At 71.2% G+C, this 55,751-nt stretch carries 55 protein-coding genes, 1 tRNA gene, 1 pseudogene and 1 riboswitch (2 of these 58 cut by a window edge); of the genes and pseudogenes, 30 read left to right on the top strand and 27 right to left on the bottom strand.

Annotated elements, in window-relative coordinates; all coding sequences use genetic code 11:
• Positions 1-374, top strand: the final stretch of a protein-coding gene (locus tag ACFIF2_RS16365; protein WP_395573365.1) for a tetratricopeptide repeat protein. Its footprint begins 1,435 nt before the window's first position; only the last 374 of its 1,809 coding nucleotides appear in the window; the start codon falls outside the window, past its left edge; its stop codon occupies positions 372-374.
• 250 nt (positions 375-624) lie between these two features.
• A tRNA-Met gene (locus ACFIF2_RS16360) sits at positions 625-698 on the top strand.
• 127 nt (positions 699-825) lie between these two features.
• On the opposite strand, the gene ACFIF2_RS16355 is transcribed toward ACFIF2_RS16360, so the two are convergent.
• Positions 826-1,242: a Fur family transcriptional regulator gene (locus tag ACFIF2_RS16355; RefSeq protein WP_395573364.1), complete on the bottom strand. Its 417-nt coding sequence runs from the start codon at positions 1,240-1,242 to the stop codon at positions 826-828.
• 145 nt (positions 1,243-1,387) lie between these two features.
• On the opposite strand from ACFIF2_RS16355, the gene ACFIF2_RS16350 reads away from it, so the two are divergent.
• Positions 1,388-2,839, top strand: coding sequence for a catalase (locus ACFIF2_RS16350; protein ID WP_395573363.1), 1,452 nt, complete (start codon positions 1,388-1,390; stop codon positions 2,837-2,839).
• 102 nt (positions 2,840-2,941) lie between these two features.
• On the opposite strand, the gene ACFIF2_RS16345 is transcribed toward ACFIF2_RS16350, so the two are convergent.
• Both ACFIF2_RS16345 and hisN read right to left on the bottom strand, forming a co-directional pair.
• Positions 2,942-3,343: a cyclic nucleotide-binding/CBS domain-containing protein gene (locus tag ACFIF2_RS16345; protein ID WP_395573362.1), complete on the bottom strand. Its 402-nt coding sequence runs from the start codon at positions 3,341-3,343 to the stop codon at positions 2,942-2,944.
• A 109-nt stretch (positions 3,344-3,452) separates the two neighbouring features.
• Positions 3,453-4,253 (bottom strand): histidinol-phosphatase, encoded by an 801-nt coding sequence (hisN, locus tag ACFIF2_RS16340; RefSeq protein WP_395573361.1) that lies wholly within the window; start codon positions 4,251-4,253, stop codon positions 3,453-3,455.
• Positions 4,254-4,575: 322 nt separating this feature from the next.
• Here hisN and ACFIF2_RS16335 point away from each other — a divergent pair, with 322 nt between their 5' ends.
• Entirely contained in the window at positions 4,576-5,190 is a 615-nt protein-coding gene (locus ACFIF2_RS16335) for a TetR/AcrR family transcriptional regulator (RefSeq protein ID WP_395573360.1), read from the top strand.
• Positions 5,191-5,202: 12 nt separating this feature from the next.
• On the opposite strand, the gene ACFIF2_RS16330 is transcribed toward ACFIF2_RS16335, so the two are convergent.
• From ACFIF2_RS16330 to ACFIF2_RS16315, 4 genes are all read right to left on the bottom strand, one after another.
• Entirely contained in the window at positions 5,203-5,526 is a 324-nt protein-coding gene (locus ACFIF2_RS16330; RefSeq protein WP_121749126.1) for a multidrug efflux SMR transporter, read from the bottom strand.
• A gap of 121 nt (positions 5,527-5,647) precedes the next feature.
• Complete coding sequence (gene rsgA, locus ACFIF2_RS16325) at positions 5,648-6,661, bottom strand: ribosome small subunit-dependent GTPase A (protein ID WP_395573359.1); 1,014 nt, start codon at positions 6,659-6,661, stop codon at positions 5,648-5,650.
• Positions 6,662-6,673: 12 nt separating this feature from the next.
• Positions 6,674-7,990, bottom strand: a complete 1,317-nt coding sequence (gene aroA / locus ACFIF2_RS16320) for a 3-phosphoshikimate 1-carboxyvinyltransferase (RefSeq protein ID WP_395573358.1) — start codon at positions 7,988-7,990, stop codon at positions 6,674-6,676.
• A 126-nt stretch (positions 7,991-8,116) separates the two neighbouring features.
• Positions 8,117-8,839, bottom strand: coding sequence for a M50 family metallopeptidase (locus ACFIF2_RS16315; protein WP_395573357.1), 723 nt, complete (start codon positions 8,837-8,839; stop codon positions 8,117-8,119).
• A gap of 103 nt (positions 8,840-8,942) precedes the next feature.
• Here ACFIF2_RS16315 and ACFIF2_RS16310 point away from each other — a divergent pair, with 103 nt between their 5' ends.
• The 10 genes from ACFIF2_RS16310 (at position 8,943) to ACFIF2_RS16265 (ending at position 19,529) form a co-directional block, all read left to right on the top strand.
• On the top strand, positions 8,943-9,758 hold the full coding sequence (locus ACFIF2_RS16310) for an SOS response-associated peptidase (RefSeq protein ID WP_395573356.1): 816 nt from the start codon (positions 8,943-8,945) through the stop codon (positions 9,756-9,758).
• A gap of 22 nt (positions 9,759-9,780) precedes the next feature.
• A complete protein-coding gene (locus ACFIF2_RS16305; RefSeq protein ID WP_395573355.1) occupies positions 9,781-10,416 on the top strand; it encodes an alpha/beta family hydrolase in 636 nt (211 codons plus the stop codon).
• A gap of 257 nt (positions 10,417-10,673) precedes the next feature.
• Positions 10,674-11,357 carry an RNA polymerase sigma factor SigR gene (gene sigR, locus ACFIF2_RS16300; protein ID WP_003973756.1) on the top strand — a complete coding sequence of 228 codons (684 nt, stop codon included), beginning with the start codon at positions 10,674-10,676 and terminating at the stop codon, positions 11,355-11,357.
• A complete protein-coding gene (gene rsrA / locus ACFIF2_RS16295) occupies positions 11,354-11,665 on the top strand; it encodes a mycothiol system anti-sigma-R factor (RefSeq protein WP_310871305.1) in 312 nt (103 codons plus the stop codon). Before sigR ends, rsrA begins: the two co-directional genes overlap by 4 nt.
• Before the next feature lie 100 nt (positions 11,666-11,765).
• Positions 11,766-13,100 (top strand): HD-GYP domain-containing protein, encoded by a 1,335-nt coding sequence (locus ACFIF2_RS16290; protein WP_395573354.1) that lies wholly within the window; start codon positions 11,766-11,768, stop codon positions 13,098-13,100.
• Positions 13,101-13,689: 589 nt separating this feature from the next.
• A complete protein-coding gene (locus ACFIF2_RS16285; RefSeq protein ID WP_395573353.1) occupies positions 13,690-14,943 on the top strand; it encodes an HD-GYP domain-containing protein in 1,254 nt (417 codons plus the stop codon).
• Positions 14,944-15,057: 114 nt separating this feature from the next.
• Complete coding sequence (locus tag ACFIF2_RS16280) at positions 15,058-16,038, top strand: tetratricopeptide repeat protein (protein WP_395573352.1); 981 nt, start codon at positions 15,058-15,060, stop codon at positions 16,036-16,038.
• Positions 16,039-16,124: 86 nt separating this feature from the next.
• Positions 16,125-16,775, top strand: a complete 651-nt coding sequence (gene def / locus ACFIF2_RS16275) for a peptide deformylase (protein ID WP_395573351.1) — start codon at positions 16,125-16,127, stop codon at positions 16,773-16,775.
• A gap of 289 nt (positions 16,776-17,064) precedes the next feature.
• Complete coding sequence (gene cyc1, locus ACFIF2_RS16270; protein WP_395573350.1) at positions 17,065-18,156, top strand: epi-isozizaene synthase; 1,092 nt, start codon at positions 17,065-17,067, stop codon at positions 18,154-18,156.
• On the top strand, positions 18,153-19,529 hold the full coding sequence (locus ACFIF2_RS16265; protein ID WP_395573349.1) for a cytochrome P450: 1,377 nt from the start codon (positions 18,153-18,155) through the stop codon (positions 19,527-19,529). Before cyc1 ends, ACFIF2_RS16265 begins: the two co-directional genes overlap by 4 nt.
• 3 nt (positions 19,530-19,532) lie before the next feature.
• Here ACFIF2_RS16265 and ACFIF2_RS16260 read toward each other — a convergent pair whose 3' ends face one another.
• From ACFIF2_RS16260 to ACFIF2_RS16235, 6 genes are all read right to left on the bottom strand, one after another.
• Entirely contained in the window at positions 19,533-20,507 is a 975-nt protein-coding gene (locus ACFIF2_RS16260; protein ID WP_395573348.1) for a GlxA family transcriptional regulator, read from the bottom strand.
• A gap of 259 nt (positions 20,508-20,766) precedes the next feature.
• Positions 20,767-21,780, bottom strand: coding sequence for a ribonucleotide-diphosphate reductase subunit beta (locus ACFIF2_RS16255; RefSeq protein ID WP_395573347.1), 1,014 nt, complete (start codon positions 21,778-21,780; stop codon positions 20,767-20,769).
• Positions 21,780-24,167: a ribonucleoside-diphosphate reductase subunit alpha gene (locus ACFIF2_RS16250; protein ID WP_395573346.1), complete on the bottom strand. Its 2,388-nt coding sequence runs from the start codon at positions 24,165-24,167 to the stop codon at positions 21,780-21,782. Before ACFIF2_RS16250 ends, ACFIF2_RS16255 begins: the two co-directional genes overlap by 1 nt.
• Positions 24,168-24,290: 123 nt before the next feature.
• Positions 24,291-24,449, bottom strand: a riboswitch (cobalamin riboswitch).
• Positions 24,450-24,538: 89 nt separating this feature from the next.
• Complete coding sequence (gene mctP / locus ACFIF2_RS16245) at positions 24,539-26,149, bottom strand: monocarboxylate uptake permease MctP (protein WP_395573345.1); 1,611 nt, start codon at positions 26,147-26,149, stop codon at positions 24,539-24,541.
• Positions 26,146-26,403, bottom strand: coding sequence for a DUF3311 domain-containing protein (locus ACFIF2_RS16240; protein ID WP_395573344.1), 258 nt, complete (start codon positions 26,401-26,403; stop codon positions 26,146-26,148). The genes mctP and ACFIF2_RS16240 overlap by 4 nt, the downstream gene beginning before the upstream one ends.
• Before the next feature lie 135 nt (positions 26,404-26,538).
• Positions 26,539-27,303 (bottom strand): GntR family transcriptional regulator, encoded by a 765-nt coding sequence (locus ACFIF2_RS16235; RefSeq protein WP_395573343.1) that lies wholly within the window; start codon positions 27,301-27,303, stop codon positions 26,539-26,541.
• A gap of 451 nt (positions 27,304-27,754) precedes the next feature.
• On the opposite strand from ACFIF2_RS16235, the gene ACFIF2_RS16230 reads away from it, so the two are divergent.
• The 4 genes from ACFIF2_RS16230 (at position 27,755) to ACFIF2_RS16215 (ending at position 32,452) form a co-directional block, all read left to right on the top strand.
• Positions 27,755-29,035, top strand: a complete 1,281-nt coding sequence (locus ACFIF2_RS16230; protein WP_395573342.1) for an extracellular solute-binding protein — start codon at positions 27,755-27,757, stop codon at positions 29,033-29,035.
• Between the two features lie 88 nt (positions 29,036-29,123).
• Positions 29,124-30,110 carry a carbohydrate ABC transporter permease gene (locus ACFIF2_RS16225; protein ID WP_395573341.1) on the top strand — a complete coding sequence of 329 codons (987 nt, stop codon included), beginning with the start codon at positions 29,124-29,126 and terminating at the stop codon, positions 30,108-30,110.
• Positions 30,107-30,937 carry a carbohydrate ABC transporter permease gene (locus ACFIF2_RS16220; RefSeq protein ID WP_395573340.1) on the top strand — a complete coding sequence of 277 codons (831 nt, stop codon included), beginning with the start codon at positions 30,107-30,109 and terminating at the stop codon, positions 30,935-30,937. Before ACFIF2_RS16225 ends, ACFIF2_RS16220 begins: the two co-directional genes overlap by 4 nt.
• 9 nt (positions 30,938-30,946) lie before the next feature.
• The gene (locus tag ACFIF2_RS16215; RefSeq protein ID WP_395573339.1) at positions 30,947-32,452 is read left to right on the top strand and encodes a glycoside hydrolase family 3 protein; all 1,506 of its coding nucleotides are present in this window, start codon (positions 30,947-30,949) and stop codon (positions 32,450-32,452) included.
• A gap of 167 nt (positions 32,453-32,619) precedes the next feature.
• Here ACFIF2_RS16215 and nagB read toward each other — a convergent pair whose 3' ends face one another.
• Together nagB and ACFIF2_RS16205 are read right to left on the bottom strand one after the other, a co-directional pair.
• Entirely contained in the window at positions 32,620-33,405 is a 786-nt protein-coding gene (gene nagB / locus ACFIF2_RS16210; protein WP_395573338.1) for a glucosamine-6-phosphate deaminase, read from the bottom strand.
• A gap of 143 nt (positions 33,406-33,548) precedes the next feature.
• Positions 33,549-34,301: an SDR family oxidoreductase gene (locus tag ACFIF2_RS16205; RefSeq protein ID WP_395573337.1), complete on the bottom strand. Its 753-nt coding sequence runs from the start codon at positions 34,299-34,301 to the stop codon at positions 33,549-33,551.
• 97 nt (positions 34,302-34,398) lie between these two features.
• Here ACFIF2_RS16205 and ACFIF2_RS16200 point away from each other — a divergent pair, with 97 nt between their 5' ends.
• Together ACFIF2_RS16200 and ACFIF2_RS16195 are read left to right on the top strand one after the other, a co-directional pair.
• A complete protein-coding gene (locus tag ACFIF2_RS16200; protein ID WP_395573336.1) occupies positions 34,399-35,037 on the top strand; it encodes a TetR/AcrR family transcriptional regulator in 639 nt (212 codons plus the stop codon).
• A gap of 416 nt (positions 35,038-35,453) precedes the next feature.
• On the top strand, positions 35,454-36,929 hold the full coding sequence (locus tag ACFIF2_RS16195) for a sensor histidine kinase (RefSeq protein WP_395573335.1): 1,476 nt from the start codon (positions 35,454-35,456) through the stop codon (positions 36,927-36,929).
• A 211-nt stretch (positions 36,930-37,140) separates the two neighbouring features.
• Here ACFIF2_RS16195 and ACFIF2_RS16190 read toward each other — a convergent pair whose 3' ends face one another.
• On the bottom strand, positions 37,141-37,398 hold the full coding sequence (locus ACFIF2_RS16190; RefSeq protein ID WP_003973730.1) for a WhiB family transcriptional regulator: 258 nt from the start codon (positions 37,396-37,398) through the stop codon (positions 37,141-37,143).
• A 319-nt stretch (positions 37,399-37,717) separates the two neighbouring features.
• Positions 37,718-38,686, bottom strand: a complete 969-nt coding sequence (locus tag ACFIF2_RS16185) for a diacylglycerol/lipid kinase family protein (protein WP_395573334.1) — start codon at positions 38,684-38,686, stop codon at positions 37,718-37,720.
• Between the two features lie 128 nt (positions 38,687-38,814).
• Here ACFIF2_RS16185 and ACFIF2_RS16180 point away from each other — a divergent pair, with 128 nt between their 5' ends.
• On the top strand, positions 38,815-39,261 hold the full coding sequence (locus tag ACFIF2_RS16180) for a hypothetical protein (RefSeq protein WP_395573333.1): 447 nt from the start codon (positions 38,815-38,817) through the stop codon (positions 39,259-39,261).
• A gap of 68 nt (positions 39,262-39,329) precedes the next feature.
• Here ACFIF2_RS16180 and ACFIF2_RS16175 read toward each other — a convergent pair whose 3' ends face one another.
• The 3 genes from ACFIF2_RS16175 to ACFIF2_RS16165 form a co-directional block, all read right to left on the bottom strand.
• The gene (locus ACFIF2_RS16175) at positions 39,330-40,400 is read right to left on the bottom strand and encodes an RNA polymerase sigma factor SigF (RefSeq protein WP_395573332.1); all 1,071 of its coding nucleotides are present in this window, start codon (positions 40,398-40,400) and stop codon (positions 39,330-39,332) included.
• 17 nt (positions 40,401-40,417) lie between these two features.
• Complete coding sequence (locus ACFIF2_RS16170; RefSeq protein WP_003973726.1) at positions 40,418-40,831, bottom strand: anti-sigma regulatory factor; 414 nt, start codon at positions 40,829-40,831, stop codon at positions 40,418-40,420.
• Positions 40,832-41,080: 249 nt separating this feature from the next.
• Positions 41,081-41,341, bottom strand: a complete 261-nt coding sequence (locus tag ACFIF2_RS16165; protein WP_395573331.1) for a UBP-type zinc finger domain-containing protein — start codon at positions 41,339-41,341, stop codon at positions 41,081-41,083.
• Between the two features lie 61 nt (positions 41,342-41,402).
• Here ACFIF2_RS16165 and ACFIF2_RS16160 point away from each other — a divergent pair, with 61 nt between their 5' ends.
• The gene (locus ACFIF2_RS16160) at positions 41,403-42,995 is read left to right on the top strand and encodes a Na+/H+ antiporter (RefSeq protein ID WP_395573330.1); all 1,593 of its coding nucleotides are present in this window, start codon (positions 41,403-41,405) and stop codon (positions 42,993-42,995) included.
• A 79-nt stretch (positions 42,996-43,074) separates the two neighbouring features.
• Here the strand turns inward: ACFIF2_RS16160 and ACFIF2_RS16155 are convergent, their stop codons facing one another.
• On the bottom strand, positions 43,075-43,983 hold the full coding sequence (locus ACFIF2_RS16155; RefSeq protein ID WP_395573329.1) for a 1-aminocyclopropane-1-carboxylate deaminase/D-cysteine desulfhydrase: 909 nt from the start codon (positions 43,981-43,983) through the stop codon (positions 43,075-43,077).
• 36 nt (positions 43,984-44,019) lie between these two features.
• Positions 44,020-44,598 (bottom strand): N-acetylmuramoyl-L-alanine amidase, encoded by a 579-nt coding sequence (locus ACFIF2_RS16150; protein WP_395573386.1) that lies wholly within the window; start codon positions 44,596-44,598, stop codon positions 44,020-44,022.
• A 327-nt stretch (positions 44,599-44,925) separates the two neighbouring features.
• Between ACFIF2_RS16150 and ACFIF2_RS16145 the strand changes: the two genes are divergently transcribed.
• The 5 genes and pseudogenes from ACFIF2_RS16145 to ACFIF2_RS16125 all read left to right on the top strand — a co-directional run bounded on the left by ACFIF2_RS16145 (position 44,926) and on the right by ACFIF2_RS16125 (position 48,968).
• Complete coding sequence (locus ACFIF2_RS16145; RefSeq protein WP_395573328.1) at positions 44,926-46,332, top strand: family 2B encapsulin nanocompartment shell protein; 1,407 nt, start codon at positions 44,926-44,928, stop codon at positions 46,330-46,332.
• An 88-nt stretch (positions 46,333-46,420) separates the two neighbouring features.
• Complete coding sequence (locus ACFIF2_RS16140; RefSeq protein ID WP_395573327.1) at positions 46,421-47,581, top strand: family 2 encapsulin nanocompartment cargo protein polyprenyl transferase; 1,161 nt, start codon at positions 46,421-46,423, stop codon at positions 47,579-47,581.
• A gap of 264 nt (positions 47,582-47,845) precedes the next feature.
• The gene (locus ACFIF2_RS16135) at positions 47,846-48,457 is read left to right on the top strand and encodes a GNAT family N-acetyltransferase (RefSeq protein ID WP_395573326.1); all 612 of its coding nucleotides are present in this window, start codon (positions 47,846-47,848) and stop codon (positions 48,455-48,457) included.
• A gap of 51 nt (positions 48,458-48,508) precedes the next feature.
• A pseudogene (locus ACFIF2_RS16130) lies at positions 48,509-48,720 on the top strand (dihydrofolate reductase); the annotation flags it as partial.
• A 26-nt stretch (positions 48,721-48,746) separates the two neighbouring features.
• Complete coding sequence (locus ACFIF2_RS16125) at positions 48,747-48,968, top strand: hypothetical protein (protein ID WP_395573325.1); 222 nt, start codon at positions 48,747-48,749, stop codon at positions 48,966-48,968.
• Between the two features lie 152 nt (positions 48,969-49,120).
• On the opposite strand, the gene sodN is transcribed toward ACFIF2_RS16125, so the two are convergent.
• On the bottom strand, positions 49,121-49,516 hold the full coding sequence (gene sodN, locus ACFIF2_RS16120; RefSeq protein WP_064729779.1) for a superoxide dismutase, Ni: 396 nt from the start codon (positions 49,514-49,516) through the stop codon (positions 49,121-49,123).
• A 145-nt stretch (positions 49,517-49,661) separates the two neighbouring features.
• On the opposite strand from sodN, the gene sodX reads away from it, so the two are divergent.
• Positions 49,662-50,099, top strand: a complete 438-nt coding sequence (gene sodX / locus ACFIF2_RS16115) for a nickel-type superoxide dismutase maturation protease (RefSeq protein WP_395573324.1) — start codon at positions 49,662-49,664, stop codon at positions 50,097-50,099.
• Here the strand turns inward: sodX and ACFIF2_RS16110 are convergent.
• Positions 50,003-50,632: a CGNR zinc finger domain-containing protein gene (locus ACFIF2_RS16110; RefSeq protein ID WP_395573323.1), complete on the bottom strand. Its 630-nt coding sequence runs from the start codon at positions 50,630-50,632 to the stop codon at positions 50,003-50,005. The two genes, sodX and ACFIF2_RS16110, sit on opposite strands and share 97 nt — an antisense overlap.
• Before the next feature lie 98 nt (positions 50,633-50,730).
• Here ACFIF2_RS16110 and ACFIF2_RS16105 point away from each other — a divergent pair, with 98 nt between their 5' ends.
• Positions 50,731-51,528: a class I SAM-dependent methyltransferase gene (locus tag ACFIF2_RS16105; RefSeq protein WP_395573322.1), complete on the top strand. Its 798-nt coding sequence runs from the start codon at positions 50,731-50,733 to the stop codon at positions 51,526-51,528.
• 68 nt (positions 51,529-51,596) lie between these two features.
• Here ACFIF2_RS16105 and ACFIF2_RS16100 read toward each other — a convergent pair whose 3' ends face one another.
• From ACFIF2_RS16100 to ACFIF2_RS16090, 3 genes are read right to left on the bottom strand one after another with little or no spacing between them, the layout of a single operon-like run.
• A complete protein-coding gene (locus ACFIF2_RS16100; protein ID WP_395573321.1) occupies positions 51,597-52,358 on the bottom strand; it encodes an amino acid ABC transporter ATP-binding protein in 762 nt (253 codons plus the stop codon).
• Positions 52,355-53,305: an amino acid ABC transporter permease gene (locus ACFIF2_RS16095; RefSeq protein ID WP_395573320.1), complete on the bottom strand. Its 951-nt coding sequence runs from the start codon at positions 53,303-53,305 to the stop codon at positions 52,355-52,357. The genes ACFIF2_RS16100 and ACFIF2_RS16095 overlap by 4 nt, the downstream gene beginning before the upstream one ends.
• 30 nt (positions 53,306-53,335) lie before the next feature.
• Positions 53,336-54,295 (bottom strand): ABC transporter substrate-binding protein, encoded by a 960-nt coding sequence (locus ACFIF2_RS16090; protein ID WP_395573319.1) that lies wholly within the window; start codon positions 54,293-54,295, stop codon positions 53,336-53,338.
• A gap of 621 nt (positions 54,296-54,916) precedes the next feature.
• On the opposite strand from ACFIF2_RS16090, the gene ACFIF2_RS16085 reads away from it, so the two are divergent.
• Positions 54,917-55,751 carry the 5' portion of an NADP-dependent malic enzyme gene (locus ACFIF2_RS16085; RefSeq protein ID WP_395573318.1) on the top strand. It continues 395 nt past the right edge of the window, so the window shows 835 of its 1,230 coding nt (coding positions 1-835); it begins with the start codon at positions 54,917-54,919; its stop codon lies off the right edge, out of view.

Raw genomic sequence — 55,751 nt, 5'->3', positions numbered from 1 at the left:
AGCGGGCGGCCTCGCAGGGGCACCGGCGGGCCCAGGTGCGGGTCGGCATGCTGGCCGCCGCGCGGGGCGACGTGGTGGAGGCGGCGCGGTGGTACCGGGAGGCGGCCGAGGCCGGGTCCCGCAACGGCGCGTTCAACCTCGGGCTGCTGCTGGCCCGCGAGGGGAGCGAGCCGGAGGCCGTCGTGTGGTGGCGCCGGGCGGCCGACGCCGGGCACGGGCGGGCGGCACTGCGGCTGGCGCTGGTCTGCGCGCGGCGCGGGGAGCTGGCCGAGGGGCAGCGGTGGGCGGACCGGGCGGTGTCGCTGGGGCCCCGGGAGGTGGGGGAGCGGGCGGCGCGGTTGCGGGACGCGTTGCGGCAGGAGCTGTCGGCGTGACGCCGTGACGCCGCGCTGAGCTTGGGCGGCTTTGTAGGCGCCCGTTGTGGGTGGGCCGGGGGCGGGTGACGCGGCACGGCGCTACGGGGTGCCGCTGCGCCCATCCGTACCGCCCCAGCGGCACGACTGCCCGCAGCGGGGGGGGCGTGGCGGCGACTGCCCGCAGATGGGGGGACCGACCGGCAGCAGGGTGGGTGACGGGTGCGATTTGCTTCTGGGTGTGGGGCTGACGTAATGTTCCATTCATCGACGCGGGGTGGAGCAGCTCGGTAGCTCGCTGGGCTCATAACCCAGAGGTCGCAGGTTCAAATCCTGTCCCCGCTACTGAAGACCGAGGGCCGGAATCCGAAAGGGTTCCGGCCTTCGGTGCGTTGGCCCACGGCGGGCCGTCGAGGGTACGGGAAAGCCCCGGCACCCATCGGTGCCGGGGCTCACGCGCGTGTGAAGGTGCTTACGCCGCCGCGCAGTTCGGGCAGGTGCCGCGGTAGGTCACCTCGACGTCCGAGACGGTGAAGCCGAAGCGCTCCGAGTCGGGGAGGTCGGCCAGCGGGTTGCCGATCGGGTGGACGTCGCGGATCGCGCCGCACTGGGCGCAGACCAGGTGGTGGTGCGGCCGGTGCGCGTTCGGGTCGTACCGCTTGGCGCGCTTGTCCGTCGCGACCTCGAGGACCTCACCGAGGGAGACCAGCTCCCCCAGGGTGTTGTAGACGGTCGCCCGGGAGATCTCGGGGAGCTTGTCCACGGCGCGGGCGTGCACCTCGTCCGCCGTCAGGTGGACGTGTTCGCCGTCAAGGACCTCGGCCACGACACGTCGCTGCGCGGTCATGCGCCATCCGCGTCCACGCAGCCGTTCCAGTAGGTCACTCATACAGGCCAGCCTAACAGCAAGGGGGACCAGGTCCCGAACGGGTGTGACTTTGGAGTCTTACTTGACTTAGACAATGTCCATTGTAGGATCGGTAACGGCATTAGCCAAGGGACAGGTTTTAGCAGGATTGGCGCAGGAGGCGTACGTGACTCAGGGACCGCTTACGACGGAGGCCGGTGCTCCGGTAGCCGACAATCAGAACAGCGAGACCGCGGGCGTCGGCGGCCCCGTGCTCGTCCAGGACCAGCTCCTTCTGGAGAAGCTGGCCCACTTCAACCGTGAGCGCATCCCGGAGCGCGTCGTGCACGCCCGTGGCGCCGGCGCCTACGGCACCTTCACGGTCACCGCCGATGTCACCAAGTACACGCGCGCCAAGTTCCTCTCCGAGGTCGGCAAGGAGACGGAGACCTTCCTCCGCTTCTCGACCGTGGCCGGCAACCTGGGTGCGGCGGACGCGGTGCGCGACCCGCGTGGTTTCGCGCTGAAGTTCTACACCGAGGAGGGCAACTACGACCTCGTCGGCAACAACACCCCGGTGTTCTTCATCAAGGACGCCATCAAGTTCCCCGACTTCATCCACACCCAGAAGCGCGACCCGTACACGGGCTCGACGGAGATGGACAACGTCTGGGACTTCTGGAGCCTGTCGCCCGAGTCGACGCACCAGGTGACCTGGCTGTTCGGTGACCGCGGCATCCCGGCGTCGTACCGCCACATGGACGGCTTCGGTTCGCATACCTACCAGTGGAACAACGAGGCGGGCGAGGCCTTCTGGGTCAAGTACCACTTCAAGACGGACCAGGGCATCAAGTGCCTCACCCAGGCCGAGGCCGACAAGCTCGCCGGTGAGGACCCCGACTCCCACCAGCGCGACCTGCGTCAGGCCATCGAGCGGGGCGAGTTCCCGTCCTGGACCGTCGGCGTGCAGATCATGCCGGTGGCCGAGGCCGCGACCTACCGCTTCAACCCGTTCGACCTGACCAAGGTGTGGCCGCACGCGGACTACCCGATCGTCTGGTTCGGCAAGCTGGAGCTCAACCGCAACCCGGAGAACGTCTTCGCCGAGGTCGAGCAGTCGATCTTCTCCCCGGCGCACTTCGTGCCCGGCATCGGCCCGTCCCCGGACAAGATGCTCCAGGGCCGCCTGTTCGCCTACGGCGACGCGCACCGCTACCGCGTCGGCATCAACGCCGACCACCTGCCGGTGAACCGTCCGCACGCCACCGAGGCGCGCACCAACTCCCGTGACGGCTTCCTGTACGACGGCCGCCACAAGGGTGCGAAGAACTACGAGCCGAACAGCTTCGGCGGCCCGTTCCAGACGGACCGGGCGCTGTGGCAGCCGGTCGCGGTCTCCGGTGTCACCGGTGAGACCGTGGCCCCGGTGCACGCCGAGGACAACGACTTCGTCCAGGCGGGCAACCTCTACCGGCTGATGACGGACGCGGAGAAGGAGCGGCTGATCGACAACCTGGCCGGCGCCATCTCCAAGGTCTCGCGCGAGGACATCATCGACCGCGCGATCAACAACTTCCGTCAGGCCGACGGTGACTTCGGCAAGCGGCTGGAGGCCGCGGTCCAGGCCCTGCGCGGCTGACACATCCAGCACTGGACCGCTTGTCGTGGCGGCGGGCCGGATCCCCGGGGACGGGGGTCCGGCCCGTTTCGCGTTCCGCGTTCCCTGTTTCCCGGGCGGGGGTCAGGCCGGTACCTGCTGCGCCCCCTGACGGGCCGGTGCCCAGCAGCGGATGATGTCGCGGACCGAGACGATGCCGGCGGGCTCGCCGCGGTCGAGGACGATCAGGTGGCGGAAGCCGCCGTGCGCCATCGCCCCGGCCGCCTCCTCCACGGTCCAGGACGGCGCGGCGAACACGACGTCGGTGGTGGTGTGGGCGTGGGCACGCTCGACGTCCGGGTCCTGGCCCAGGCCCACCGAGACGAGGACGTCGCGTTCGGTCAGGATGCCGATGCCGCCGGCGTCGGGGTCGTGCACCACGGCCGCGCCGACGCGGCGCGCGGACATCAGTGCGGCGGCCTGGCGGAGGGTGTGATCGGGGCCGATGGTGAGGACGACCTTGCTCATGACTTCGCGGACGAGCATGGGTGGAGCCACCTCCTGCCGGTGATCCATGAGTTGGTTCATGGATTCACAATTGCACAAGTGGGGGCTCTCAGAGTGGCAGGCAAAGGGCGGGTCAACAAGAGGGCGTTCAGTACCGCTGGTTGAGGAAGCCGAGCAGTTCGTCGTGGAGTCGGCCGTTGGACGCCGCAGCGTTGCCGCTGTGCGGGCCGGGCCGGCCGTCGAGACCGGTGAAGGTGCCGCCGGCCTCGGTGACGATGATCGCGTTCGCGGCCATGTCCCAGAGGGACAGCTCGGGTTCGGCGCAGATGTCCACCGAGCCCTCGGCCACCATCATGTACGGCCAGAAGTCGCCGTACGCGCGCGTGCGCCAGACCTCGCGGGTCAGGTCGAGGAAGCCGTCGAGGCGGCCCTGCTCCTCCCAGCCCTGAAGCGAGGAGTACGCGAAGGAGGCGTCGGAGAGCGCGGAGACCTGGGAGACCTGGAGCCGGGAGGCCGAGGTCAGGCTGCGTCCGGTGAAGGCGCCGTGGTCCTGCACCGCCCACCAGCGGCGGCCCAGGGCGGGGGCGGAGACGAGGCCGACGACGGGGCGGTAGCCGCCCTCGCCGGCCTCCATCAGGGCGATGAGGGTGGCCCAGACGGGGACGCCGCGTACGTAGTTCTTGGTGCCGTCGATCGGGTCGATCACCCAGCGGCGGGGGCCGGTGCCCTCCACGCCGTACTCCTCGCCGAGGACGGCGTCGCGGGGGCGGGCGCGGGCGAGGTGGCCGCGGATCAGTTCCTCGGCGGCCTTGTCCGCTTCGCTCACCGGGGTCATGTCCGGCTTGGTCTCGACCTTGAGGTCGAGGGCCTTGAAGCGGTCCATCGTCGCGGCGTCGGCGGCGTCCGCGAGGACGTGGGCGAGGCGGAGGTCGTCGAGGTAGTCGGGCATGTGGTCACGGTATCTGTCGGGGGTGGGGCGGGGCCACCAGGGATTTGGCGGGGTGGTGGGGCGGTGGGTGGTGCCGGTGTGGGTGGTGGGTAACGGACGGTGCCCGGTGTCGGTGGGGTGCCCGGGGTGGGGTGGGCCGGGGGTGAGTGTCGCGGCCCGGCGTGGCGGGGTGCCGCTGCGCCCACCCGTGCCGCCCCAGCGGCACGACTGCCCGCAGCTGAGGCGGCAAGGGGTTGGGTTCGGGGCTGTGTCGGGGCTCTTGACAGTGTCCGCATACCCGTCAAATCTGGGCAGCAAGTCGCTCGGCCCGAGGGAGGCGAGGGTGCCTGCAGCCCGGGAGTCCCTGCTCGAAGCCGCCTCCGCGGCGTTGACGCACCGGCCGTGGTCGGCCGTGCGGATGGTGGACGTGGCGGCGGCGGCTGGGGTGTCCCGGCAGACGCTCTACAACGAGTTCGGCAGCAAGGACGGCCTCGCCCGGGCGCTCGTCCGCAGGGAGGCGGACGGATATCTGGCCGGCGTGGAGCGGGCGCTGTCCGGCGACCCGGACGACCCCCGCGAGCGGCTCGCCGCCACCGCCGAGTGGACCGCGTCCGCCGCCCGCCGCAACGCGCTGGTGCGGGCCATGCTCACCGGCTGCTGGGGCGAACGGTTGCCCGCCCCGGCCCTGACGGGGGTGCCGTCCACCTCCGCCGTGCCGGCCCAGCGCCGGGCCGACGGCCCGCTTCCCTCGCCCGGCGACCTCGTCGCCCTCGTCCGCGACCGCGCCGTCACCGCCCTGCACGGCGCAGGCGCCTTCCCGGCGGCGCACGCCACCGAACTGGCCCGCTCCTGCGAGGTGGCCGTACGGCTCGCCCTGTCCTGCGTCACCGCGCCGCCCGTCGAGGGCGGGGTCGCGGACCTCGTCCGCACCGCTCTGCCGGGCCGGTCGGCGGGGTAGCGGCGGACGGGTTCAGTGGGCCGAGCCCGACAACTGGAGCCCGATCACACCGATGATGACGAAACTGATCGAGACGATCTTCAGCGTCGAGACCAGGTCGCCGAGGAAGACCATGCCGTAGATGGCGGTGCCGGCCGCGCCGATGCCGGTCCACACCGCGTACGCGGGGCCGACGTCCAGCTTCTTCAGGGCCAGGGTCAGCAGGCCGAAACTGCCCAGCGCGAACACGCAGAAGGCGATGGTGGGCCAGAGCCGGGTGAAGCCGTGCGACAGCTTCAGACAGACGGCGAAGCCGGTCTCGAGCACTCCGGCCACTATGACCAGCAGCCACGCCATGTCATGTCCTCCCGTAGTCCCGACGAACCGTGACCGCTGCGTCCGGGTTTGCTCAGGCTTGGTTCCGGCTTGGTGCGATTATGCACTTACCGGTCGCACGGCACGGCAAACAACGCGGAGGTCAGTCGCCTTCCTTCCGCTCCCGCGTCGACAGCAGGCGGCGCAGCGAGTACAGCCGGGCCGGGTCGGCGTGCCCGTCGGCGACCCACGCGTCCAGCGCGCAGTCGGGCTCGTCGTGGCCGCACGCGCGGGGGCAGCCCTCCGTGCCGGGCACCAGGTCGGGGAAGGCGTTGATCACCCGGGACGGGTCGATGTGCGCGAGCCCGAACGACCGCACGCCCGGGGTGTCCACGACCCAGCCGCCCGCCTCGGAGGACAGGGGGAGGGCGAGGGCCGAGGTCGTCGTGTGCCGGCCGCGGCCCGTCACGGCGTTGACGTGACCCGTCACGCGCCGGCGGTCCTCGGGCACCAGCGTGTTGACGAGGGTCGTCTTGCCGACGCCGGAGTGGCCGACGAAGGCCGTGATCTTGCCGTCCAGGTGCTCGCGAACGAGGTCGGCCGCGGCGCCGTTCTCCAGCCCCTCGCGGCTGGTGACGACGTACGGGATGTCCAACGCGCCGTACAGCTCCAGGAGTTCGTCGGGCGGGGCGAGGTCCGACTTGGTCATGACCAGCAGCGGGGTGAGGCCGCCGTCGAAGGCCGCGACCAGGCAGCGGTCGATCAGGCGGGGACGCGGCTCGGGGTCGGCGAGGGCGGTGACGATGGCGAGCTGGTCGGCGTTGGCGACGACCACGCGCTCGTACGGGTCGTCGTCGTCCGCCGTGCGGCGCAGGACCGAGGTGCGCTCCCCGATGCGGACGATCCGCGCGAGCGTGTCCTTCTTGCCCGACAGGTCGCCGACCAGCGCCACCCGGTCGCCGACGATCGCGGCCTTGCGGCCCAGTTCGCGGGCCTTCATCGCCATGACGACCCGGTCCTCGACCAGGCAGGTCAGGCGGCCCCGGTCCACGGTCAGGACCAGGCCCTCGGCGGCGTCGTCGTGCTTGGGCCGGGTGTGGGTGCGCGGCCGGTTGCCCTTGCGGTTGGGGCGGGAGCGGATGTCGTCCTCGTCGGTGTGCTTGCCGTAGCGGCGCATGGCGATCCGTCCCTACGCCCCGAGCATCCCGGTCCACAGGTCGGGGAAATCGGGCAGGGTCTTCGCCGTCGTCGCCACGTTCTCGATCTCCACGCCCTCGACCGCGAGGCCGATGATCGCGCCGGCGGTGGCCATGCGGTGGTCCTCGTAGGTGTGGAAGACCCCGCCGTGCAGCCGGCGCGGGCGGATGTGCAGGCCGTCGGCGGTCTCGGTGACGTCGCCGCCGAGTTCGTTGATCTCCTTGGTGAGCGCGGCCAGGCGGTCCGTCTCGTGCAGGCGCAGATGCGCCACCCCGCGCAGGGTCGACGGGGAGTCCGCGAGGGCGGCGACCGCAGCGATGCCCGGGGTCAGCTCGCCGACCTCGCCGAGGTCGACGTCGATGCCGTGCACGGCACCCGAGCCGGTGAAGACCAGCCCGAACTCCGTCAGTTCGCAGGAACCGCCCATTTCGGTGAAGATCTCGCGGAGCCGGTCACCGGGCTGGGTGGTCCGGGACGGCCAGTCGGGGATCACCACCTTGCCGCCGGTCACCAGCGCCGCCGCCAGGAACGGCTGGGCGTTGGACAGGTCCGGCTCGACCGTGAGGTCCCGGCCGAGCAGCGCGCCCGGCGTGACCCGCCAGACGTCGGGCTCGCCGCCGGACTCCGGGGTGTCGACCTGGGCGCCGACCGAGCGCAGCATGTCGACCGTCATCCGGATGTGCGGCATGGACGGCAGCGCGGAGCCGGTGTGGCGGACCTCGACGCCCTGGTTGAAGCGGGGCCCGGACAGCAGCAGGGCGCTGACGAACTGCGAGGACGACGACGCGTCGATCTCGACCGGGCCGCCCTCCAGGGCGCCGCCCCCGTATACGGTCATCGGCAGCGCGCCGCGCGCGTCGTCGTCGATGCGGGCGCCCAGGGCGCGCAGCGCGTCGATCACGCCGTGCAGGGGGCGCTCGTACGAACGCGGGTCGCCGTCGAAGCGGATGGCGCCGTCGGCGAGCGTGGCCACCGGCGGCAGGAAGCGCATGACCGTGCCCGCGTTGCCGACGTCGACCGTGGCCGGGCCGCGCAGGCCCGCCGGGATGACCCGCCAGAACTCGCCGGTGCCCTCCGGGCCGACGCCCTCCTCGATCTCGACGCCCATCGCGCGCAGGGCGCCGGCCATCAGCAGGGTGTCGCGGGAGCGCAGCGGGCGGCGCAGCCAGCCGGGCTCGGAGGCGAGCGCGGCCAGCACCAGGGCGCGGTTGGTGACCGACTTGGATCCCGGCACGTGGACGGTCGCGTCGACGGCCCCGCTCGCGTGCGGGGCGGGCCAGAGGGCGGTGTGCGCGGGTTTCACGGTCATGGCCCCCACTTTAATGGCTGAGGACGATCGGAGATCTTGATCAAAAGCGGCGAAACCTGACCGAAATCGCGACAGTGCACGTGCCCCGCATATATGCGGGAGCCGGAGGGCGCGGACGCCCCCGGATCACAGCTCCAGCAGCCAGCGACCGCCGCCGGCCAGCGAGCACAGCGACACCGCGTGGAACAGGAAGAACCACACGCCCGCCGGCGCGTGGGTCAGGCGGGCCAGCTGGTCCGCGTCCGAGTCGCCGGCGCCGCCCCGCGCCCGCTTGGCCTGCAGCTCGAAGGCCGGCCGCACCCCGCCCAGCAGCAGGAACCACACCGCCGCGTAGGCGAACGCCGCCTGCACCTGCGGGCCCGCCAGCCAGGAGACCAGGACGAAGGTGGAGCCGGTCAGCACCACGGTCAGCACCCCGTAGGCGTTGCGGACCATGACCAGCAGCGCGACGAGGAGCGCGGTCGCCAGCCACAGCAGCAGGGTGATGCGCCCCGTGGCCAGCAGCGCCGCGCCGCCGAGGCCGAGCAGCGGGGGAGCGGTGTAGCCGGCCACCGCGGTGAGGATCATGCCGAGCCCGTGCGGCTTGCCCCGGCTGACGGTCAGGCCGCTGGTGTCCGAGTGCAGGGTGATGCCGGTCAGCGTGCGCCCGGTGAGCAGCGCCACGAGCCCGTGACCGCCCTCGTGGGCGATGGTGATCGCGTTGCGCGCCAGCCGCCACAGCCCGTGCGGCACGACGACGGCGAGCGCGGCGACCAGGGTCGCTATCACCACCCACAGGTCGGGATCGGGCTGGGTGCCGGAGACCTCGTCCCAGAGGGAGGTGAGCGAGGCCGTTGCGAGGTGGTCCATGTGCGGTGAGGGCTCCTCGTGTACGCGGTTGTCGGGTGCGGCGCGAAGCGCCTCGTCGAGGGGTGGTGGCCGGGAGACGGGCGGGCCTGGCAGTGTGGCACGTATGTGCGGACGGTATGCGGCGAGTCGTCGACCCGAGGATCTCGCGGGAATCTTCGAGATCGAGAAGTGGGAGCCCAAGGAGACCCTGGAGCCCGACTACAACGTGGCCCCGACCAAGGAGGTGTACGCCGTCCTGGACCGTCCCCTGAAAGACGTCGAGGACCCGAAGCCGGTTCGCCAGCTGCGGAAGCTGAAGTGGGGCCTGGTCCCCTCCTGGGCCAAGACGCCCGAGGGCGGCGCCCGGATGATCAACGCCCGCGCGGAGACCGTCCACGAGAAGCCGTCCTTCCGCCGCGCCTTCGCCACCCGGCGCTGCATCCTGCCCGCCGACGGCTACTACGAGTGGGTCACCGGCACGCGGGAGCGCGACCTGGAGGTCGAGGGGAAGAAGAAGCGGCCCCGCAAGCAGCCGTACTTCGTGACCCCGGCCGACGGGTCGGTGTTCGCCATGGCCGGGCTGTACGAGTTCTGGCGGGACCGGACGCTGCCCGACGACCACCCGGGAGCCTGGTGGGTGACGTGCTCGGTGATCACCACGGAGGCGGAGCGCACGCCGCTCGCCGTCGCGCCGGCCGACGGACCGCACGCCCTGGCCGACATCCACCCGCGGATGCCGCTCATGCTGACGCCGGACCGCTGGGACGACTGGCTCGACCCGGCCCGCACCGACCCCGACGAGCTGACCTCCCTGCTCACGCCGCCGCCCGCCGGGCTGATGCGGGCCTTCCCCGTCCCCACGGCCGTCAGCAACGTCCGCAACAACGGGCCGGAGCTGCTGAAGGAGCTGGACGGCCCGGAAGAGGGCACACTCTTCTGACGTGAGGGATGCGACAACGGATGTGACTGAGGTCGTCGAGACGGACGCGGGCCCGGCCCGCGTCACCTGGCACCGGGCGGACAAGCCCCGGCTCGTCCTGGCCGCGAGCCACGGCGCCGGCGGCGGCATCGAGGCGCGCGACCTGCGGGCGCTGGCGGCCGCGCTGCCCGCGCACGGGGTGACCGTCGCCCTCGTCGAGCAGCCCTGGCGGGTGGCCGGCCGGAAACTGGCGCCGGCACCGAAGACCCTGGACACCGGCTGGCGGGGCGTCTGGCCCGCGCTCGCCGCGCCGGGGCTGCCGGTGATCTCCGGCGGCCGGAGCGCCGGCGCCCGCGTCGCCTGCCGCACCGCCACCGGGCTGGGCGCCCACGCGGTCCTCGCCCTGAGCTTCCCGCTGCACCCGCCGGGCAAGCCGGAGAAGTCCCGCGCCGACGAGCTGCTCGGCGCCGGTGTGCCGACCCTCGTCGTGCAGGGCGGCAACGACCCGTTCGGCAGGCCGGCGGAGTTCCCCGAGGCGACCGGCCGGCCGTACGACCTGATCGAGATCCCGCACGGCGACCACGGTTTCGCGGTGCCCAAACGGGCGGAGATCACGCAGGAGCGGGCCCTGGAGCTGATCACCGAAGGTGTCGCGAAGTGGGTCGGCTCACTCGGGTGAACGCCCGGGAATGACCGGCGGACGCCCACTGTTGTGGCGGACATACGTTGCTGAGCATCAGCACCGACGCCGTAGGAAAGGAAGTCCGCCGCATGGGTTCAGCCTTCTGCCCGAGTCGCAGCAGCCGGTCCGACCTGGACTGGACGGTGCTGCATGCGGCGAAGACCGCCCCCATTCGGGCGGCGGGCGGACCGGATCGTCGTCTATCCTCCGATTCGAGTGGGACCGCTCTCGGTCTCGCGACATCACTGGAGGAGGTGGGTCCGGTCACTGGGACCGACGCAGGGACCGAACACGGCCAGGCGGAGCAGCCCGAGGGCCGGGGCACGGGCGCGGAGTCGACCGCGGAGCGCAGCGCGCGCTTCGAGCGGGACGCGCTCGAGTTCCTCGACCAGATGTACTCGGCGGCGCTGCGCATGACGCGTAATCCGGCCGATGCCGAGGACCTGGTGCAGGAGACCTACGCCAAGGCGTACGCGTCCTTCCACCAGTTCCGCGAGGGCACCAACCTCAAGGCGTGGCTGTACCGCATCCTCACGAACACCTTCATCAACTCGTACCGCAAGAAGCAGCGCGAACCCCAGCGCAGCGCGGCCGAGGAGATCGAGGACTGGCAGCTCGCGCGCGCCGAGTCGCACATGTCGACGGGTCTGCGCTCCGCGGAGTCGCAGGCGCTCGACCACCTGCCCGACTCGGACGTGAAGCAGGCGCTCCAGGCCATCCCCGAGGAGTTCCGCATCGCCGTGTATCTGGCGGACGTGGAGGGCTTTGCCTACAAGGAGATCGCCGACATCATGGGGACACCCATCGGTACGGTGATGTCCCGGCTGCACCGTGGACGTCGTCAGCTGCGCGGCATGCTGGAGGACTACGCCCGCGACCGCGGTCTGGTCCCGGCCGGCGCCGGAGAGTCGAACGAAGCGAAAGGCTCGGGGTCATGAGCTGCGGAGAGCCGCACGAGACGGATTGCAGCGAAATCCTCGATCATCTCTACGAGTTCCTCGACAAAGAGATGCCGGACTCGGACTGCGTGAAGTTCGAGCACCACTTCGAGGAGTGCTCGCCCTGCCTGGAGAAGTACGGGCTGGAGCAGGCCGTGAAGAAGCTGGTCAAGCGGTGCTGCGGACAGGACGACGTGCCGGGTGACCTGCGGAGCAAGGTCATGGGCCGGATCGACCTGATCCGCTCCGGGCAGTCGGTGCCCGAGCACGACGTCACGGCCGCGCCGCCCGCCGCCCAGGAGTCCTGAGCGTCACCCGTACGTGCTAATCCGCGGGTAGTCCGCCCGCGCCCCCCTGCCGCCGCCCTAGGCTCCGGAGCCCTGACAGGCATGGCCGGGGGAGGGGCTCATGGACGCGGTACCGGCGCAGGCGCGTGGGTACGTCGCCGGTGTCGTCCTCGCCGCCCTGGTCTGTCTGCACCCGCTGCCCGCGGCGCGCACGCCCTGGTGGGCGGTGCTGATACTCGCCGTGCTGTACGCCGGGTCGGAACTGGTCGCCCGGTCCCGCCTCATCGGGACCTGCTACCCCGTGCTGCTCGCCGGGGCGTTCCTGCTGCCGCCGCCCGCCGCCGCGCTCGTGGCGCTGCCCGGGGCCCTGCTGTCCCCGGTGGCGCAGCGGCCCGTCGTCCTGCGGCGCGTGTGGCGGGCCGCGCAGCTCACGCTCGCCGTGTGGGCCGCCGCGCGGGTGCACGGGGAGTGCGGCGGCCCGGACGCGGTCCTCGCGCCCGACTTCCCGTACGCGCTCGTGCCCGCCGGGGCGGCGGTACTGGCGTTCTGCCTGGTCCTGACGCTGCTGGACGGCGGCATCCTCGTGCTCGCCGACCGCGTGCCGCTACGGCGGGCGTGGCGCGGGCTGTTCCCGCGCTCCCTCGCGCCGATCGCGGTGCACGGGCTGGCCGGGCTGATGATGGCCGTCCTGTGGCGCAGCCGCTACGGTCCCGTCGCCGCGCTGCTCGTGCTGCTGCCGATGTGCGTGGCGTGGTGGGCGTTCGCCCAGTACCACCGGGAGCGGGCCGCGCACCAGGCGACCATCCGCGCCCTGGTGCAGGCCGTCGACATCAAGGACGGCTACACCCGTGGCCACAGCGAGCGCGTCGGCCGGGCGTCGATGATGATCGCCCGCGAGCTGGGCATGGACGACGAGCGCGTCGAGACGCTCCGCTTCGCCGGGATCCTGCACGACGTGGGCAAGCTCGGGGTTCCCACCCGGCTGCTGCGCAAGGACGGGCCGCTGACGCCCGAGGAGCGCCGGGTGATCGAACTGCACCCCGAGTACGGCCACGAGATGGTGCGCGGCATCCGCTTCCTCGGTGAGGCCCGGGCCGCCGTCCTGCACCACCACGAACGGCTGGACGGCAGCGGCTACCCCTACGGACTGGCCGGCGACCGGATCCCGGAATCGGCCCGGGTGGTGGCCGTCGCCGACGCCTTCGACGCGATGACGTCCACGCGCTCCTACCGCCGGGCCCGTCCCGTCGACGCGGCGCTGGAGGAGCTGCGGCGGTGCGCCGGGGCGCAGTTCGACCCGCGCATGGTCGGGGCCCTGGTCCGGGCCCTCGGGCGCCACGGCTGGCGCCCGGCGGTGACCTCCGACGGAGCACCGCCCCCGCCCGCCGAGGACCGCGCGGGTGCGGCCGGGCGTGGTGAGGGGGCGCGGGACAGCGTGGGCGAGGGGGCACGGTGACGAGGCACGGAGCCGGCCGCCCGCCGGTTGTGCGCACCTGGGCCCGGGAGCGCGTCACGGCGGGCGGGGGTGGCCCGGGCGGTGCGGGGCCCGGCGGTGTGGGCCGGGGCGGCGCGGGCCCGGAAGGCGTGGGTCCGGGTGGTGTGGGCCTGGGTGGTGTGGGCCAGGGCGGCGTGGGCCTGGGTGGTGTGGGCCAGGGCGGCGTGGGCCTGGGTGGTGTGGGTCCGGGCGGTGTGGGCCAGAGCGGTGTGGGTCCGGGCGGTGTGGGCCAGAGCGGTGTGGGCCTGGGTGGTGTGGGTCCGGGCGGCGTGGGCCTGGGTGGTGTGGGTCCGGGCGGTGTGGGCCAGGGCGGCGTGGGCCTGGGTGGTGTGGGTCCGGGCGGTGTGGGCCAGAGCGGCGTGGGTCCGGATGGTGCGGGCCTGGGTGGTGTGGGCCTGGACGGCGCGGGTCCCGGCGGTGTGGGCCAGAGCGGTGCGGGCCGGAGCGGCGTGGGACCGGACGGTGTGGGCCGTGGTGGGGTGGGGCCGGGGCGGACGGGCCTCGGTGGTCGTGCGGCCGCGGTGCCTCACCGCGGAGGAGGGGGTCCGCCGTGACGGCGTCGCGGACCCCGTCCCCCTTGCTTCCGGGCCTCGTCCACGCCTGCGCCGGGCTCCTCGCGCTCGGCTGCCTCGCCTCGGTGCTGTGGTCGGGGCCGGTGCAGCGGCCCGTCGCGCTGGCCTTCGGGGCGCTCGTCGCCCTAGGGGAACTCACCCGGCGGGCCGGGGCCGAGTCCAGGGAGTCGGCGCCGCTCGGGGCCGCGGGGGCGCTGGCGTACGCCCTGCTCGGCAATGTCGCCGGACAGCCCGCGCGGCACGGCGTCGCCCAGACCGTCACCGTCGTGCTCGCCGCCTCGCTGCTGGGCGGCATCCCCTACGTCGCGCGCGGCAGAGGACCCCTGCTGGACCACCTGGCGCGGCGCGTGCTCACCGTCGCCTTCGCCGCCGTGTGCTTCCAGCCGCTGTCCGGCCAGGGTGTCTTCCGTGACTGGAGCGGACCCGCCCACGCGCTGACGCTGGTCGCGCTGCTCGCCCTGACCGCCCTGTGCGACGCCGTGCTCACCGCGGCACCCGCCCACGCGCGTACCGGCTGGCCCTTCGGCCCGCTGCTGCGCGAGGAACTGCGCGGCATGGTCGGCATCACGTCCGCGGTGTGCGCGACCGGGGCGGTGATGGCGCTCGCGGTGGCCGTAGCGGGACTGTGGGCGCTCCCCGTTTTCTGTGTGCCGCTGCTGCTCACCCAGCTCTCCTACCGCCGGTACGCCGCCGTCCGGGCCACCTACCGGCAGACCATCGCCTCGCTCGCCCGGGCCACCGAGATCGCCGGGTACACCCCGGCCGGGCACGCCCGCCGGGTCGCCGAGCTGAGCGGCGCCGTCGGACGGGACCTCGGGCTGTCCGGGGCCGAGCTGACCGTGCTGGAGTACGCGGCCCTCATGCACGACATCGGCCAGCTCAGCCTCGTCGACCCGGTGCCGGCCGGGGCCACCGCCGCACTGCCCGCCGCGGAGCAGCGGCGGATCGCGCTGCTCGGCGGAGCGGTGGTCCGCCAGACCGGGGTCGACGCGGCGGTCGCGGTGGTGGTGGAGCGGCAGGCGGATCCCTGCCGGGAGCAGCCGGTCACCGCGCGGATCGTGCGCACCGTGAACGCCTACGAGGAGAAGTCGCGGGACGCCGGGCCGGGCGGTGCCCTCACCGCGCTGGAGGAGCTGCGTCTGGCCACCGCGGACGACTACGCTCCGGACGTCGTGGAAGCGCTGGCCCGGGTGCTTTCCCGAGGTGGCCTTACCTCGCCCGCGGCTGGGTAACCCATGGGTAATGAGCGCCCTTCGAGCGGTACGTGGTTTGATGCCCAGGAGAAGGTGTCCGGGGGCGCGGAAGGGCACAGCCAGCCCACTGAACGGAACTGGCAGGCGGGAATCGTGAGGATCTTCGGCAAGGGACGGCACCGGCCCTCCGCCTCCTGGCGGCAGGCCACCGACCGCGCGTTCACGCTGATCGGCGACGGTCGCTACGAGGACGCGGGCGCGCTGCTGACGCGCGCCGCCGATCTGGAGCCGTGGCTGTCGGAGTCGTGGTTCAACCTCGCCCTGCTGCACAAGTTCCGGCACGACTGGGAGCAGGCGAGAGCGGCCGGCCTGCGGGCCGTGGCCCTGCTCGACCGGGACGTCGGTGCCCCCGACTGGTGGAACGTCGGCATCGCCGCGACCGCCCTGCAGGACTGGCCGCTGGCCCGCCGGGCCTGGCAGGCATACGGGCTGCGCACCCCCGGGGACGCGACGGACGCCGGCGAGCCGCTCGGCATGGACCTCGGCAGCGCGGCCGTACGGCTGTCCCCGGAGGGGGAGGCCGAGGTCGTGTGGGGGCGGCGGCTGGACCCCGCCCGCATCGAGGTGCTGTCGATCCCGCTGCCGTCGTCCGGGCGGCGCTGGGGCGAGGTCGTCCTGCACGACGGCGTGCCCCACGGCGAGCGCACCACCACCGCCGGCCACGCCTACCCCGTCTTCGACGAGATCGAGCTGTGGGCGCCGTCGCCCGTGCCGACCTGGGTGGTCCTCCTGGAGGCCGCCACCGAGTCCGACCGGGACGCCCTGGAGCAGCTCGCCGCGGACGCCGGGTTCGCCGCCGAGGACTGGTCCTCGTCGGTCCGGCTGCTGTGCCGGATGTGCTCGGAGTCGCGGATGCCGTCCGACGAGGGCGAGGGCGAGCACCTCGACCCGCACGACCACAGCGAACCGGGACACCCGGGGCCGCTCGGCCACCGCACCGACGGCCAGCTGTGGGTGCCGGAGCGGGAGTGCGGGGTGGCCGCGCCGGCCGCTCTGGTGAAGGGGTTGCTGGACGGGTGGGTCGCGGACAGCCCGGATTCCCGTGACTGGCGGGATCTGGAAGAGGTCTGCTGAGCGGCCCCGTAGTCTTGAGCGGGGCTCTGCAGCAGCAGTCGCCCCCGGCATCACCCTTAGTTGTTCGAGGAAGGCGTACGTCGGTCATGGCCCAGCAGGACACCGATCAGCAGCACGCGGGCGTGCTCCCCGTGGACGACGAGGGATTCGTCGTCGACACCGAGGACTGCGAGGAGCGCGAGACGGCCTGGCGCGAGCGCGGCACCTCGCGTCCCATCACGGTGGTCGGCAACCCGGTGCTGCACAAGGAGTGCGAGGACGTCACCGACTTCGGCGAGGAGTTCCAGCAGCTGGTCGCGGACATGTTCGCCAGCCAGCGCACCGCCGAGGGCGTGGGCCTGGCCGCCAACCAGATCGGCGTCGCCAAGAAGGTCTTCGTCTACGACTGCCCCGACGACGAGGGCGTCCGCCACGTGGGCGTGGTCTGCAACCCGGTCCTCGTCGAGCTGCCCGCCGACCGGCGCAGCCTGGACGACAGCAACGAGGGCTGCCTGTCCGTGCCGACCGCCTACGCGCCGCTCGCCCGTCCGGATTACGCCGAGGTGACCGGGCAGGACGAGAAGGGCAACCCGGTCAAGGTGCGCGGCACGGGCTACTTCGCCCGGTGCCTCCAGCACGAGACGGACCACCTGTACGGGTACCTGTACATCGACCGGCTCTCCAAGCGCGAACGCAAGGACGCGCTGCGGCAGATGGCCGAGAACGAGCCGCGCTACCCCGTGGTGGCCAACGACTGAGGTCTCCCACCCGCCTCACACGTCCTCGACGCACGGCGTCCGTCCGGGTTCCGGCCCGGGTGGGCGCCGTTCGTCCGTCCGTCACGCGTTCGATCCTCCCCGCTCGCCCGGAGATCAGAAACCTGCCACACACCAGGAGAATTCCGGCACGTTGGGGTAGTGAATGGAGCAAATCCGTTCCCAGAACGGTCAGTTGTGGTGCTGAATAGGAAGCGCGGGGATACGCAACGGCGCACGCCCCGCTCGGCGAGAGGGGCGTGCGCCACCGGCGGCTGAGAGGGGTTTGTTCGTGCATGCTTTCTCACACGGCACCACAGCGGCACCGACCGCGATCGCAGTACCGCCATCGCTCCGCCTCCCGGTCATCGAGGCGGCATTTCCCCGGCAACTGCACCCGTATTGGCCCCGGCTCCAGGAGAACACCCGGACGTGGCTGCTGGAGAAACGGCTCATGCCGGCGGACAAGGTCGCGGAATATGCCGACGGCCTGTGCTACACGGACCTCATGGCGGGGTACTACCTCGGCGCTCCCGACGAGGTCATGCAGGCGATAGCGGACTACAGCGCGTGGTTCTTCGTCTGGGACGACCGGCACGACCGGGACATCGTCCACGGCCGTCCGGGCGCCTGGCGGCGACTGCGGGACCAACTCCACACGGCACTCGACTCACCCGGGGACCATCTGCACCACGAGGACACGCTGGTGGCCGGGTTCGCCGACAGCGTGCGGCGGCTGTACGCCTTTCTGCCCCCGCCGGCGACGTGGAACGCCCGGTTCGCCCGCCACTTCCACGCGGTGATCGACGCGTACGACCGGGAATTCCACAACCGCACCCGCTCGGTCGTGCCCGGTGTCGAGGAGTACCTCGAACTGCGCCGGCTCACCTTCGCCCACTGGATCTGGACCGACCTGCTGGAGCCGAGCGCGGGCTGCGAACTCCCGGACAGCGTCCGCAAGCACCCGGCCTATCGCCGGGCGGCGCTGCTCAGTCAGGAATTCGCCGCCTGGTACAACGACCTCTGCTCACTGCCCAAGGAAATAGCGGGCGACGAGGTGCACAATCTCGGAATCAGTCTCATCACCCATCACGGACTGACCCTGGAAGAAGCGATCGGAGAAGTCCGGCGACGGGTCGAGGAATGCATCACCGATTTCCTCGACGCGGAGCAGGACGCATTACGGTTCGCCGACGCACTCGCCGACGGAACCGTACGCGGAAAGGAACTGAGCGGCGCCGTACGGGCCAACGTCGGCAATATGCGGAACTGGTTCAGTTCCGTCTACTGGTTCCACCACGAGTCCGGCCGTTACATGGTCGACAGCTGGGACGACCGGTCCACGCCCCCGTACGTCAACAACGAAGCGGCAGGTGAGAAATGACCGTCGAGTCCGTCCATCCCGAAACCCGTGCGGAACCGGCCACGGGACTGCGCGAGCCGCCCGTCGCGGGTGGCGGTGTCCCGCTGCTCGGCCACGGCTGGAAACTGGCCCGCGACCCGCTGGCCTTCATGTCCCAGCTGCGCGACCACGGCGACATCGTGCGCATCAAGCTCGGCCCGAAGACCGTCTACGCGGTCACCGCCCCGGAACTCACCGGCGCCCTGGCCCTGAGCCCCGACTACCACATAGCCGGCCCGCTGTGGGAGTCGCTGGAGGGCCTGCTCGGCAAGGAGGGCGTGGCGACCGCCAACGGTCCGCTCCACCGCCGTCAGCGGCGCACCATCCAGCCGGCGTTCCGGCTCGACGCCATACCCGCCTACGGGCCGATCATGGAGGAGGAGGCGCACGCCCTCGCCGAGCGCTGGCAGCCGGGGCGGACCGTCGACGCCACCTCCGAGTCCTTCCGCGTCGCCGTGCGCGTCGCGGCCCGCTGCCTGCTGCGCGGCCAGTACATGGACGAGCGCGCCGAGCGGCTGTGCGTCGCGCTCGCCACCGTCTTCCGGGGCATGTACCGGCGGATGGTGGTCCCGCTGGGACCGCTGTACCGGCTGCCCCTCCCGGCCAATCGCGAATTCAACGACGCGCTGGCCGATCTCCACCTCCTGGTCGACGAGATCATCGCCGAGCGCCGCGCGTCCGGTTTAAAGCCGGACGATTTGCTGACGGCATTGCTGGAGGCCAAGGACGACAATGGCGACCCGATCGGAGAACAGGAGATCCACGACCAGGTCGTGGCGATACTCACCCCCGGCAGCGAAACCATCGCTTCCACGATCATGTGGTTGCTGCAGGCACTTGCCGACCACCCGGAACATGCCGACCGCATACGCGACGAAGTGCGAGAGGTCACCGGTGGGCGTCCCGTGGCATTCGAGGACGTCCGCAAGCTTAGGCACACCGGCAATGTCATCGTGGAGGCCATGCGTTTGCGTCCCGCCGTATGGGTATTGACGCGGCGCGCGGTGACCGAGACCGAACTCGGTGGCTATCGCATTCCGGCCGGTTCGGACATCATCTACAGTCCGTACGCAATCCAGCGCGATGCGAAGTCGTACGCCGACAACCTGGAGTTCGACCCGGACCGTTGGCTTCCGGAGAGGGCGGCGGCGGTGCCGAAATTCGCCATGAAGCCGTTCAGCGTGGGCAACCGGAAGTGTCCCAGCGATCACTTCTCCATGGCGCAGCTGACGCTGATCACGGCGGCCCTCGCCACGAAGTACCGCTTCGAACAGGTGGCGGGCTCGAACGACGCGGTCCGCGTGGGCATCACGCTGCGTCCGCACGACCTGCTGGTCAGGCCCGTGGCGCGGTGACCGTCAGGCGACGGTGACCGCCTCCGGGCCCCGGAAGGTGCGCCGGTAGGCGTGCGGGGTGGTGCCCAGGGCCCTGACGAACTGGTGCCTGAGGGCCGCCGCCGTACCGAAGCCGGTGCGCCAGGCGATCGCGTCCATCGTCTCGTCCGTCGCCTCCAGCAGCCGCTGGGCCAGCAGCACGCGCTGGCGCAGGATCCAGCGGTAGGGAGTCGTGCCCGTCTCCTGCTGGAAGCGGCGGGCGAAGGTGCGCGGGGACATGTGCGCCCGGGCCGCGAGCTGGTCGACGGTGACCTCCTCGTCGAGGTGCTGCTCCATCCAGGCCAGCACCTCGCCGACGGTGTCGCAGGAGGAGCGCGGCAGCGGGCGTTCGATGTACTGCGCCTGACCGCCGTCCCGGTGCGGCGGTACGACCATGCGCCGGGCGATCTTGTTGGCGACCTCCGGTCCCTGCTCCTTGCGCACGAGGTGCAGGCAGGCGTCGATGCCCGCGGCGGTGCCGGCGCTGGTGATCACCGGGTCGTCGTCCACGTAGAGCACGTCCGGCGAGACGGCCACCGTCGGGTACTGCCGGGCCAGCTCGTCCGCGTGGTGCCAGTGGACCGTGCACCGCCGCCCGTCCAGCAGCCCGGCGGCGCCGAGCACGAACACCCCGGAGCACACGCTCAGCACCCGCGCGCCCCGGTCCACCGCCTGCCGCAGGGCGTCCAGCAGCTCGGGCGGGTACTCCCGGCGCGCGTAGCCGCTCCCGGCCGGTACGGCGATCAGGTCGGCCTCCTCCAGCCGCTCCAGCCCGTACGGGGTGGCGACGGAGAGCCCGGCGACGTGCGTGCTCAGCTCCGGGCCCTGGGCCGACACCACCGCGAAGTCGTACACCGGCAGGCCCTCGTCGCTCCGGTCGGTGCCGAAGACCTCGCAGAGCACGCCGAGTTCGAAGGGCTGCACGCCGTCCAGCAGGACGGCCGCCACGTTCTTCAGCATGCCGCCAGTGTGCCTCGGAAGTGGCAGGAAATCGAGGCCCTGCGGCAGTCCTGCCACTCCCGGTAAGGAGTATCCGGCGCGACAGTGGTGTCATGACCGGAAACCAGATGGAAGCCCTGATCGGCATGCTCGTGACCTTCGGACTCCTGGTCCTCATGGTCCTCCCCTCGGTGATCGGCATCGTGCGCGACAGGCGCGTCGACCGTCGGATCAGGGAGGCCCAGGCGGCCCGGGAGGGCGAGGGAACAGGGAAGGAGACTCAGAAGTCCTCGGACAGGTCGACGGTGCCCTCCACCGCCACCTGGTACGCCGAAGGACGCCGCTCGAAGAAGTTGGTCAGCTCCTGAACCCCCTGCAGCTCCATGAAGGAGAAGGGGTTCTCGGAGCCGTACACCGGGGCGAAGCCGAGCCGCGTCAGGCGCTGATCGGCCACGCACTGAAGGTACTGCCGCATCGAGTCGGTGTTCATCCCCGGGAGGCCGTCACCGCACAGGTCGCGCGCGAACTGCAGCTCGGCCTCGACGGCCTCCCGCAGCATGTCGGTGACCTCCTGCCCGAGCGCGTCGTCGAACAGCTCCGGCTCCTCCTTGCGCACGGTGTCGACCACGTCGAAGGCGAAGGACATGTGCATCGTCTCGTCGCGGAACACCCAGTTGGTGCCGGTGGCCAGGCCGTGCAGCAGGCCCCGGCTGCGGAACCAGTAGACGTAGGCGAAGGCGCCGTAGAAGAACAGGCCCTCGATGCACGCGGCGAAGCAGATGAGGTTGAGCAGGAAACGGCGCCGGTCGGCCTTGCTCTCCAGGCGGTCCATCGACTCGACCGAGTCCATCCACGTGAAGCAGAACTCGGCCTTCTCGCGGATCGAGGGGATGTTCTCCACGGCCGCGAAGGCGGCGGCGCGGTCCTCCGGGTCGGGAAGGTAGGTGTCCAGCAGCGTCAGGTAGAACTGGACGTGCACGGCCTCCTCGAAGAGCTGCCGGGACAGGTACAGCCGCGCCTCGGGGGAGTTGATGTGCTTGTAGAGGGTGAGCACCAGGTTGTTCGCCACGATCGAGTCGCCGGTGGCGAAGAAGGCCACCAGCCGCCCGATCAGGTGCTGCTCCTCGGGGCTGAGCTTCGCGAGGTCGGCGACGTCCGAGTGGAGGTCGACCTCCTCGACGTGCCAGGTGTTCTTGATGGCGTCCCGGTAGCGCTCGTAGAAGTCCGGGTAGCGCATGGGGCGCAGGGTCAGCTCGAAGCCCGGGTCGAGCAGGTTCTTGGTGTTCTCGTTCATCACTGGCAGGCCTCGCAGGACTCGGGGTTTTCCAGGGAGCAGGCGACGGCCTCTTCGGGGGCCGGCTGCGGGACGGTGGCGGCGCGCGCGGCGCGGGCGATGCGGGTCGCCGGGCGCGAACGCAGGTAGTACGTGGTCTTCAGGCCCTGCTTCCAGGCGTACGCGTACATCGAGGAGAGCTTCCCGATGGTCGGCGTCTCCAGGAACAGGTTCAGCGACTGGGCCTGGTCGAGGTAGGGGGTGCGGGCGGCGGCCATGTCGATCAGGCCGCGCTGCGGGATCTCCCAGGCGGTGCGGTACAGCGCGCGGACGTCCTCGGGGATCCAGGAGAAGCCCTGCACCGAGCCGCCCGCCTCGCGCAGCGCCTCGCGGGTGCGGGCGTCCCACACGCCGAGCCGCTTGAGGTCGTCCACCAGGTACGAGTTGACCTGGAGGAACTCGCCGGACAGGGTCTCGCGCTTGAACAGGTTCGACACCTGCGGCTCGATGCACTCGTACACGCCCGCGATGGAGGCGATGGTCGCCGTCGGGGCGATCGCGAGGAGCAGGGAGTTGCGCAGGCCGGTGGTGGCGACGCGCTCGCGCAGGGCGGCCCAGCGCTCCGGCCAGGTGTGCTCGACGCCGTAGTGGTCGGGGTGCAGCACACCCCGGGCGGTACGGGTCTTGTCCCAGGCCGGCAGCGGGCCGTTGCGCTCGGCGAGGTCGGCGGAGGTCTCGTACGCGGCGAGCATGATCCGCTCGGCGATACGGGTGGAGAGGGCCTTGGCCTCGGGTGAGTCGAAGGGCAGGCGGAGCCGGAAGAAGACGTCCTGGAGGCCCATCGCGCCCAGGCCCACCGGCCGCCAGCGGGCGTTGGAGCGGCCCGCCTGCCCGGTCGGGTAGAAGTTGATGTCGACGACCCGGTCCAGGAAGGTGACGGCGGTGCGGACGGTGGCGTCCAGCCGCTCCCAGTCCATGTCGCCGGCCGCGTGGTCCACGAACGCGCCGAGGTTGACCGAGCCCAGGTTGCAGACCGCCGTCTCGCCGTCGTCCGTGACCTCCAGGATCTCCGTGCAGAGGTTGGAGGAGTGGACGACGTGGCCGGGTTCCGCGGTCTGGTTGGCGGTGCGGTTGGCGGTGTCCTTGAAGGTCATCCAGCCGTTGCCGGTCTGCGCGAGGGTGCGCATCATACGGCCGTACAGCTCACGGGCGGGCAGCGTCCTGCGGGCCAGCCCCGCCGCCTCCGCCGCGCGGTACGCCGCGTCGAACTCCTCGCCCCACAGGTCGACCAGCTCGGGCACGTCGGAGGGGGAGAACAGCGACCACGGCCCGTCGGCGTCCACCCGGCGCATGAACTCGTCCGGGATCCAGTGCGCCAGGTTCAGGTTGTGCGTGCGGCGGGCGTCCTCGCCGGTGTTGTCGCGCAGCTCCAGGAACTCCTCGACGTCCGCGTGCCAGGTCTCCAGGTAGACCGCCGCCGCGCCCTTGCGCCGGCCGCCCTGGTTCACGGCGGCGACCGAGGCGTCGAGCGTCTTCAGGAACGGGACGATGCCGTTGGAGTGCCCGTTGGTGCCGCGGATCAGCGAACCCCGGGCGCGGACGCGGGAGTAGGCGATGCCGATGCCGCCGGCGTGCTTGGAGAGGTTGGCGACCTGGTGGTAGCGGTCGTAGATGGAGTCCAGCTCGTCCTTCGGGGAGTCCAGGAGGTAGCAGGACGACATCTGGGCGTGCCGGGTGCCGGAGTTGAAGAGGGTGGGGGAGGAGGGCAGGTAGTCGAGGCGGCTCATCAGCCCGTACAGGGCGGCGACCTCGTCGGCGGACCTGGTGCTGTCGTCCTCGGCGAGACCGGCGGCCACGCGCAGCATGAAGTACTGGGGGGTCTCGACGACCTTGCGGGTGATCGGGTGGCGCAGCAGGTAGCGGCTGTACACCGTGCGCAGGCCGAAGTAGCCGAAGCGGTCGTCGGCGGCCGGGTCGGTCAGCGCGTCGAGGCGGTCCGCGTGCAGCCGGACGAACGCGGCGGTGCGGTCGGCGATCAGGCCCTCGCGGTGGCCGGCGGCGACCGACCCGGTGAAGGAGGTGACGCCCTGGGAGGCGGCCTCGGCGCGGATGGCGAGGGTCAGCAGCCGGGCGGCCAGCCGGGAGTAGACCGGGTCCTCGGAGATCAGGCCGGCCGCCGCCTCGGTGGCGAGTTCGCGCAGCTCGGCCTCGTCCGCGCGGGCGGACCGGCCGCGCAGCGCGGCGGCGGCGACCCGGCCGGGGTCGGCGTCGGGGAGGTCGGCGGTCAGCCCGGTCAGGGTCCGCAGCAGGGCGGCACCGGGCCCGTCGGACTCCTCGGCCACCGGGGTCGCTGAAGCGGTGGTCGACAACGGGGCCGCTGAAGCCGGGTCGGCTGGCGCGATGGTCACGTGGGGCACTCCCTCGCTCGGCACGGGACCTGGCGGAGGGCAGGGGGCAGCTCACGAGCGCACGCGGCGTCGCGTCCACCGGCCCACTCCACGAGGCCCGGACGTCATGGCACCCGGACCGGGACGGCCGGGCGCACTGTCGGCAGGTCCTCGGACTCAAGCCCGTGCGTAGACACGTGAAGACGCGAACACGCACAAGTACACCGTTGCGGGACAGTTCCGGATTCGCACCGGATTCCCCTGCGGCGACAGCGAGCACGAGCATACATCTTGTGCCGGGCCCGGCGACCACCCCCAGATGTTGTGTCCCGATGTCCGCGGGCACGACAACGGGCCGCCGGATCCTCCGACGGCCCGCCGTGTGTCAGGGGTCAGTGCGAGGTGCCCGCCGTGGCCGGCGGCAGCTCCACCTCGACACCCGGGTCGCCCGCGTCCGCCGTGTAGTCGCCGGGCTTGGTCTCGTCGACGCCGTCGGGGGCCTTGGCCGCCCGCAGGACGAAGGTCAGGACCACGGTGACCAGGACGTTCAGCACGAAGGCGGTGAGACCGATGTAGCCGATCTCGCCGATGCCGGGGATCTCGTCGGAGGAGCCGCCGAAGTGCTTCTGCGTCGGTGAGGCCACCCCGTACGCGGCGACCGTGCCGTACACCATGCCGACCGCCCAGCCGCCGAGCAGCGCCCAGCGGTGGAACCAGCGGGTGAACAGGCCGCCGACCAGGGCCGGGAAGGTCTGCAGGATCCAGATGCCGCCGAGCAGCTGGAAGTTGATCGCGACCGTCTTGTCCATGCCCAGGACGAAGACCAGCGCGCCCACCTTCACCAGCAGCGACACCAGCTTGGAGACCTTGGTCTCCTGGGCCGGGGTGGCGTCCGGCTTGATGAAGTCCTTGTAGATGTTGCGGGTGAAGAGGTTCGCCGCCGCGATCGACATGATCGCCGCCGGGACCAGCGCGCCGATGCCGATGGCCGCGAAGGCGACGCCCGCGAACCAGTCCGGGAACATGGTCTCGAACAGCTGCGGGATCGCCAGCTGCCCGTTCTCCACCTTCACGCCCGCCGCGATCGCCATGAAGCCCAGCAGCGCCAGCAGGCCCAGCATCAGCGAGTACAGCGGCAGGATCGTGGTGTTGCGCCGGATCACCTCACGGCTGCGCGAGGACAGCGTCGCGGTGATCGAGTGCGGGTACATGAAGAGCGCGAGCGCCGAGCCGAGGGCCAGGGTGGCGTACGTCCACTGGCCGCCGTGGTCCGGCACCAGTCCGCCGTTGCCCGACTCGGTGAACTTGTCGCCCGCGGCCGCGAAGATGTCGTCGAAGCCGCCCAGTTTGATCGGGATGTAGATGATGGCCACCGCGATCACGATGTAGATCAGCGTGTCCTTCACGAAGGCGATCAGCGCGGGCGCGCGCAGCCCCGACGAGTAGGTGTACGCCGCCAGCACACCGAAGGCGATCAGCAGGGGCAGGTCCTTGATGAACCAGTTGGTGTCCTCGCCGCCGCCGACGCCCATCACGTCCAGCACGGCCTGGATGCCGACCAGTTGGAGCGCGATGTACGGCATCGTCGCCAGGATGCCGGTGACGGCGACCGCCAGCGACAGGCCCTTCGAGCCGAACCGGCCGCGCACGAAGTCCGAGGTCGTCACGTAGCCGTGCTTGTGGGAGACCGACCACAGCCGCGGCAGGAAGGTGAAGATCAGCGGGTAGACCAGGATCGTGTACGGCACCGCGAAGAAGCCGGCCGCGCCCGCCGCGTAGATCGCCGCCGGTACGGCGACGAAGGTGTACGCCGTGTACAGGTCGCCGCCCAGCAGGAACCAGGTGACCCAGGTGCCGAACGAGCGGCCGCCGAGGCCCCACTCGTCGAGGCTCTGGTCGTTCGCGGCCTTGCGCCAGCGGGCGGCCAGGAAGCCCATGGCGGTGACGAGCAGGAAGAAGAAGATGAAGACGGCGAGCGCGACGCCGTTCACGCCGTCGTTCACTTGGCCCCGCCTTCCCGGCGGGCGCGCTGGTCACGCTGCCACAGCTTGTAGGCGACCATCGTCAGCGCGGTGGAGATCAGCACCCACGCCATCTGGTACCAGTAGAAGAACGGGATGCCGATGAAGGCCGGGTCCGTCTTCGCGTACGAACCGACCCAGATCATGGCGACGAACGGCGCGAAGAGACAGACGCCGATGACGACGCGCACCGGCGTCACCACCGGCCCTCTGCTCACTGGTGGGGCTTGTGACATGAGGCGGCTCCGTCCCCTAGCTGATCACCTCGTACAGTGCGCAGGAATGTAGGTGACGGTGCCGGGAGAGCGGAAGACCTCGTCCGCATATCGGTCCCCAACCGCAACGTCGGGGCTGGTGGGGCGGGGAGCCGGTCAGTCCTGGGGCCGCTTCAGGCGGGCCACGAACTTGTAGCGGTCGCCGCGGTACACCGAGCGCACCCACTCCACCGGCTGGCCCGTCCGGTCCCGCGAGTGCCGGGAGAGCATGAGCATGGGCAGGCCGACGTCGGTGCCGAGCAGACCGGCCTCGCGCGGGGTGGCCAGGGACGTCTCGATGGTCTCCTCGGCCTCGGCGAGGTGGACGTCGTACACCTCGGCGAGCGCGGTGTAGAGGGACGTGTACTTCGCCAGGGAGCGGCGCAGCGCCGGGAAGCGCTTGGCGCTGAGGTGGGTCGTCTCGATGGCCATCGGCTCGCCGTTGGCCATGCGCAGCCGCTCGATGCGCAGCACCCGTCCGCCGGCCGTGATGTCCAGCAGCCCGGCGAGCCGGTCGTCGGCGGTGATGTACCCGATGTCCAGCAGCTGCGAGGTGGGTTCGAGGCCCTGGGCCCGCATGTCCTCCGTGTAGGAGGTGAGTTGCAGGGCCTGCGACACCTTGGGCTTGGCGACGAAGGTGCCCTTGCCCTGGATGCGTTCGAGGCGGCCCTCGACGACCAGTTCCTGGAGGGCCTGGCGGACGGTCGTGCGCGAGGTGTCGAACTCGGCGGCCAGGGTGCGTTCGGGCGGGACCGGCGTGCCCGGCGCCTGGGTCCGGGTCATGTCGAGCAGGTGCTTCTTCAGTCGGTAGTACTTGGGCACGCGCGCGGTACGGACGGTCGCCCCACCCTCGTTCTCCGCACTGCTGACGTCGGTGCTCATGCTCTGCCTTCCCGGCTCCGGGTGCCGAAGCGACCGATCCCTGTCGGCCACGGCCCACATCGTGGCACGGCCGCGTGCCGGCATGGTCCCGCACGCTCCGTGATCCCTTCTGTATACCTCCGGGGCCCTTGTTGGTCTAGTCCACAGCGCCGCCGGACCTCGCTGGTACGTGCGTTCGGAACCGTACCGGCAGGTCGTTCGGCGGGCAGTGGTACACCCGGTCCCGGTCCGTCCGAACTGCCGCTTGCGCAATGAAAGGTCCCTGCATATCTCGGTCGCATCACGGACGCAACGAGCGTGCTGGAACACCCTTGACAGCCCTATTGGTCTGGGCCAAGCTCCCCCTACTGGTCTACACCATTGGTCCAGGTCCCGGCCCCATGGGCGGTCCGCGTCGACGAGCAACCGCGGGGAGGCAGGGGGGTTTTGTGGCATCCCTGAGGAGGGTGGCGTGAAGCGCAAGCTGATAGCCGCGATCGGTATCGCGGGCATGATGGTCTCGATCGCGGCGTGCGGGGGCGACAGCGGCGACGACGACGGCAAGAAGGCCGGGGCGGACGGTTACGCCGGCGAGACGCTCACCGTGTGGGTGATGGACGGTTCCTCGCCCGACGACTGGCAGGCGGACCTCGCCAAGGAGTTCGAGGCGAAGACCAAGGCCAAGGTCAAGTTCGAGATCCAGAAGTGGAACGGTATCCAGCAGAAGCTGACCACCGCCCTCTCCGAGGAGAACCCGCCCGACGTCTTCGAGATCGGCAACACCCAGACGCCGGCCTACGCCAAGACCGGCGGCCTCGCGGACCTGAGCGACCTCAAGAGCGAGATCGGCACCGACTGGTCCGAGTCCCTCAACAAGTCCGCCGTCTTCGAGGACAAGCAGTACGCGGCCCCGTGGTTCGTGGTCAACCGCGTGGTCATCTACAACAAGAAGATCTGGGCGGACGCGGGCATCAAGGGCACGCCCAAGACCCGCGACGAGTTCTACGACGCCCTCAAGACGATCGGCGACAAGACCGACGCCGAGCCGATCTACCTGCCCGGCCAGAACTGGTACCACTTCGTGGGCCTGGCCATCGGCGAGGGCGCCGAGCTGGTCAAGAAGGACGGCGACAAGTACGTCTCCAACCTCGACGACCCGAAGATCGCCGCCGCCACCGAGACGTACAAGAAGTTCCAGGCCCTCTCCAAGGCGCCCAAGGACAAGGACGAGGCCACCCCGCAGCAGGGTGAGATCTTCGCCAAGGGCAAGACCGGCGCCATCATCGGCATGGGCTGGGAGGGCGCCACCGCGATCGCCACCAACCCGGCGATCGAGAAGGACCTCGGCTACTTCACCATCCCGGGTGCCACGGCCGACAAGCCCGAGGGCGTCTTCCTCGGCGGCTCCAACCTGGCCGTCGCCGCGGGCAGCAAGAAGCAGGACCTCGCCAAGGAGTTCCTGAAGATCGCGCTGTCCGACAAGTACGAGGGTGCGCTGGCCAAGGCCAACGGCGTCATCCCGAACAAGGAGTCGCTGAAGAGCAACCTGGAGGGCAACGCCGCCGCCGAGGCGGCCGCGCCGGCCTCCGCGGGCGGTGACACCACGCCGCTGATCGCGGAGTGGGCCGCGGTCGAGAACGACCCCAACCCGATCAAGACCTACCTGACGGCCGTGCTGAAGGGGAAGTCCCCGGCCGAGGCCGCCGAGCAGGTCGAGGGCGAGTTCAACAAGCGCCTGGCGCAGCAGCAGTAGCACCGGGTGAGCCGGGGCGGGGACCGGTAGGTCACGGTCCCCGCCCCGGCGTCGAGGTGAACAGGTCGAGAAGAGAGAGACCGCGAGCATGACCGTGCAGACCGAACGGCCGCCCTCAGGCCCGGCGGACGTCCGCAAGGCGGACGGCGGGGGGACCGGCGGGCCGAGAACGAGAGCCGCGTCGCGCGCCGGCGCGCTCGTCCCGTACCTGTTGCTGCTGCCCGCCTGCGCGGCCACCGTGCTGCTGCTCGGCTGGCCGCTGGTGAAGGACGGCCTGCTGTCCTTCCAGAACCTCAACATGGCGCAGCTCATCCAGCACGTCACCGAGTGGACCGGCTTCGACAACTACAAGGAGGTCCTCACCGGCGAGGACTTCTGGCGGGTCACCCTCCGCTCGATCGTCTTCACCGCGGTCAACGTCGCCCTCACCATGGTGGTGGGCGGCCTGATCGGCCTGCTGCTCGCCCGCCTCGGCCGGGTGATGCGGCTCGTGCTGATGGTCGGACTGGTGCTGGCGTGGGCCATGCCGGTGGTCGCCGCGACCACCGTCTACCAGTGGCTCTTCGCCCAGCGCTTCGGCGTCGTCAACTGGGTCCTGGACAAGCTCGGCTGGCACTCCATGGCCGACTACAGCTGGACCGGCAGCCAGATGTCGACCTTCTTCGTCGTCACCGTGCTGATCGTCTGGATGTCCGTCCCGTTCGTCGCGATCAACCTGTACGCGGCGACCACCACCATCTCCGGCGAGCTGTACGAGGCCGCCGCCCTCGACGGAGCCGGCGCCTGGCGCAGCTTCACCACGGTCACCCTGCCGGTCCTGCGGCCGTTCCTCTACGCGACGACCTTCCTGGAGATCATCTGGATCTTCAAGGCGTTCGTCCAGGTCTACACCTTCAATGGCGGCGGCCCGGACCGTCTCACCGAGATCCTGCCCGTCTACGCCTACATCGAGGGCGTCGGCAACCAGCACTACGGCATGGGCGCGGCGATCGCCGTTCTGACCATCCTGATCCTGCTCGGCCTGACCGCCTACTACCTCAGGATCGTGCTCAAGCAAGAGGAGGACGAGCTGTGAAGCGCTCGCTCTTCGGCCGCCTGTGGCCCAACGTCACGGCCGTCGTCCTGTTCATCGGCCTCGTCTTCCCCGTCTACTGGATGTTCGCCACGGCCTTCAAGCCGACCGGCGACATCATCTCCGAGGACCCGGTCTGGTTCCCGACCGACGTCACCTTCGACCACTTCAAGACCGCGGTCGAGGCCGACCACTTCTGGACCTACGTCGGCAACTCGTTCATCGTCACCGTCTGCGCCGTCGTCTTCTCGCTGGTGATCGCGCTGGCCGGGGCGTTCGCCCTGGCACGGATGCGGTTCAAGGGGCGGCGGGGCTTCATCGTCGGCTTCATGCTCGCCCAGATGGCGCCCTGGGAAGTCATGGTCATCGCCATCTACATGATCGTGCGCGACGCGTCGATGCTGAACAGCCTCGTGCCGCTCACCCTCTTCTACATGATGATGATCCTGCCCTTCACCATCCTCACGCTGCGCGGCTTCGTCGCCGCCGTGCCGAGGGAGCTGGAGGAGTCGGCGCTGGTCGACGGCTGCACGCGGGCCCAGGCGTTCCGCCGGGTCATCCTGCCGCTGCTCGCCCCGGGCCTGATGTCCACCTCGATGTTCGGCTTCATCACCGCCTGGAACGAACTGCCCCTGGTCCTGGTCGTCAACAAGGAGGCCGAGGCCCAGACCCTGCCCCTGTGGCTGACCAGCTTCCAGACCGTCTTCGGCGACAACTGGGGTGCGACCATGGCCGCCTCGTCGCTCTTCGCCATCCCGATCCTGATCCTCTTCGTCTTCCTGCAGCGCAAGGCCGTCAGCGGCCTGACCGCCGGCGCCGTGAAGGGATAACGCCACCCCATGACGACCATCGCCAGGGCCACCGACACCCTCACCCGCGACGCGCTCACGGTCCTCCAGCCGGGCTTCACCGGCACCGAGGCCCCCGACTGGCTGCTGCGCCGCCTCGGCGAGGGCCTGGCCTCCGTCGGCCTGTTCGGCCGCAACATCGCCGGCGCCGAGCAACTGGCCGCGCTCACCGCCCAGCTGCGCGCCGAACGCGAGGACGTCCTCGTCGCCATCGACGAGGAGGGCGGCGACGTCACCCGCCTGGAAGTGCGGACCGGCTCCTCCTTCCCCGGCAACTTCGCCCTCGGCGCGGTGGACGACGTCGCGCTCACCCGCGCGGTGGCCGCGGAACTGGGCCGCCGGCTCGCGGCCTGCGGGGTGAACCTCAACTGGGCCCCCTCCGCCGACGTCAACTCCAACCCGGACAACCCGGTCATCGGCGTGCGTTCCTTCGGTGCCGCCAGCGACCTCGTCGCCCGGCACACCGCCGCCTACGTCACCGGCCTCCAGTCGGCCGGCGTGGCGGCCTGCACCAAGCACTTCCCCGGGCACGGCGACACGGCCGTCGACTCCCACCACTCCCTGCCGCGCATCGACGTGGACCCCGGCGTGCTGGCCGAGCGCGACCTGGCCCCGTTCCGCGCGGCCATCGACGCGGGCAGCCGCGCGGTGATGAGCGCCCACATCCTGGTCCCGGCCCTGGACCCGGAGCGCCCGGCGACGTTGTCCCGGCGCATCCTGACCGACCTGCTCCGCGGCGAGCTGGGCTACGACGGCCTGATCGTCACCGACGGCATGGAGATGCGGGCCATCGCGGGCACGTACGGCATCGAACGCGGCAGCGTCCTGGCCGTCGCGGCGGGCGCCGACGCGATCTGCGTGGGCGGCGGCCTCGCCGACGAGGAGACCGTACGGCGGCTGCGCGACGCCCTGGTCGAGGCCGTCCGCGCGGGCGAGCTGCCCGAAGAGCGCCTGGCCGACGCGGCGGAGCGCGTCCGCGCCCTCGCCCGCTGGACCGCGGCCGAGCGGACGGGCGCCGACCGGGCCGCGCACGCCGCCGGCACCGACGCCGACGGCGACGTGGGCCTGCGCGCCGCCCGCCGCGCCCTGCGGGCCACCGGCGCCGAGGGCTTCACCCCGCTCACCGAGCCGCCGTACGTCGCCGCGTTCACCCCGGTCGCGAACATCGCGGTCGGCGACGAGACGCCGTGGGGTGTCGCCGCCGAGCTGTCCCGCCTGCTTCCCGGCACGGAGACCGGCAGCTTCGCCGGTCCGGACGCCGGGAAGGAGGCGCTGGCGGCGGCCGGAGCGCGCCGCGTCGTGGCCGTCGTCCGCGACGAGCACCGCCACCCGTGGATGGCGGCGGCCCTCGACACCCTGCTGGACGCCCGCCCCGACACCATCGTGGTCGAGATGGGCGTCCCGCGCGCCACACCCCGCGGCGCCCTCCACCTGGCCACCCACGGCGCGGCCCGCGTCTGCGGCCGCGCGGCGGCGGAGGCCCTCACGGGGGCGTGAGGAGGACCTCGCCGGTACGCGGAAGGCGCCGACCCCTGGTGGGTCCGGCGCCTTCCGCCTTCCGCGGCGGGCTCAGCCGTGCGGCGCCGTGCCCGGTGCGGTCGTGACGAAGGGCGCTGCCCCCGGTCGTGGGGGCAGCGCCCTCGGCGCACGCGGCGGGAACGGGCTCAGATCCCCTGCCACTCGGGCTTGTGGGCGTACGTGTGCCGGAAGTAGTCGGCGAGCTTCAGCTTGCCGGCGGCGGCCTCGTCGACGACGACCGTGGCGTGCGGGTGGAGCTGGAGGGCGGAGGCCGGGCACACGGCCGCGACCGGCCCCTCGACGCTCGCGGCGACCGCGTCCGCCTTGCCCTCACCGGTGGCGAGCAGCACCACGTGCCGGGCCTCCAGGATGGTCCCGATGCCCTGCGTGATCACGTGGTGCGGCACCTGGTCGATGTCGCCGTCGAAGAAGCGCGCGTTGTCGACGCGGGTCTGCTCGGTGAGCGTCTTGATCCGGGTCCGCGAGGCGAGCGAGGAGCACGGCTCGTTGAAGCCGATGTGCCCGTCGGTCCCGATCCCCAGCAGCTGGAGGTCGACCCCGCCGGCCCCGCCGAGCGCCTCGTCATACGCCGCGCACGCCTCCTGCACGTCGGCCGCCGTGCCGTCGGGTCCCATGAACGCGTCCATGCCGATCCCCAGCGGTTCGAGCACCTCGCGCCGCAGCACCGAGCGGTACGACTCCGGGTGCTCCGCGGGCAGTCCCACGTACTCGTCGAGCTGGGCGATCCGGGCCCGCGCGGTGTCCACGGCACCCGCGCGCACCTTGGCCGCCAGCGCCTCGTACACGGGCAGCGGCGTCGAGCCGGTGGCCACCCCGAGCAGGGCGTCGGGCTTGCGTCGCAACAGCTGTGCCATGGCCTCGGCTATCAGCTCGCCGCCTGCCTTGGCGTCCGGAACGATGACAACTTCCACGCTTGCCTGCCGTTTCGAAGAGGGGACTCGCCCGGGGTCCGGGACTGGCTGTGTGGGGCCCTATGTGGTTTAGACCAATCTAACAGAGCCCGCCCCCGCGGGCGCGTCGAACCGGTCGGGCGAGTGGCGGCGTCCCGCCGGTCTCAGGTCAGCGAACCCCCCGTCGCGTCCACCCAGCTTCCCGTGACCCACCGGCCCTCGCGCGAGGCGAGGAAGGCGACCACGTCGGCCACCTCGGCCGGCGACCCGACGCCGCCCAGCGCGGAGAGCGCCGCCGCCCGGTCCCAGCCGCCGGGGCTTCCGTGCAGCAGCTCCGCCGTGTTGTCGGTGTCGATGATGCCGGGCGCCACCGAGTTCACCGTGATGCCGCGGGCGCCGAGCACCTTGGAGAGGTCGCGCGAGAGCACGTCCAGCGCGCCCTTCGTCATCGCGTACGCCACGTTGTCCGGCATCACCGCGGTGCGGGCCAGGCCCGAGGAGATGTTGACGACCCGGCCGCCGTCGCGGAGCCGGCCCATGCCGTGCTTCAGGATGAAGAACGGCGCCTTCACGTTCACCGCGAAGACCGCGTCGTACTCCTCCTCGCCTATCTCGCCGATGGGGCGGGCGCTGCCGATCCCGGCGTTGTTCACCAGGACGTCCAGCCCGTCGGCGTGCCGGTCGAACTCCTCCCACAGCGCCTCGGCCGCCCCCTGGGCCCGGAGGTCCGCCCTGATCGCGAACGCCGAGCCGCCCGCCGCCTCGATCGCGGCGACCGTCTCCTTCGCCGCCGCCTCGTTCCCGCCGTAGTGCACCCCGACCCGCGCGCCGTCGCGGCCCAGCCGCTCCGCGATGCCCCGCCCGATGCCCCTGCTCGCCCCCGTGACGAGAGCCGTTCTGCCCGCAAGCACGCCCATGTCGGCGCCCCCTTCGCAATTTCCTAGCGGTCGCTACAGAAATGACCGTACAACAGCCCGGCGACATTTTTCTAGTGCCCGCTATAAAATGCACTCCATGGTGAGCAGTGAGAAGAGCCGGCGGGCCGGAACGCCGGCGCCCAGCGCCAGGACCCGTGGCCGCCCCCGCTCCTTCGACCGCGCGACGGCCCTGGAGAAGGCGCTGATGGCCTTCTGGGAGCACGGGTACGAGGCCACGTCGGTCTCCGACCTCACCCGGGTCATGGACATCGGCGCCCCGAGCCTGTACGCCGCCTTCGGCGACAAGCGCTCCCTCTTCGAGGAGGTCGTCCAGGAGTACGGGGTGCGGTACGGATCCTTCGGCAACCGCGCGCTCGCCGAGGAGCCGACCGCCCGCGCCGGGATCGAGCGGATGCTGCGTGAGGCCGCCGCCGAGTACACCGCCCCCGGCCGGCCGCACGGCTGCCTCGTCATCCACGCGGCCGCCAACTGCTCGACCGCCGAGGTCGAGGAGTCCCTGCGGGAGCGGCGCAACGCCAACATCGCCGCGATCGAGAGCCGGATCGGCGCCGACGTCGCCGCGGGTGTGCTGCCGTCGGACACCGACGCCGCCGCGCTCGCCCGGTACACCGGCGCGATGATCCAGGGCATGTCCCAGCAGGCGCGCGACGGCGCGAGCCGGGCGGAGCTGGAGGCGCTCGCGGAAATTGCCCTGACGGTCTGGCCCCGCGCGTGAGCCAACAGGGTTAGGCTTCTGCCGGTGCTCGGATGTCCGAGCAGCCGGGGGAGCGCGACAACGACAAACACGGTTCACCGCATGGACACGGCGAGTGGTCTAGTCCACAATGACTACGGAGACCCTTGCCGCGAGCATCACGCGAGGTGATCGTCAGACTTCCGCCTTCCCCGCACAGGAGGGCGGACCGAGGAACCGGTGCTCTCTGCCCTGACTGCCCCGGCTCCTCATCCATCGGCCGACCGGGACCGCACACCCCACGGCCGTTGTTGCTCCGGGCTGCGGTGCCGGGAGGGTTGAGGGTCCCTCTCAGGCGCCGCGGCCCGCGGGTGTGTCAGGGCGGAACCCGCAGGCGTTCCACGACGGAATCTGGCCGATTCCGATCGCCGTCCGTACCGCCAGGTACGCTCAGCCACGTGCCCTCCATGAACGAACTCGTACGCCAGCACACCGCGCTCGACGACTCCGACCTCGAGTGGCTCCACCTGCTGGTCTCGGAGTGGCAGCTCCTCTCCGACCTCTCCTTCGCCGACCTGGTCCTGTGGGTCCCGACCCGCGACGGCACGCGCTACGTCTCCGTCGCCCAGATGCGTCCCAACACCGGGCCGACCTCGTACCAGGACGACATGGTCGGCCACCTCGTCCCACGCGGCCGGCGCCCCATGCTGGACGCCGCCCTGGACGAGGGCCGCATCGTGCGCGAGGGCGACCCGGAGTGGCGCGAGGAGGTCCCGGTCCGCGTCGAGTCCATCCCCGTACGCCGCCAGGGCCGGGTCCTGGGCGTCATCGCCCGCAACACCAACCTGCTCACGGTGCGCACGCCCAGCCGCCTGGAGCTCACGTATCTGCAGAGCGCCTCGGACCTGGCGCAGATGATCGCGGCCGGCGCCTTCCCGTTCGAGAACCAGCAGGTCGACATGGACGCCTCCCCCCGCGTCGGCGACGGCCTGATCCGGGTCGACGGGGACGGCATCGTCCAGTACGCCTCCCCGAACGCGCTGTCGGCCTACCACCGCATGGGTCTGGCCGCCGACCTCGTCGGCCACCACCTGGGCCGGACCACCGCCGAACTCGCCCCCTCCCGCGGCCCCGTGGACGAGGCGCTCGCCAAGGTGGCCAGCGGCTGGGCGCCGCGCGAGTTCGAGATCGAGGCGCACGACGGGGTGATCCAGTTCCGCGCCATCCCGCTCAAGCCGAAGGGCACGCGCATCGGTTCGCTGGTCCTCCTGCGCGATGTCACGGAACTGCGCCGCCGCGAGCGTGAGTTGATCACCAAGGACGCCACCATCCGGGAGATCCACCACCGGGTGAAGAACAACCTCCAGACGGTGGCCGCCCTGTTGCGCCTCCAGGCCCGGCGCATCGAGTCCGACCGGGGCCGCGAGGCGCTCGAGGAGGCCGTGCGCCGGGTCGGCTCGATCGCGATCGTGCACGAGACGCTCTCGCAGAACCTGGACGAACGCGTGGAGTTCGACGAGATCGCCGACCGCGTGCTGGCGATGGTGGCGGAGATCTCCCCGGGCACGGTCACCGGCCGGCGCACCGGACGCTTCGGCATCCTGGACGCCGAAGTGGCCACCCCCCTGTCGATGGTGCTGACCGAGGTCCTGCAGAACGCCCTGGAGCACGGCTTCCGCGACGGCGACACCGGCACCGTCGAGGTCTCGGCGGTCCGCGGCGGTACCACGAAGGAGGCCCGGCTCCTGGTCACGGTCCAGGACGACGGGGTGGGCCTGCCCGAGGGCTTCGACCCGCACCGCTCCGGGAACCTCGGCCTGCAGATCGTGCGCACCCTGGTCGAGGGTGAGCTGGGCGGCGCCTTCGACATGGTCCCGGCCCCGGAGCGCGGCACCCGGGTGATCCTGGACCTCCCGGTGCCTGCGCAGAAGTAGGGCCGCGGGCGGGGGAGCGGCGGCAGAAGGGGGAGGGGCGCGCAGCGGCCGTGGCGGCGGGTCCGGACAGCAAAAAGCCCCGGACCGGTGAAGGTCCGAGGCCAGTGCTCGTGCGATCGCATCGGGGGTACTGCGCGCTGCGGCTCGGGAGCGGGGGTGGCGTACTCGCTGTACGCGCCGCCAAGCTCAGGCTGTCAGCAGGGGTGGATGGTCAGGCGGAGGCCTGACGAGCCCGGTTGCGGGCGGCACGGCGCTTCATTGCGCGGCGCTCGTCCTCGCTGAGACCACCCCAGACGCCGGAGTCCTGACCGGACTCGAGCGCCCACTGCAGGCACTGCTCCATGACAGGGCAGCGACGGCAGACGGCCTTGGCTTCCTCGATCTGCAGCAGCGCGGGACCGGTGTTGCCGATGGGGAAGAAGAGCTCGGGGTCTTCCTCGCGGCAAACGGCGCGGTGACGCCAGTCCATGGCTGCTACCTCTCCTTGGTATTACATGCGGGTTGCTTGTGAATGTGAACGCTTTCACGAATCCCTCAACAAGGGAAGGGCCTACCGCCAGGTTGCCCGGCGTGGTCCTGTGGATTGAAGAGGGGTTCTGGTGATCTGTGGAGGCTGGTGTTGCGGGCCGTCCCGATCGCCAAGAAGAGACTCGCAAACCTCGGCGGCGGATACAACCCCTTCCGGAAAGTTTTTTTTGATTCTTCGGTGTCGACTAGGTCACAGCCGTACTTCCATGGGGTGGACCCTGGTCTAAACGTTCGAGTGAAAGGACTTTCGCCCCTTCTGCTCACACAATCACACGCAGTGCACGGCGTACGCCTGTGAACGTCACGCTGGTCCGCAGCCCCAGGTGGTCACCGTCCATCTGGAGGGGGAGCGGGACCTTCGAATGCAAGGTGAACTGGGTCAGATCGTGCAGGGAGGTCGCGTGCCGGCCCCGGGGTCCCCGCTCCGGGGACGAAGTGAGCAACTGGGTGCCATACCGGGCAACCGCGGCGGTCGACAGGCGGCTGAGGCCGAAGACGTCGAGCCCGGTATCGAACGAGGCCTTAGGTGACGCGTAGATCGGACGATTGCCGAGAAACGTCCAGGGGCAGGTGTTCGAGACTATGGACAGCACCAGATCGGTGACCGGATCCTCACCGGCCCGCTCCAGTGTGATCGTCCCGGTGCGGCGGTGCGGCTCGCCGATGAGCGCGCGCATCACCTGGCGGACGTAGAGGGCGTGCGTCGACTTCCTGCCGCGCTCGCGGTGCTGCTCCACGCGGCCGACGACACCGGCGTCGAAGCCCAGGCCGGCGTTGAAGGTGAACCAGCGGGAGGGCACGGCCTCGTCCTCCGTGCCCGGCGTCCCCGACGCCAGGCCCAGCCCGACGGTCCGCTCGCGGCCCTCGCGCAGCGCGTCCAGCAGGACGCCGGTGGCCTCCACCGCGTGGTTGGGCAGGCCGAGGGCGCGGGCGAAGACGTTGGTGGAGCCGCCGGGGACCACCGCGAGACCGGGCAGCTGCTCCGGGGCGGGACCGGCGTGCAGCAGGCCGTTGGCGACCTCGTTCACCGTGCCGTCGCCGCCGAGGGCGACCACCAGGTCGATGTCGTCGCTCTGCGCCGCCTGCCGGCCCAGGTCGCGCGCGTGGCCGCGGTACTCGGTGGTCACCGCTTCCAGCTTCATCTCGCTCGCGAGCGCGTGGATCAGCACGTCGCGCGTACGCGCACTCGTGGTGGTTGCCGCCGGATTGACCACGAGAAGTGCACGCATGGTCTGCAGGGTACCTACTGGGTGGTACCCCGGCCCAGGCCGAGGTGGAGATCGGTGCGGGCGCACGGTGCGCGCGGCGGCCCGGACGCGCCCCCGGGCTCCGGTGCGCCGAGGGCTACCCTTCAGGGGTGAGCAGTGAGCAGACCCCCACCCCCGAAGCCGCCGCAGAGGCGGGCCCCCGTCCCGGCCGGCTGACCGCCGCGGCCGCGCTGGCCGCACTGGAGGGGCTGGCACTCGTCGTCGGCGGCGCCTGGATGGTGGTGGGCGGCCTCACCGGCCACCCCGACGACCGGACGTCGGCCATCACCGGCGGCGTGACCCTGATCGTCCTCGCCCTGCTGCCGCTGCTCGCCGCCCGCGGTCTGATGGGCAGGCGGGGCTGGAGCAGGGGGCCGGCCGTCATCACCCAGATCATGGCGTTGCCGGTGGCCTACAACCTGCTGCAGGCCGACAGCGTGGCCATCCCGGCGGGCATCGTGCTCGGCGTCGTGGCCGTCACCGCGCTGGTGCTGCTCATCAACCCCACGACCACGCAGGCCCTCGGCATCAGGGGCCCCGGCAGAGCCGAGAAGTAGGCCCGCGCGCGACGACGCCCGGGCCCTGGACCGCGGTCCCCGCGCGCGTCGGTCGTCGCTCGTCGTCGCTACTCCTCGACCAGCAGCTTCTCCCGCAGCTGTGCCAGCGTGCGCGCCAGCAGCCGCGAGACGTGCATCTGCGAGATCCCGACCTCCTGCGCGATCTGCGACTGGGTCATGTTGCCGAAGAAGCGCAGCAGCAGGATCCGCTTCTCCCGGGGCGGCAGGTCCTCCAGCAGCGGCTTGAGCGACTCCCGGTACTCGACGCCCTCCAGCGCCTCGTCCTCGGCGCCCAGGGTGTCCGCGACCGCCGGGGACTCGTCGTCGGTGTCCGGGACGTCCAGGGACAGCGTGGAGTACGCGTTGGCCGACTCCAGGCCCTCCAGGACCTCCTCCTCCGAGATGGACAGCTTCTCGGCGAGTTCGTGCACCGTGGGGGAGCGGCCGTGCAGCTGCGAGAGTTCCGCGGTGGCCGTCGTCAGGGCCAGCCGCAGCTCCTGGAGCCGGCGCGGGACGCGCACCGCCCAGCCCTTGTCCCGGAAGTGGCGCTTGATCTCGCCGACGACCGTCGGTGTCGCGTACGTGGAGAACTCCACCCCGCGGTCCGGGTCGAAGCGGTCGACCGACTTGATCAGGCCGATGGTGGCGACCTGGGTGAGGTCGTCCAGGGGCTCGCCGCGGTTGCGGAAACGGCGTGCGAGGTGCTCGACGAGCGGCAGGTGCATCCGGACCAGCCGGTTGCGCAGCTCCGCGTACTCGGGGCTGTCCTTCTCCAGGGTGCGCAGCTCGGCGAAGAGGAGACGTGCCCCGCTGCGGTCCTGCGGGTCGTGCCGCGTGCCCTGCGTGCCCCGTGCGCCCGGCACGCCGTCCTCGGAGTGTCGCTCGTGCTCGCTCATCGTCCCGCCCGTCGCCCTTTCCCGAGCCCGCGCCTCCGCTCGGACGGGCCGGACGGGGCTCTCCCCGGTCCGCTGCCCGTCGCCCGGGACGACGGCCTCGGGGGAGGCCTCGTCCTGAGGATGCGGCCGGGCCTGCTCGGGGATGCCGTCGATGCCGTCCGCCATGCGTCGGGCCCCGTCCTCAGACTCAGAACGTGCGCCCTCGGCCGGCAGCTCCCGTGTGCCGCGCTCTTCGTCCCGCACCGGCCCGTCCCCGTTCCTCACGTCGGCCCGGGTCCCGCGCCGCGCTGTTTGTAGAGGCTGATCGAAACGGTTTTGTCCTCGTCCACGGCCGAGGAGACCTTGCCGGCCAGAGCGGACAGCACGGTCCAGGCGAAGGTGTCCCGCGAAGGGGCGTGGCCGTCCGTGGTCGGCGCCGAGACGGTGACCTCGAGCGAGTCGTCGACGAGGCGGAAGACACAGCTGAGCACCGAGCCGGGCACGGCCTGCTGAAGCAGGATCGCGCAGGCCTCGTCGACTGCGATGCGCAGGTCCTCGATCTCGTCGAGGGTGAAGTCCAAACGGGCTGCGAGGCCGGCCGTCGCCGTACGCAGCACCGACAGGTAGGCACCCGCGGCCGGCAGCCGGACTTCGACGAAGTCCTGGGTCGCGGGCTCGCCTGCGATCTGGGACACCCTCACCTCCAAGGTGGTACAAGCGTTACAGGATCGAGGGCCGCCCCTCGGGTAACGCGCTACGTGGTTCAGCGGTGACGTTATCGCGCTCCGAACTTTCCTGTCCCCGAGACCCCAACCCCTTGCTGTCACTCATAGTAAACACGTGAACACGCACAGTGGCTAGGGGTTCGGCGGGCCCAAATCGGAAGAGCGCGCGCCGGGTTGACGTACCCAGGCCTCAGACGGTCGAACCGTCCCCGGGACAGGTCACACGAGTACGTGATCGACGAAGCACCAGCGCCAGCTCTCACCGGGCTCGAAGGTGCGCATCACCGGGTGTCCGGTCTCCTTGTGGTGCGCCGTCGCGTGCCGCCTCGGCGAGGAGTCGCAGCAGCCGACGTGACCGCACACGAGACACAGCCTCAGCTGCACCGGATCCGTGCCCTCGGTCAGACACTCCGGGCAGGTCTCGGTGCGCGGCTCCGGTTCCGGGTGCGGCAGCGCGTCGGCGTGCGTGCACTGTTTCATGATTGCCAGGTTACGACGGGTGTGCGGATGACCGCGCGGAAAAAGAGGGCGGGCGAGGATCATGGACGTGATGCCGCTGCTGTTGTTGGTGGCGGGCAGTGCCGCGGTCGCCGCGGCGGGACGGCGGCTGCCGGTGCCGGCGCCGCTGCTGCTGGTCGCGGCGGGCCTGGCGGTGAGCTACGTCCCCGGGGTGCCCGACTACACCCTCGACCCGCACATCGTCCTGCCGCTGCTGCTGCCCCCGCTGCTCCACACGGCGGCCACCGACAGCTCCTACCTCGACCTGCGGGCGCAGGCGCGGCCGGTGGCGCTCCTGTCGGTGGGATACGTGCTCTTCGCGACCTTCGTCGTCGGCTGTGCCGCGTACCTGATCGTGCCGGGGCTGCCGCTGACCGCCGCCCTGGTGCTCGGCGCGGTGGTGGCGCCGCCGGACGCCGTCGCGGCCACGGCGGTGGCACGCCGGGTGGGGCTGCCGTCCCGGATCACCACGATCCTCCAGGGCGAGTCCCTCGTGAACGACGCCACCGCGATCACCGCCTTCAAGGTCGCCCTCGCGGCGGCGGTCGGCGAGGGCGCCACCTGGGCCGGCGGGATCGGCGAGTTCCTCATCGCGGCCGTCGGCGGCGTCGGCGTCGGTCTGGTGCTGATGGTGCCGCTCCACTGGCTGCGCACGCACATCAAGGAGGCGCTCCTGCAGAACACGCTCTCCCTGCTGATCCCGTTCGTCGCCTACGCGGTCGCCGAGCAGGTGCACGCGTCCGGGGTGCTCGCGGTGGTGGTCGTCGCGCTCTACCTCGGTCACCGCGCGTGGGAGGTCGATTTCGCCACCCGTCTCCAGGAGGAGGCCGTCTGGAAGATGGTGGCGTTCGTCCTGGAATCGGCCGTGTTCGCCCTGATCGGGCTCCAGCTGCCCGTCGTCCTCAAGGGACTCGGGGCCTACGAGGGCGCCGACGCCGCCTGGTACGCGCTGGCCGTCTTCCTGGTCGTCGCCGTGGCCCGGTTCGTGTGGGTGTACCCGGCGACCTACCTGCCGCGCCTGTCGGCACGCGTCCGCGCGCGCGAGGGGGACCTCTCCTGGAAGGGGCCGTTCGTGATCGGCTGGGCCGGGATGCGGGGCGTGGTCTCGCTGGCCATCGCCTTCTCCATCCCGCTCACCGTGCACGGCGGCGAGGCCTTCCCCGAGCGCAACCTCCTCCTCTTCCTCACCTTCACCACGGTCATCGGCACCCTGGTGGTCCAGGGCGTCAGCCTGCCTCCCCTGATCCGCCTGCTGAAGTTCCCCGCCCACGACGTGCAGGCCGAGACGCTCGCGGAGGCCAACGCCCAGGCGCAGGCGTCCCGCGCCGCCGAGCAGCGCCTCGACGACCTCCTCGCCGACGAGCGCAACGCCCTGCCGGGCCCGCTCGCCGAGCGCCTGCGCACGGTCCTGGAGCGCCGCCGCAATGCCGTGTGGGAACGGCTCGGGCAGGTCAACCCCGTCACCGGGGAGACCGTCGACGACACCTACCGGCGCTTGTCCCGGGAGATGATCAGCGCCGAGCGGGACGTCTTCGTCCGCCTGCGCGACGGCCGCTACATCGACGACGAGATGCTGCGGACCCTGCTGCGCCGACTGGACCTGGAGGAGGCCGCGGCGTTCCGGGAGACGACGTAGGGGGTGCCGTTCGGAGCCGACCTGGTTCGACAGGCGCCCCTGGGGCGACCCGGCGGCGGGGCCCGCGGGCTGCCCCGGCTCAGGGAAAGGGGCGCCCGGTGACGACCGCCGCAAGGGTCGTCCCGCGGCGGAAGGCGCCTTCCTCGGTCAGCACGAGCAGGGCGCGCAGCATCTTGGCGACGTAGAGGCGCTCCACGGGGAGGCCGTGGCGGCGCTCGAAGTCCTCGGCGAAGGAGTCGAGCTCGGCGGTGGTGCGCGCGTAGCCGCCGCAGTGGAAGCGGTCGTCGAGGCTCCACTCGCCGCGGGGCCCACCGAACGCGCGGTCCTGGAGCCGCCGTACGTCGTCGGCCAGGAAGCCGCCCTTGAGCACGGGTATCCCGAGTGTCCGCCGGCCCGGCGGGAGGCCCGCGGCCAGCCCGGCGAGCGTGCCGCCGGTGCCGCAGGCGACCGCGACCACGTCGGCGTGGCCGCCCAGCTCTTCGCCGAGGGCCCGGCACCCGCGGACGGCCGCCGCGTTGCTGCCGCCCTCGGGGACGACGACGGCGTCCTCGGCGTCCACCGCGCGCAGGAGGGCCGCCAGGGTCTCCGGCTCGGTCTTGCGGCGGTACGTCGCGCGGTCGACGAAGTGCAGCCGCATGCCGTCGGCCGCGCACCGGGCCAGGGAGGCGTTGAGCGGCCGGCCGGCCAGTTCCTGACCGCGCACCACGCCCACCGTGGCCAGTCCGAGCAGCCGGCCGGCGGCGGCCGTGGCACGCAGATGGTTGGAGTAGGCCCCGCCGAACGTGACGACCGTACGCCCGTGAGCCGTGGCGAGATTCGGCGCCAGTTTGCGCCATTTGTTGCCGATCAGCTCGGGGTGGATCAGGTCGTCCCGCTTCAGCAGCAGCCGGACACCGTGCCGCTCGAACCGCCCGTCCACGACCTCCCGCAAGGGGGAGGGCAGGCGAGGGTCCAGGGTGGTGAGGTCGCGGGTGTCGGTGCCGGTCACCCCGCCATTGTCACGCCGCCGCGCGCGACGGGCACGTCACTTCAGCCGGTCCCGGATCCGCCCGCGCATCGACGCCATCGTGAACCCTCGCGGATCCACCTTCCCCGGCTGCCACTCCAGGTGGCCGATGACGGATCGTTCATTCCACCCGTGGTGGCGGCAGACCGCGGCGGCGGCCCGCTCGATGGCCTCCAGCTGCGCCGCCGGCCAGGGGTCGTCACCGTCGCCGAGGTTCTCGCACTCGAAGCCGTAGAAGTGCCGGTTGCCGTCGGTGTTCGCCTCGTTGTCCCGGGGCAGCGCCTTCTCCGCGATCACGGCGCGCAGGACCTCGTCGTCGCCGAGCCCGGCGTGGTTGGCCCGGCCGTAGCCGACCAGGTGCACTCTGCCGTCCTTGGTGATGACCCCGTGGCACAGCGGTCCCGGCAGCCCTTCGTACCCCTTGCGGCAGATGTCCACCGTCCGCGCGCTGCCCTTGGTGACCGTGTGGTGGATCATCACGCCGTGCACGGGGCCCCAGGGTCCCTTGTGGTTGCGGTTGTGGTCCCGCCAGTCGCCGACCTGGACGACGGTGAGGCCCTCGGCCTTCAGGGCCTTGAGGAAACTGCTCGCGGACATGGGTGAGGCCACGGCCGACTCCTTCACGCTCCGCGACGACCGCCCGACGCGTTCGCCTCGTACGGTGCTTGTACCGAAACTCGGCGCTCCCTAGTACTCGTTCGGTGCGTGTGCGAGCCGATTCGGACAATCGCTCCCCGTCCGACGGCGTTGAACAGCCCGTACGACACGCCGAGATGGTGAGCGAGGCGCTATCTCTGCCCCGGTCGCCATTGATCCATTCCCGCTCTTTCGGGTAATAGCACCAACACGTTCCGTGAGGAAGGCTGGTGCCTGCACATCGATGCCGGGCGCAGTCGCCCGGCATGACCGGGAGGGCAATACCTTATGTCGGTAGGCGAAGAGGTCCGCACCGAGCAGACCAGGCCGCAGCAGAGCCTCGGCACGGCGGCCGCGCGGAACCTGGCCACCACGACCAAGTCCGTTCCTCAGATGCAGGAGATCAGCTCCCGCTGGCTGCTGCGCACGCTGCCCTGGGTGGACATCCAGGGCGGTACGTACCGGGTGAACCGGCGTCTGACCTTCGCCGTGGGCGACGGCCGGGTGACGTTCGTGAAGACCGGCGACCGTGTCGAGGTCGTCCCCGCCGAGCTGGCCGAGCTGCCGGCCCTGCGCTCGTTCGAGGACGAGGAAGTGTTCGCGGAACTCGCGCAGCGCTGCGAGCAGCGGGAGTTCGGGCCCGGCGAGGTCATCGCCTCGTTCGGCGGTCAGGCGGACGAGGTCTTCCTCCTGGCGCACGGCAAGGTGGAGAAGGTCGGCACCGGCCCCTACGGCGACGACGCGGTGCTCGGCGTCCTCGCCGACGGCGCCTACTTCGGTGACGAGGCGCTGCTCGACGCGGACGCCATCTGGGAGTACACCGCCCGTACGGTCACCGCCTGCACGGTGCTGGTCCTGCCCCGCCAGGAGGTGGAGCAGGTCGCGGAGCGCGCGGAGTCCCTGCGTACGCACCTGGAGGAGCAGCGCTCCCTTCCCGAGCAGCGCACCAACAGGCACGGCGAGAAGGCGATCGACCTGTCCGCCGGGCACAGCGGCGAGCCGGACATCCCGCACACCTTCGTCGACTACGAGGCCCGGCCCCGTGAGTACGAGCTGAGCGTGGCCCAGACCGTGCTGCGCATCCACTCACGCGTGGCCGACCTCTACAACAAGCCGATGAACCAGACGGAGCAGCAGATCCGCCTGACCGTCGAGGCGCTGAAGGAGCGCCAGGAGCACGAACTCATCAACAACCGCGAGTTCGGCCTGCTGCACAACTGCGAGTACGACCAGCGCCTCCAGCCGCACGACGGCGTGCCCGGCCCCGACGACCTGGACGAGCTGCTGAGCCGCCGGCGGGGTACCAAGCTGCTGCTCGCCCACCCCCGCGCGATCGCCGCGATCGGCCGTGAGCTCAACAGGCGCGGTCTGGTCCCCGAGACGATCGACATCGCCGGCAACCGCATCCCGACCTGGCGCGGTGTGCCGATCTACCCGTGCAACAAGATCCCGGTCACCGAGGCCCGTACGACATCGATCATCGCGATGCGTACCGGCGAGCAGGACCAGGGTGTCATCGGTCTGCGGGCCACCGGCATCCCGGACGAGATCGAGCCGAGTCTGTCCGTGCGCTTCATGGGCATCAATGAGCAGGCCATCATCAAGTACCTGGTCACGGCCTACTACTCGGCCGCGGTCCTCGTGCCGGACGCGCTCGGCGTTCTGGAGAACGTCGAGATCGGCCGCTGGCAGTGACGCCTGTCTCCCGAACGCCGTGTCCCCGCCCTTCGGGGCGGGTACACCCCGGGGGTACGGAGAAGGGGCCTGAGGGGGAGGTGAGTCCATGACCGAGGCTCAGTGCGGCGCCACGGGGGCGCACCCTCCCACCGGGACGCTGGAAAGGCACGGGGCCATCGGCGCGCAGCGGGACGGGGAGCCGGGGGCGTCGTCCGGCGGGCGGGGGCCGGAGGTCTCCGAGGGGCACGAGGCGGTGGCGCTCCTGCGGGAGTCCAGGGCGTCGGTCGACCCCGAACTGCGCGCCTCCCTCGCCTCGTTGCCCTCCTCGATGCGCCGGATCGCGCTCTACCACTTCGGCTGGCAGCACGCGGACGGGACTCCTGCTGAGGGCAACGCGGGCAAGGCGATCCGCCCCGCGCTCGTCCTCGCCTCGGCCGCCGCGCTCGGCGGCCCCGGGGCCCGGGCGGCCGCGGTGCGGGCCGCGGCCGCGGTGGAACTGGTCCACAACTTCACGTTGCTGCACGACGACGTGATGGACCGGGACGCCACCAGACGCCACCGGCCGACCGCGTGGACCGTGTTCGGCGAGGCCGACGCGATCCTCGCGGGGGACGCCCTCCAGGCGCTGGCCCTGCGGCTGCTCGCCGCCGACCCGCACCCGGCGTCCGCGGCGGCGGCGACCCGGCTCGCGGACTGCGTCATGGAGTTGTGCGAGGGCCAGCACGCGGACACGGCGATGGAGGGGCGCGCGCCGGACGAGGTGACGCTCGAGGAGACGCTCGCCATGGCCGAGGCCAAGACGGGCGCCCTGCTGGGGTGTGCCTGCGCCCTGGGCGCGCTCTACGCCGGCGCCGCCGACGAGGAGGTCGAGGCACTGGACGCCTTCGGTCGCCAGGCCGGGCTGGCCTTCCAGTTCATCGACGACGTCATCGGCATATGGGGCGACCCGCGCCACACCGGCAAGCCGGCCGGTGCCGACCTGGCCGCCCGCAAGAAATCGCTGCCGGTGGTGGCCGCCCTCACCTCCGGCACGGCGGCCGCCGCGGAACTCGCCGGTCTGTACGCGGCACCGTACGAGGAGGGCAAGGAGGACCTGGAGCACACCGCGCTGGTCGTGGAGCGGGCGGGCGGCCGGGACTGGGCGCAGGCCCAGGCGGCCGACCGGATGGCGCTGGCCATGCAGGAACTGGCCCGCGCCGTACCCGAACCGGAGGCGGCGGGCGGACTGCTCGCGCTGGCCGAGTTCGTGACCCGGCGCAGTACCTGACCGTCCCGGCGGCCCGGCGACGACCGGACCGCCGGGACGCTGATCCCGACCCCGGAGCCCGTGCAGGGCCGTACGGACCTGACCGACGTACGGCCGCACCGCCGAGGGCTCCGGTCCGGCGGGCCCCGCACTTCCCCACGGTGTGCGGGGCCCGCCCTTTGTGCGCAGGGAGGCCAGGGGCCGCCCCCGCCTTGCCGCCGCGTCGGCGGATAGGCTCAACCGCCGTACAGGCAAGCGTGGTTGAGTCGGAAGGACGGGCGGGGCATGGGTGTGGCGATCCGGACGGCGGGGGAGGGCGACCGGGAGCTGGTCGTCCGGCTGCTGGACGAGGCGTTCCAGGACGACCCGGTGAGCGGCTGGGTCTTTCCCGGTGAGGAGTACCGCCGGCGGACCCACCACCGGCTGATGGCGGCCTTCACGGACGTGGTGCTCGCCGACGGGCGTATCGACCTCACCGAGGACGGTGCGGCCTGCGCGCTGTGGCTGTCCGTACCGGCTCAGGAGCAGGCCGGCGACGACTCCGACGACGTCCCCGCCCAGGTGCGCGAGGCGGTCGACCCGGAGAACGAGCGCGTCGAGCTGGTGGCCCGGCTGACCGAAGGCATCCATCCCACCGGACGGGCCCACGAGTACCTGTGGATGATCGGCGTGACGCCCGCTCGGCAGGGGGAGGGCCTCGGTACCGCGCTCGTCGGGTCGGTCCTCGACCGCTGCGACCGCGAGGGCCTGCCCGCCTATCTGGAGGCGAGCAGCGGGCGCAGCCGGGAGCTGTACGAGCGCCTCGGTTTCGCGTTCACCGGGCAGGCCCTCGATCTGCCGGACGGCCCCCGCATGTGGCCGATGTGGCGCGAGCCCCGCACGACGCCCACCGTCTGACCGCGCCGGTGGCGCCGCCCACGGCAGCGCCCGCACGCGGCCCTCGAGACCATGAAGGAGGGCGTCACCAGCCCTTACGCCCATCTGCGCGAGTACGTAGCCTCGCGCACGCTCACCGAGTCGCCCGACCCCAACGTCGAGATCATCCTCGGCATCCACCTGTGCGGCGGGGCGGCGGTCGCCGGGTCTCCGAGTTCGTCCAGCGGTCGGTGCGGAGCTTCGGCAACGGCGTCGTGGTGCGGACGTACGACGGGAAGCGCTGAGCCGTCGTCCGCTCTACCCTGGGGTCATGGACAGCGACACGTACGCCTGTCCCGTATGCGGACAGCCAGTCGAAACGGTGGTCCGGCGGCACAAGACGCTGGGCGCGTGGGTCCCCACCTGGGTGCCCGGCCCGTGCCGCGACCCGCGGTGCGCGGCATGCCCGGAGCAGAGCGCCCCGGGTGACGCGCCCGGAGCGCGGACCCGCACCTCGGCGCCCTCCCGCGAGACGGTCACCGAGAACCCCTGAGGAACCCTGAACACGGAGACCTCCGAAGCGCCGCAGCTCCCCGGACGGGGACGCCGAAGGGGCCCGGCCGGGTGACGGCCGGGCCCCTTCGGGTGACCCTGCGGCCCGCGATGGTGCACCGATCGCCGGCCCGAGGTGGTGCTGACCGGACGTCAGGCCTTCTTGGTCTCCCAGAAGATCTTGTCGATCTGGGCGATGTAGTCCAGGGCCTTCTGGCCGGTCGCCGGGTCGGTCGAGCCCTTGGCGGCCGACAGGGCCTTCAGGGTGTCGTTGACCAGCTGGTGCAGCTCCGGGTACTTCTCGAAGTGCGGGGGCTTGAAGTAGTCGCTCCACAGCACGGACACGTGGTGCTTCGCGAGCTCGGCGCGCTGCTCCTTGATGACCGTGGCGCGGGCCTGGAAGTGCGGGTCGTCGTTGCCGGCCATCTTTTCCTGGACGGCCTTGACCGACTCCGCCTCGATGCGGGCCTGGGCAGGGTCGTACACGCCGCAGGGCAGGTCGCAGTGGGCGCTGACCGTGACCTTGGGGGCAAACAGGCGGGAAAGCATGAAGCGTTCCTTCCTCGTGATCGTCTTCTCAGGGGGGACATTACTCCCTGGGAGGACCGTTTTCGCGAGTGCCCCCGGGGGCTTAGGACAAAAGTCCGGGGTGAGACTGAGACTGGTGGAGGAAAGACCGGGGAGGTGCCGGGTGATGCCGGAGCAGATGTCGCAGGAGACCGAACGGGCGAGAAGGACCCTGCCCTTCGGGCCGGCCGAGGTGACCGGGCCGTCGATGGTGCCCACGCTGCACCACGGGGACGTGCTCCTGGTGCACTGGGGGGCCAGGGTCAGGCCCGGGGACGTGGTCGTGCTGCGGCATCCCTTCCAGCAGGACCTGCTCGTGGTCAAGCGGGCCGCCGAGCGGCGCGGGGCCGGCTGGTGGGTGCTCGGGGACAACGCCTTCGCCGGCGGCGACAGCACAGACTACGGGGTCGTTCCCGAGGAACTCGTGCTCGGGCGGGTGCGGATGCGGTACCGGCCCCCGAAGCCGGGTCAGCGCTCGCCGTTCGCCGTGGCCCGCTGGGTGCTGTCCGCGGTCAGGCCGGTGCCGGCCGACCGGTCCGCCTCCAGGCGTTTGCGGGCGCGGTAGGCCGCCACGTTGGCACGGGTGGCGCAGCGGTCGGAGCAGTAGCGGCGGGAGCGGTTGGTCGAGGTGTCCAGGTAGGCGTTGCGGCAGGGAGCCGCCTCGCACAGGCCCAGGCGGTCCACGCCGTACTCGGTGAGGTGGAAGGCCAGGCCCATCGCCGCGATGGCGGCGAAACCGGCGGTCGCGTTGGACGGGTGGTCCGCCAGGTGCATGTGCCACAGAGGGCTGCCGTCGTCGTCGCGGTGGTCGTGGCCGGAGATCTGCGGGCTCACCGGGAACTCCAGGAGGAGCGAGTTCAGCAGGTCCACGGCGAGGGTCTCGTCGCCGCCGTCGGCCGCCTCGAAGACCGCGCGCAACCGCCCCCGGACCGACCGGAACCGGGTCACGTCCGCGTCCGTCGCCCGCCGGGCCGCCGACTGGTTGGCGCCGAAAAGCTCACGGACGGCCTCCACCGAGGTGAGGGAGTCCTGCCCCCGGGCCGGTTCCTCGGTGTTGACGAGACGTACGGCGTAATCCGAGTAATAGGCCAGTTCCACTTGTAGTCCTTACGAAGGGGCTCTATGGTCGTGCCTGCGGTCAGGTAACAGCTGATCGTGCTTCCAGGGTATTACGTCACGCATGATGGAGGGGCTCGATGACGGACGCGGACACCACCACGGCCACCCCGGTCACCACCGCCACCACGCCCGCCGCCGACTGGCAGGCCTGGCAGGAGAGCTGGGACCGGCAGCAGGAGTGGTACATGCCCGACCGGGAGGAACGCTTCCGGACCATGCTGGACATGGTCGAGGCGCTGGTCGGACCCGCGCCCCGGGTGCTCGACCTCGCCTGCGGCACCGGGTCCATCACCGCCCGGCTGCTCGCCCGGTTCCCCGAGGCCACCAGCACCGGCGTGGACCTCGACCCGGCGCTCCTCGCCATCGCCGAGGGCACCTTCGCGGGCGACGAACGGGTCTCCCTGGTCACCGCCGACCTCAAGGACCCCGACTGGACGGCGAAGCTGCCGTACGACTCCTACGACGCCGTCCTGACCGCCACGGCCCTGCACTGGTTGCACGCCGAACCCCTCGCGGCCCTCTACGGTCAGGTCGCGGCGCTGGTCCGCGACGGTGGTGTCTTCATGAACGCGGACCACATGATCGACGACACGACGCCCCGGATCAACGCGGCGGAGCGCGCGCAGCGGCACGCGCAGATGGAGACCGCCAAGCGCGACGGCGCGCTCGACTGGGCCGAGTGGTGGCAGCTCGCCGCCAAGGACCCCGTCCTGGCCGAACCCACCGCCCGCCGCTTCGAGATCTACGGCGAGCACGCCGACGGCGACACGCCCTCGGCGGCGTGGCACGCGCGTGCGCTGCGCGAGAAGGGCTTCGGTGAGGCGCGGCCGGTGTGGTGCTCGCCGTCGGACACGCTGCTGCTGGCGCTCAAGTAGGCGGGAGCGACGCGGAGGGGGCGGTACGGATCTCCGTACCGCCCCCTCCGCGCTGCCGTGCGGCCGGGTCAGAGGACCTTGGACAGGAACGCCTTCGTGCGCTCGTGCTGCGGGTCCGTCAGGACGTCGCGCGGGTTGCCCGACTCGACGACCACGCCGTCGTCCATGAAGACCAGGCTGTCGCCGACCTCGCGGGCGAAGCCCATCTCGTGGGTGACGACGACCATCGTCATGCCGGACTCGGCGAGGTCGCGCATGACGTCGAGGACGTCACCGACCAGCTCCGGGTCCAGGGCCGAGGTCGGCTCGTCGAACAGCATCAGCTTCGGGTCCATCGCCAGCGCCCGGGCGATGGCGACGCGCTGCTGCTGGCCGCCGGAGAGCTGCGAGGGGTAGTTGCCGGCCCGGTCGGCCAGGCCCACGCGGTCCAGCAGCGCGCGGGCGCGCTCCCTGGCCTGGGCCCTGCTCACGCCCTTGACCTGGACGGGCGCCTCCATGATGTTCTCCAGCGCCGTCATGTGCGGGAACAGGTTGAAGCGCTGGAAGACCATGCCGATGTCCCGGCGCTTGACCGCGACCTCGCTGTCCTTCAGCTCGTAGAGCTTGTCCCCCTTCTGGCGGTAGCCGACCAGCTCGCCGTCGACGTACAGCCGTCCGGCGTTGATCTTCTCGAGGTGGTTGATACACCTGAGGAAGGTGGACTTGCCGGAGCCGGAGGGGCCGATGAGGCAGAACACCTCGCCCTGCTTCACCTCCAGGTCGATGCCCTTGAGGACCTCGATGGCGCCGAAGGACTTGTGGACGCCCTCGGCCTTGACCATGGCGGTCATGCGGCACCTCCCGTCGGCTTGGAGCGGCTGGACAGGGACAGCACGTTCGCCTTGATCTTCTGGAGCGGGGTGGGCGGCAGCGACCGGCTCGACCCGCGCGCGTAGTACCGCTCCAGGTAGTACTGGCCCACGCTGAAGACCGAGGTCAGCAGCAGGTACCAGGCGGCGGCCAGGAAGAGCATCTCGGCCGGGGCGCCGGAGGTCTGGCCGATGTCCTGGGCCACGCGGAACAACTCGGAGTACTGGACGACCGACACCAGGGAGGTCGTCTTCAGCATGTTGATGACCTCGTTGCCCGTCGGCGGCACGATCACGCGCATCGCCTGCGGGACCACGATCCGGCGCAGCGTCTTGGTGTGGCTCATGCCGAGCGCGTGCGCCGCCTCGGTCTGGCCCTCGTCGACCGCGAGCAGACCGGCGCGGCAGATCTCCGCCATGTACGCGGCCTCGTTGAGACCGAGGCCGAGCAGCGCCGTCAGGAACGGCGTCATGAAGTCCGACCACTCGTCGCGGTAGAACGGGCCGAGGTTGATGTACTCGAAGACCAGGCCCAGGTTGAACCAGACGACCAGCTGCACCAGGACCGGCGTGCCGCGGAAGAACCAGATGTAGAACCACGCGATGGACGAGGTCACCGGGTTCTTCGACAGCCGCATCACGGCGAGCGTGATGCCGCCGACGATGCCGATGAGCATGGCCAGGACGGTGATCAGGAGCGTCTTGCCCATGCCGGACAGGATGCGGTCGTCGAAGAAGTAGTCCGGGATCGCACCCCAGTTGATCTTGCCCTGGGAGAAGGCGTAGACGACCGCCGCCAGCAGGGCGATCGCGACGGCGGCGGAGACGTACCGCCCGTAGTGCCGGACCGGGATGGCCTTGATGGCCTCCGGTCCGGCCGGCGGGGTGCCGGCCGGGCCGCCCGCCGTCTTGTCGATGTCAACAGTCACGGATGTTGCCTTTCAGTGCCCGCCGCGCGGTCACTTGCCGCCGTTGATGGTGGCTTCCGTGACGGCGCCTTCCGCCACGCCCCACTTGTCCATGATCTTCTTGTACTCGCCGTTGGCGATGACCGCGTCCAGCGCCGCCTTCAGGGCGTCGCGCAGCTGCGTGTTGTCCTTGGCGACGGCGATGCCGTACGGCGCGGCCTCGACCTGCTCGCCGACGAGCTGGAAGTCGTTGCCGCCGCCGGAGGTCTTCACCGCGTACGCGGCGACCGGGAAGTCGGACGAACCGGCGTCGGCGCCGCCCGCGCGCAGGCGGGTCTGGGCCTGCTGGTCGTTGTCGAAGGCCTCCATGGAGATCTTCTTGCCGGCCGGGCACTTCTCGTTCTCGGCCTTGGCGAGGTCCTCCGAGACCGTGCCGCGCTGGAGCACGAGCTTCTTGCCGCACAGGTCGGACCAGGTCTTGATGCCCTGGTCGTCACCCTTCTTGGTGTAGATCGAGACACCGGCGGTGAAGTAGTCCACGAAGTCGACGCCCTGGCCGACCTTCTTGCCGGTGTCGGAGTCGATGCCCTCCTGGCGGTCCTTCGTGTCGGTCATGGCGGACATCGCGATGTCGTAGCGCTTGGAGCGCAGACCGGTGATCAGGGTGTCGAAGGTGCCGTTCTCGAACTCGAACTTCACGCCGAGCTGCTTGCCCATGGCGTCGGCGAGGTCGGGGTCGATGCCGACGGTCTTGCCGGACTTGTCCTTGAACTCGACCGGGGCGTAGGCGATGTCGGAGCCGACCTTGACGACGCCCTTGTCACGGATCGACTGGGGCAGCTTGTCGGCCAGCGGGGCGCCCGCCGCGGACTGGGAGTCGCTGCCGGAGTCGCTGTTCTCGGTCTGGTCGCCGCATCCGGTGAGCAGCAGAGCGCCTGCGACCGCGATCGCACCGACCGCTGCTAGCCGGGAGTGCGCGGCGGTCGTACGACGGGTGGAGCTTGCGGTCATGGTGGTTCCTCCGGCGGAAGATGGAGTTGCCGATGGGACGGGACGCCGGCCGGAGGACCGACCGGCGCTGTGGGTCGACGAGAGCACACGCCTTCGAGTGTCGCGACCTCGTGTGATTACGGCATCTTGCCATTCGGACTCCGCCGTTCAGGGGGGATGCGATGTCAAAATCGGATAACGGGTGACCCCCCGAACCGGACCAGGTCGGTACATCACGACCGAACCTTTACGGGAATCGGTCCTTCCGGCCGAAAGATCTTCGGCATTCCCCGTTGCGCGAGCGCGGTTCGCCGGTGCGTACGGCTGCTGGAAGGCTCTTCTCCGGGCCTGTCAAGGGATGTCGGGAAGTTGTCCGGATCCCTCGCTATGAGCCATGTCACCGGCATGCGGTGTTCGAGGTCCGACATGTGAGCTTGCGCTTATCCGACTCGTCGCGGGGGGTGTCCGTCGGGTAAGAAGGTGCTTTACACCCCTCATCAGGGACTCAGGGCGCGTGTGCGGCGCGCCCGTCGCGCAGGGGCCCGTGTGGCCCAGACAGCCATCTCCCTGTGCGGTGCCCGCCCATTCCTCACCAGGAGTGGACAAACCCTCAAACCAAGAACTCTTAAGGGGTAAGACAAAGTGGCAGCGGAGATCGTCAATCCTCGCAGCGACAGCGACGCCAATGCGGAGCAGGAGGCGGGCGCGGAGCCCCTCGACTCCTTCGATCCGGCGTTCGCGCTGCACCGCGGCGGCAAGATGGCCGTGCAGGCCACCGTGCCCGTCCGTGACAAGGACGACCTGTCCCTGGCGTACACGCCCGGCGTCGCGAAAGTGTGCAGCGCGATCGCCGAGCAGCCCGACCTGGTGCACGACTACACCTGGAAGTCGTCGGTCGTGGCGGTCGTGACGGACGGTACGGCGGTTCTGGGACTCGGGGACATCGGCCCCGAGGCCTCCCTTCCGGTGATGGAGGGGAAGGCGATCCTTTTCAAACAGTTCGGCGGTGTGGACGCGGTCCCGATCGCGCTCGACTGCACGGACGCCGACGAGATCGTCGAGACCGTGGTCCGGCTCGCGCCCTCGTTCGGCGGAGTGAACCTGGAGGACATCTCGGCGCCGCGGTGCTTCGAGATCGAGCGCAAGCTCCAGGAGCGCCTGGACATCCCGATCTTCCACGACGACCAGCACGGCACGGCGGTCGTGACGCTGGCGGCGCTGCGGAACGCGGCGCGGCTGAGCGGGCGGACGCTGGGCGAGCTGCGGGCGGTGATCTCGGGCGCGGGCGCGGCCGGTGTCGCCATCGCCAAGATGCTGGTGGAGGCCGGCATCGGCGACGTGGCGGTGGCCGACCGCAAGGGCGTCGTCTCGGCGGACCGGGACGACCTGACGCCGGTCAAGCGGGAGCTGGCCTCCTTCACCAACAAGGCCGGACTGTCCGGCTCGCTGGAGGCGGCCCTCGCGGGCGCCGACGTCT

The sequence above is a fragment of the Streptomyces sp. BK79 genome (assembly GCF_044142145.1).
Taxonomy (GTDB): Bacteria; Actinomycetota; Actinomycetes; order Streptomycetales; family Streptomycetaceae; genus Streptomyces.
This window is presented reverse-complemented; position numbering and strand designations above follow the sequence as displayed.

Coding starts and splice junctions, on each gene's coding strand:
- ACFIF2_RS16355 (WP_395573364.1), bottom strand. CDS start 1,242: ATGAGTGACCTACTGGAACGGCTGCGTGGACGCGGATGGCGCATGACC.
- ACFIF2_RS16345 (WP_395573362.1), bottom strand. CDS start 3,343: ATGCTCGTCCGCGAAGTCATGAGCAAGGTCGTCCTCACCATCGGCCCC.
- hisN (WP_395573361.1), bottom strand. CDS start 4,253: ATGCCCGACTACCTCGACGACCTCCGCCTCGCCCACGTCCTCGCGGAC.
- ACFIF2_RS16330 (WP_121749126.1), bottom strand. CDS start 5,526: ATGGCGTGGCTGCTGGTCATAGTGGCCGGAGTGCTCGAGACCGGCTTC.
- rsgA (WP_395573359.1), bottom strand. CDS start 6,661: ATGCGCCGCTACGGCAAGCACACCGACGAGGACGACATCCGCTCCCGC.
- aroA (WP_395573358.1), bottom strand. CDS start 7,990: ATGACCGTGAAACCCGCGCACACCGCCCTCTGGCCCGCCCCGCACGCG.
- ACFIF2_RS16315 (WP_395573357.1), bottom strand. CDS start 8,839: ATGGACCACCTCGCAACGGCCTCGCTCACCTCCCTCTGGGACGAGGTC.
- ACFIF2_RS16310 (WP_395573356.1), top strand. CDS start 8,943: ATGTGCGGACGGTATGCGGCGAGTCGTCGACCCGAGGATCTCGCGGGA.
- rsrA (WP_310871305.1), top strand. CDS start 11,354: ATGAGCTGCGGAGAGCCGCACGAGACGGATTGCAGCGAAATCCTCGAT.
- ACFIF2_RS16290 (WP_395573354.1), top strand. CDS start 11,766: ATGGACGCGGTACCGGCGCAGGCGCGTGGGTACGTCGCCGGTGTCGTC.
- def (WP_395573351.1), top strand. CDS start 16,125: ATGGCCCAGCAGGACACCGATCAGCAGCACGCGGGCGTGCTCCCCGTG.
- ACFIF2_RS16265 (WP_395573349.1), top strand. CDS start 18,153: ATGACCGTCGAGTCCGTCCATCCCGAAACCCGTGCGGAACCGGCCACG.
- ACFIF2_RS16260 (WP_395573348.1), bottom strand. CDS start 20,507: ATGCTGAAGAACGTGGCGGCCGTCCTGCTGGACGGCGTGCAGCCCTTC.
- ACFIF2_RS16255 (WP_395573347.1), bottom strand. CDS start 21,780: ATGAACGAGAACACCAAGAACCTGCTCGACCCGGGCTTCGAGCTGACC.
- ACFIF2_RS16240 (WP_395573344.1), bottom strand. CDS start 26,403: ATGTCACAAGCCCCACCAGTGAGCAGAGGGCCGGTGGTGACGCCGGTG.
- ACFIF2_RS16235 (WP_395573343.1), bottom strand. CDS start 27,303: ATGAGCACCGACGTCAGCAGTGCGGAGAACGAGGGTGGGGCGACCGTC.
- ACFIF2_RS16225 (WP_395573341.1), top strand. CDS start 29,124: ATGACCGTGCAGACCGAACGGCCGCCCTCAGGCCCGGCGGACGTCCGC.
- ACFIF2_RS16215 (WP_395573339.1), top strand. CDS start 30,947: ATGACGACCATCGCCAGGGCCACCGACACCCTCACCCGCGACGCGCTC.
- ACFIF2_RS16205 (WP_395573337.1), bottom strand. CDS start 34,301: ATGGGCGTGCTTGCGGGCAGAACGGCTCTCGTCACGGGGGCGAGCAGG.
- ACFIF2_RS16200 (WP_395573336.1), top strand. CDS start 34,399: ATGGTGAGCAGTGAGAAGAGCCGGCGGGCCGGAACGCCGGCGCCCAGC.
- ACFIF2_RS16190 (WP_003973730.1), bottom strand. CDS start 37,398: ATGGACTGGCGTCACCGCGCCGTTTGCCGCGAGGAAGACCCCGAGCTC.
- ACFIF2_RS16185 (WP_395573334.1), bottom strand. CDS start 38,686: ATGCGTGCACTTCTCGTGGTCAATCCGGCGGCAACCACCACGAGTGCG.
- ACFIF2_RS16165 (WP_395573331.1), bottom strand. CDS start 41,341: ATGAAACAGTGCACGCACGCCGACGCGCTGCCGCACCCGGAACCGGAG.
- ACFIF2_RS16160 (WP_395573330.1), top strand. CDS start 41,403: ATGGACGTGATGCCGCTGCTGTTGTTGGTGGCGGGCAGTGCCGCGGTC.
- ACFIF2_RS16150 (WP_395573386.1), bottom strand. CDS start 44,598: ATGTCCGCGAGCAGTTTCCTCAAGGCCCTGAAGGCCGAGGGCCTCACC.
- ACFIF2_RS16145 (WP_395573328.1), top strand. CDS start 44,926: ATGTCGGTAGGCGAAGAGGTCCGCACCGAGCAGACCAGGCCGCAGCAG.
- ACFIF2_RS16140 (WP_395573327.1), top strand. CDS start 46,421: ATGACCGAGGCTCAGTGCGGCGCCACGGGGGCGCACCCTCCCACCGGG.
- ACFIF2_RS16135 (WP_395573326.1), top strand. CDS start 47,846: ATGGGTGTGGCGATCCGGACGGCGGGGGAGGGCGACCGGGAGCTGGTC.
- ACFIF2_RS16125 (WP_395573325.1), top strand. CDS start 48,747: ATGGACAGCGACACGTACGCCTGTCCCGTATGCGGACAGCCAGTCGAA.
- sodN (WP_064729779.1), bottom strand. CDS start 49,516: ATGCTTTCCCGCCTGTTTGCCCCCAAGGTCACGGTCAGCGCCCACTGC.
- sodX (WP_395573324.1), top strand. CDS start 49,662: ATGCCGGAGCAGATGTCGCAGGAGACCGAACGGGCGAGAAGGACCCTG.
- ACFIF2_RS16105 (WP_395573322.1), top strand. CDS start 50,731: ATGACGGACGCGGACACCACCACGGCCACCCCGGTCACCACCGCCACC.
- ACFIF2_RS16100 (WP_395573321.1), bottom strand. CDS start 52,358: ATGACCGCCATGGTCAAGGCCGAGGGCGTCCACAAGTCCTTCGGCGCC.
- ACFIF2_RS16090 (WP_395573319.1), bottom strand. CDS start 54,295: ATGACCGCAAGCTCCACCCGTCGTACGACCGCCGCGCACTCCCGGCTA.